We start from the raw sequence: 57,671 nt of genomic DNA, 5'->3' as shown, positions 1-57,671 counted from the left end.
CCCTTTTTTACGCGAAGCCTGCGGCTTTTCGGGTTCAAACGGTTGTTCGGTTGTTGATGGCGCGACACGCTGCTGTGCCGATGCGACACCCTGCCGCACACCACCTGTTTACCGCCGGCCGCGCTGTTGGCTGCCATCAAGACGCTATGCTAGCTTGGCGCCTCGCCAGGAAGGCGGACCAACAGCGAAGATCGCAACGAATACAACGAGGACCGCACATGGCCGAGGCCACGCCCGCGCTTGAAATCCGCAACTTGCATAAACGCTATGGTGAGCTGGAGGTACTTAAAGGTATTTCGCTGACCGCTCGCGACGGCGATGTGATCTCGATCCTGGGTTCCTCCGGTTCCGGCAAGTCCACCTTCCTGCGCTGCATCAACCTGCTGGAAAACCCGAACCAGGGCCAGATCCTGGTGGCCGGCGAAGAGCTCAAGCTCAAGGCCGCGAAAAACGGCGAGCTGATGGCCGCCGACGGCAAGCAGATCAACCGCCTGCGCAGCGAAATCGGTTTTGTGTTTCAAAACTTTAACCTGTGGCCGCACATGAGCATCCTCGACAACATCATCGAGGCCCCTCGCCGTGTGCTCGGCCAAAGTAAAGCCGAAGCCATTGAAGTGGCTGAAGCCCTGCTGGCAAAGGTCGGGATTGCCGACAAGCGCCACGCCTACCCCGCGCAATTGTCCGGCGGCCAGCAACAGCGAGCGGCCATCGCGCGCACCCTGGCGATGCAGCCCAAGGTCATCCTGTTCGACGAGCCCACTTCGGCGCTTGACCCGGAAATGGTTCAAGAAGTACTTAATGTGATCCGCGCGCTGGCCGAAGAAGGTCGCACCATGCTGCTGGTCACTCATGAAATGGGCTTCGCCCGCCAAGTGTCCAGTGAAGTGGTGTTCCTCCACCAGGGCCTGGTCGAAGAGCAAGGATCGCCACAGCAGGTGTTTGAAAACCCGCTTTCGGCGCGCTGCAAACAATTCATGTCCAGCAACCGCTAACGGAGCAACATGCATGCAGAACTATAAAAAATTCCTCCTGGCCGCGGCCGTCTCGATGGCGTTCAGCGCCACGGCCATGGCAGAAACCTTGAAAATGGGGATCGAAGCGGCCTATCCGCCGTTCAACAACAAAGACGCCAGCGGCAACGTCGTCGGCTTCGACAAAGACATCGGTGACGCCCTGTGCGCCAAGATGAAAGTCGAGAAGTGCGAAGTGTATGTGTCCGACTGGGACGGCATCATCCCGGCCCTGAACGCCAAGAAGTTCGACTTCCTGGTCTCCTCGCTGTCCATCACCGATGAACGCAAGCAGGCCGTCGACTTCACCGACCCGTACTACTCCAACAAACTGCAGTTCATCGCCCCTAAAGCCACCGCCGACTTCAAGACCGACGCCGCTTACCTGAAAGGAAAAGTCATCGGTGCACAACGCGCGACGTTGGCCGGTATGTACCTGGAAGACAAGCTGCCTGATACCGAAACCAAGCTCTACGACACCCAGGAAAACGCCTACCTCGACCTGACGTCCGGCCGCCTGGACGGCATCCTGGCCGACAAGTACGTGCAATACGAATGGCTCAAGAGCAAAGACGGTTCCGCCTACGAGTTCAAAGGCGACCCGGTGGTAGAAAGCGACAAGATCGGTATCGCCGTACGTAAAGGCGACCCACTGCGCGAGCGCCTGAACAAAGCCCTGGCGGAGATCAAGGCAGACGGCACCTACAAGAAGATCAACGACAAGTATTTCCCTTTCAGCATCGAATGATCTGAACGGTATGCCCGACGCGCTCACGTGAGCGCGTCGGCTTTTTGCAATGCCTGCCGCGATATGAAAACACCATGAATTTCGATCTCTACGGATTCGGCCCGGCGCTTGCCGCTGGCGCGCTGATGACCGTCAAACTCGCGCTCACGGCCCTGTGCCTGGGGCTGGTGCTCGGCCTTGCCGGCGCCTTGGCCAAGACTTCGCCGTACAAGCCGTTGCAATGGCTTGGCGGTGCTTACTCGACAATCGTTCGCGGTGTGCCGGAACTGCTGTGGGTGCTGCTGATTTACTTCGGCACGATCAACGCCATGCGCTCACTGGGTGAGTTGCTCGACATTCCCGACCTGTCCCTCAGCGCCTTTGCCGCTGGCGTGATCGCGCTGGGCATGTGTTTCGGCGCCTACGCCACGGAAGTGCTGCGTGGGGCGATCATCTCCATTCCCAAAGGCCACCGCGAAGCGGGTGTGGCGCTGGGCCTGTCGAAGTTTCGTGTCTTTACCCGGTTGATCATGCCGCAGATGTGGCGCATCGCCCTGCCGGGGCTGGGCAATCTGTTCCTGATCCTGATGAAAGATACCGCGCTGGTTACGGTCATCGGCCTCGAAGAAATCATGCGCCATGCGCAAATCGCCGTAACCGTCACTAAACAGCCTTTCACCTTCTATATGGTCGCCGCGTTCATCTATCTGGCCCTGACGTCTCTGTCGATGGTGGCTATGCACTTCCTGGAAAAACGCGCCGCCCGCGGCTTCGTGAGGACGACGTAATGGAATGGGAAGTCATCATCAAGTGGCTGCCGAAGTTTATCCAGGGCGCCATCCTGACCCTGGAACTGGTGAGCATCGCTGTGATCCTCGGCCTGATCCTGGCCATCCCGCTGGGTATCGCGCGCTCGTCCAGGCACCTGTCTGTGCGTGCCCTGCCCTATGCCTACATCTTTTTCTTTCGCGGCACGCCGCTGCTGGTGCAGTTGTTCCTGGTCTACTACGGTCTGGCCCAATTCGACGCCATCCGTTCAAGCTTTATGTGGACGTACCTGCGCGACCCGTTCTGGTGTGCCACCGCCACCATGACGCTGCACACCGCAGCGTATATCGCCGAGATTCTGCGGGGCGCCATCCAGGCCATTCCGCCTGGGGAAATCGAAGCAGCCCGTGCGTTGGGCATGTCCAAGCCCAAGACGCTGTTCTACATCATCCTGCCCCGGGCCGCGCGCATCGGGCTGCCGGCCTACAGCAACGAAGTCATCCTGATGCTCAAGGCCAGCTCGCTGGCGAGCACCGTGACCCTGCTGGAGCTGACCGGCATGGCCAGGACGATCATCGCGCGCAACTACCTCACCGTGGAGATGTTCTTCACCGCCGGCGTGTTCTACCTGCTGATCTCCTTCCTGCTGGTGCGCGGCTTCAAACTGCTGGAACGCTGGCTGCGCGTCGATGAATGCCAGGGGCGTTGAAGCACGCTTTGAGGCGCTGGATGCGTTTCTGATCAAGCACCAAGGGCTGTGGCGACCACGGCCCTTTATTCATCGGCAATTGCCTTGGGAAACCGAGCATCCGGAACTGGCCCGGTGGCTGCGTCAACGCTCGTTGTCCGACGCAGAAACCAGCCATAACCACCCCCACACACTGCCGGCGCCCGCACCGTTTCCCACGCTGGCCTGCGAAGCCTTGCGTCTCAGTGCTGTGGATAAGTTACCGACGCGGCTCCTGCAACCCGCTGCGCAGCGCCTGAATGTCGACGTACCCGGGCGCAAATGGCAGCAAATCGAAGCGTTCGGCGCCGCGCTGCAATTTGCGCAAACACCCCGGCATTGGCTGGATTGGTGCGCCGGCAAGGGCCACCTCGGCCGCCGCCTGTTGCACACAGGCCAACAGCTGACGTGCCTGGAGTACGACCCGGCGCTGATCGCGGCAGGCCAGGCGTTGAGCGATCACCATGGCCTGCCCACTATCCATCGCCTGCAAGACGTGATGGCCGATGTGGCGCTCAGCCGTGAACACACGCCCGTCGCCCTGCACGCCTGTGGCGACCTGCACGTGCGCCTGCTAAAACTGGCCAGCGCGGTCGGTTGCCAACAGCTCGCGCTGGCGCCATGCTGCTATAACCGCATCACCGCCGACACCTACCAGGCACTGTCCACCGCAGGCCGCGCCTCAACCTTGCACCTGTCGATCGATGACCTTGGCCTGCCCCTGAGCGAAACCGTTACCGCCGGCAAGCGGGTGCGCTTGCAGCGCGACACGTCCATGGCGCGGCGCCTGGGTTTCGATCAACTGCAACGCGAGCTGCGTGGCTGCGACGAATACCTGCCCGCGCCTTCGCTGCCCACGCGCTGGCTGGACAAGCCTTTCGCCGACTACTGCCGGGAACTGGCACGTCTTAAGGGGTTATCCACAGGTGAACAGCAGTGGGCGACATTAGAGGCGTACGGCTGGAGCCGTTTGGCCGAGGTCAGAAACCTGGAATTGGTGCGTGGCCTATTTCGGCGCCCGCTGGAGTTATGGCTGGTACTGGATCGGGCATTGTTTCTAAGCGAAGCCGGCTACAAGATCGAAGTAGGCAGCTTCTGCGAAACCGCATTGACGCCGCGCAACTTGATGGTGCTTGCCGAGCGCGATTAAGGGGCAGAATTGTCGCACCACAGCCTGTGGATAACTCTGTTGATAGATTCTTTACAGAGCCTGTAGCCCTCTGCGCTACAGGTCGAAAAACAAGCTGATCATTTTTTGTTCACCCAATAAAACATCCGCAAAACAGGCAGTTGCGGCGGGATGAGAACCGCTCCAAAAAATGGCTGTTACGTGACATCCTCAACCAACCGATTGTGCATAAGCATCTGGCGTTAAGCGCATAAACCGCGACTTATAGCGATTTTTTGCGCGCAATCAATAACCGGCAAAGCGCGTCGATATGGTCTCCGGCCAAGGTCAATGCCTGGCTGTCCAAGGGGTCGACGCCAAACGCCAGCGCTTCACTGATTGCCCTGTCGCGGTGCACCTCCAGCGGCGGCTTTGCACCCAGGCGCTGCTTGAACGCCTCAAGCATGTCCAGGGTGAAGGCATCGTCCTCATCCAGTTGGTTAAGCACATAGCGAACCTGCGGTGGGCCCTCGCGCGCAAGATGCGGGGCCAGCAGCCTATCGAGTTGGTCCAGGGTGGCCAAGGACGCGGCGTCAGCTTTGGCAATCACCAACACCACATCGGCCACGCTCAAGGCTTGATCAAAGTAGACATTATTACCGGCGGGGGTATCGATGATCACCGTTTGCCGCTCGCTCAGGCGCAACCCCGACAACTGCTGCGCCAGCCAACCCGGTTCGCGCTTGAGCCAACCCTGAAGGTTTTCCTGCTGCTGGGTATCGATATCGCCAAAGGGGATGACCCGGCACCCGGCGAAGCCCGGTTGCAGGATCTGAACCCAGGGCGTATTCAACAAGCTGGCGCGACCGATGCCAGGCAAGCTCGCGCTGACGCCGAAGTGATGACGCAACGCGTTCTGCGGGTCCAGATCCAAAGCCACCACCGACTCACCCAACCGCTGCATGCCGCTGCTCAAGGCCGTGACCAGCGTGCTGCGGCCCACGCCTCCATTGGCCGATACCAACGCGACGACAGTGGGCCGTGCCACGGCAACCTCTTCCTGTTGAAGTGGTTCATTGGCCCTCGGGCCTGAAGAAGGAAAGGGGGCGCCATCGTCGACCGGAACACTGCCGAAGAAATGCAACCGCGCGTTCAGCCCGCGCACATCTCGCGTGACATGTTTGCCGAGCAACACAAAAATCTTGTCAGTAAGGCTCACGACCAAACTCCCACACGACGCAGCCTAAAGACGTGAAGGGCCGGCAAGAAGAAGGCTTACCGCAGGTCTTTTTATATAGGGCGCGCTCTGTTGCCGCATTCTCTGACAGCGAAAACAAAGTGTCATTATTTTGATGAAGTTAACGCTAAATTTTTAGACCGACGGCAAGTAGTCAAATTAATGACCCCGCCAGCATCCGATCCAACGTCTCTGAACCTATGAGCGAACCGGGCACCCGAGTCCCCGGTTCTGGCCCACCAATCGACTTAACGGCGAATGCGGTACTCGGTGAACGCGTAATCACCCTGGCAATCACTGGAAGGATCCGCCGCCACACTGACGTAATGCACGGTATCCGGGTCGACCAGTTTATACGTGTAGATATCCGGCGAAGGCACACCATCCGTGCGCAATTCATTCTTGCCGTTGGCCGCGGCCCACGTGCCCTGCTCGGTCTGAATCACCTGAGTCTGCTGCGCATCACGGAAGAAGGTAATAGTGAAACGGCCGTCCGGCTTGAGGTTATTGGTCCACGACAGGAACTGGCACTTGCTGGTCTCCGTGCGCAAGCCCTTCCAGGTACCGACCAACGCCGGATCGTTGCCAGGCTTATGGGTGGAACACGCGCTGAGGGCTGTGACGAGAAGGATCAGGGACAGTGAAAGAGTCCGTTTCATGTAAAGGCTTCCTTGGGTCGAAATGAGTGCGGAAATTGCCTTGATCAAGGCCGGGTAGACCGCTGGATGACAAGGGATGAATCCTACCTCGTTGCGAGGAAAAAGGGTTCGTTGCGAGAAAACCTTGGCTTCTGCAAAAATAGTCAGAATTCAGGGGTTTACAGAAGCTTGGCAATCGCTATAATCGTCGCCCTAACACGCCGGTATAGCTCAGTTGGTAGAGCAACTGACTTGTAATCAGTAGGTCCCGGGTTCGACTCCTGGTGCCGGCACCACATTAGGCTCCATTGCACTCCACCGAATGCTCTGGAAGCCCCGAAAACCCGCCCTTTGGCGGGTTTTTTCGTTCCAGGACCCTCTGTCGGGATCCAACAAAATCCCCCTTCCCCGAGGGTATGTTAGGGGTACTGCGATTTCCCGGTCAGGAGCGCGTACCCCCATGCCACGTCTAGCGATCCCCCTCAGCGACTTGCAATGCCGCACCGCCAAAACCCGCGAACGCGCCTACAAACTGTTCGACGGCGGAGGCATGTACCTTTTCGTCAAACCCAATGGCGTGAAGACCTGGCGCTTGAAGTACACCAAGCCCAGCGGCAAGGAAGGCACGCTAATCATCGGCAATTACCCCATCGTTACCCTTTCCGTCGCACGACGTAAGCGAGACGAAGCCAAGGCGTTGCTGCTCGACAACCTCGACCCAATGGAAGAAAAGAAGAAGGCCAAGATCGTAGCCCAGCGGGCGGCACTGCTTTTCGAAACCGTTGCCCTAGAGTGGCACGCTGATATGTCCCGCCGCTGGACCGAAGGTCACGCAAAAACCGTAATGAGCCGACTGCGCACCCACGTCTTCCCGCTGATCGGCCAACGGCCCATCGCCGAGCTCGATACCCACGACCTTCTAGAGATCACCCAGCGCATCAAGGAACGCGGCACCATGGATGTGGCGTTAAGGGTACAGAACTACTTATCCACCATCATGCGCGGGGCCAAAAGAGCCCGGCAGATCACCATGAATCCTGCACTAGATCTGGCAGGCTCGATTCACGCGCCGCGCACAATCCATCGCCCGGCCCTCTCCCTCAACCGCCTACCCGAACTGCTGCACCGTATCGACAACTACAACGGCCGCGAGCTGACGCGCCTCGCCGTCCTGCTGACGTTGCATGTATTCGTCCGCTCCAGCGAACTGCGCTTCGCGCGATGGAGTGAGTTCGACCTCCAACGCGCCATGTGGGAAATCCCCGATACACGCGCTCCGATTGAAGGGGTACGCAACTCCACACGTGGGACCAAGATGAATGGCGATATTCAAATGGTGCCGCTGTCGCCGCAGGTCATCGAAATACTGGAGCGCGTGCGCAGCCTCAGTCGCTTTTCAGAGTTAGTGCTACCGGGCGACCACAAGTACTGGAAGCCCATGTCCGAGAACACGGTGAACACCATGCTCCGCAACGTCGGCTATGACACCAGCAAGGACGTGTGCGGCCACGGCTTCAGGACCATGGCCTGTAGCGCCCTGCTGGAGTCCGGGTTATGGACCGACGCAGCCATCGAAAGACAAATGAGCCATAAGGAACGCAACCGCGTGCGCGCCGCGTATATCCACAAAGCTGAATTTCTAGAGCAGCGCCGGCTGATCATGGCGTGGTGGAGCAATTACATTGATGCCAATCGCAGCGGCCATGTAACGCCTCACGAATTCGCTCACCCAGTCGGCAATAACATCACCGCCCTACAAAATAGCCGTGGCGCATCCAAACGTGGGTAAGCCAATGAGATCACCGCAGTCCGCTCTTCCACGCGGGTCCATCCAAGCGGGGCTGCAAAGCCGCCCTGCTTGGATGGACCTCATTTAAAAAATCTAAAGCCCACGCAAACCGTCTGTGGAAAACCACAGATTTCCACCGGTGGATAATTTCATCCACAGCCGCAGAACGCCCGAAAATTCGCGCCTTGACCCAAATTATCCACAGGCGTAGAAAAGATCGGGCAAAGCGCTGTCGTTGACAGCAACCCCAGGTAGCCAGAACCTTTAAGGCTACGCCACACCGTGGTGGTTCTCCCAAAGTGCGATTAGCGTCCGGCGGCTCGCACGGTCACAGCGATGTGATGGATGCCTACTTTTACCAGTGTGCCCACTGCGGCAACTTCCCCCTTTCATAGCTGCCCTGCAGCAACCTATCCGCTTGGCCATTTCATTGCGCCAACCTGCGCCCGTCTCTTTCTCCCGGAAGGAGACGGGCGCTCCTACCGCTGCTGCAGCCCAACTCGTACAAGGCTTTGCGGCATTCCCCCTCGTGACAATCGGCGTGACAAACACCGAAGTCACCAACAACAGCGATGCAGATGATGGTGCCGCAGCCCAGGGAATGGACTGCACCTGACTGACAGTCAGGCACGCCCCGATCATCGCATTACTGCCTTCACCCGACTCAGGATCTCGCGGCGTTGGTTTCGTCAGCCAACGCAGCCTCCACCCGCCCACTTCCTCGGAAGTGCTGAGGAGGCCAGATCATGAGATTGAGATGCCCAAGCTCCCGGTCGTAAAGAGCCGCCAGTCCCGCGTTAGTGGACAACCCTCACAGGTCGCAGGGGCCTTGATCCCTGATAACACTCAACATTCTTGGCGGGATGACGTGGGGAAAGTTTTAAAAGTCTTAGCTTCGAGAGGAGTTCGATCATGGCACTGGTGGGCAAGCGAGGTGGCCGCAATTTTGGCTATGGCCGACAACTGAGCTATGCCGGGCCCCAGGCATTGCGCGATCTATTTGGCGGCGGGCATTACGGCACGGTCAAAGCACACAGTGATCGCTGGCAGGCGTTTGTACGCTGGTGTCGGTCGGAGGAAGGGCCGGGGTTTAACGATGCGCGGCAGATTAATTGGCAGACCTTGCTGGACTACACCGGACATCTGCGCCAACAAGTTGAACAAGGTGAGCTGGCCATCGCCACTGCGCAAAACCGGTTGTCCAGTGTGAATCGGACCATGGCCGCACTTCGCGGTGATCAGTATGTGAAAGTGCCGAGCCCGAGTAAGGCGCTGGGAATGCGGCGCAGCAGTGTTCGTCGTTCAGCGCCGCAATGCCAAGATCGCGAACAGGTGAAGCGGATCGTCGACGTGCTTTGCGAAAACCAGCAGCCGCACGCCGCGGCCATCGCTCAGTTAGCGCGAGCCACCGGTATGCGCTTGCGCGAGGCGATTTTGGCCGACCTTCCCCGTCTAAAACGTGAAGCCAAGCAATTCGGCAAGATCAACATCCAGGACGGCACCAAAGGGGGCCGCTCAGGTGCCTCCGCGCCTCGTTGGATTACGGTGGATGATCATATTCGTGAAGCTCTGAGGTTTGCCGAACAGGTTTCGCCCAATGGTGGCCGCAACCTGCTGGCACCGAACGAAAGCTACCTCGATTTCTGGCAGGGGATCGTCCGCCCCGCCCGAGATATCCTCCATACGCACAAACTCAAAGGCTTTCACGAATTGCGGGCAGCCTATGCGTGCGAACGCTATGAGCAAATCACCCATAATCTCGCGCCCATCAACGGTGGCAGGTGCAGGCGCCTCAATCCACGCCTTGATCGAGAGGCACGCTTACAAATCAGCTATGAGCTCGGACACGGCCGTATCGACGTGGTATCGGCGTACATCGGTGGCCCAGCATGAGCAAGCCATTCGATATGGAGCTGTTCCTGGTGGGCGTCCTGACCGGATCGCACACCACCCGCCAACGCCACCTGCGTCAGGCGAAGGCTATCCAAACAGCGATCGCTGAGCGCTGGCACCGAGACAATCCGTGGTCTTGGCGGCGAAAACATCTTTTGTGGTTTCTAACCCGTCAAGTAAACCAGCACGCTGAGTCGACGCGCTACTACTACCTGCTGACCACAGATCTGATCACTCTGCGCTTAGGAAAAACTTGGCAGTTCAACCGCTAGACCTAGGTTACCTACAGGCCAAAACTGGATTTTCGCAATAAAACCTTTAGATCCCCATATTACCTGCGCTGCTTGGTTGCCTTTGGTCCCCTCGACACGCTACCCTCGGCGCACTCCCAAAAAATTTGAAAACTTTGCACTGGAGAGTTGCGGTGGTTCTTAGTTTCAAAGCTCTACCTTGTCATAACAAATGAAGCACTACATGCCATCGAAGCTTTCAGTCGTTTGCTTTAAACCAATTACAAAGAGGATCTCGCTTGGATAGACTTGAATTATTTATGCCAGCAATTGTTCTCGGGCTTTCATTCATGCTCAAACTGTTTATAGATCGCTCTACAACAATGCCACAGGCGATCGAGAGCACCCTTGAACTTCCTGTTGACATTACATTCCTAGCGATATCTTTAGTTATGGGATTCACAATATCCCCAACTGGAAACCCTCGAGAGGGAATGGCATGGTTTGCATTTTATATGTTTGCAGCAATATTCATTGTCTTTTTTTGGCGTAGATCCATCAAATACTTTGATGTAGGCCACGTTAAATCAGTTGTCTGCTTGGCAGGTGCGAATTACCTCATGGCAATATTTGCACTCGTTAATTCAGTTAACCTTGTAATGGGAAATGCAAATGGCGGCCAGTGATATCTACAGTATTATTGCTCTGTCTTTGACAATGATGGCATTTATATACGGAATGTTTAATGCAACATTAAAGTTAAAAGACTCTAAATACAATGACGAAAAAAGACGCATTGAAATCGAAGCCATGCGTCGTAACCTTGAAGAAAAAATCTATCACAATACAGATCGCCTTACAGCAGATCCAGAGCGCTGGTCACAAGTAAATCACTTAGTGATGGATTTCCTTTCAAAGTCTGAATCAGATAAATCAGCAGCTACACAAGACTTGAGCGGAAGGAAGTTTTTAGCAGCTTCAGGAATTAGCCTGGAAACTTTAAAAATTGACAAAAAGAAAGTTTTCGTTCTAACGCCATTCCACCCACGATTTGAGGAAACATATCGACTGATAAGCGGCGCTTGTCAGGATGTCGGATTATCTTGCACTCGCGGTGACGAACAGTTTATTCAAGGCGGCATTCTTTCTCATATACTAAGAGAGATGACCACTGCCGGAATTATTATCGCAAATATCGACGGCAGAAACCCTAACGTATTTTACGAGCTTGGAATAGCACATGCTCTCGGCAAAGGTGTAATAATTCTAGCCTCAGGTTTGGATGATATCCCGTTTGATCTTAGATCGCAAAAATTAGTGCTATGGAAGACACCGGAAGAGTTGGAAAGAGGATTGCACCAAGCACTTACCCGAATGCTCATTGAGAGCTAAAGTCGTTGTTGACTCTATCGACCTTAGCTAACGCTTTAGCGTGTGATAGCTTTTGTCGATGGTGGTCATTCACAACCATCCGCTCTCTACCAAGAGCAATCATCTAGAGCATTTCCGACCACACCTAAATTCAAATGCTATCTCTCCTATATTGAAAAGTGGCAGCACGCTAATGAGCAATACTAAAGTACCCTACAGCAAGTCACTCGAAGACGAACTAGATTGGAAAATGGTAGATCAATTGCACTCAGCTGTCTCCCAGATAAGCGGATTCTGCTTCGAATCGAAAAAACTTTGCGTGTCCATAGAGTTTATAGTAGTAGGCATCATCGCATCTTTCACGAAAGATAGCTCTGGTAACTCAGCCTTAGACCACTCAATATTCGTCGCCGCCTTGCTTATACCACTCTGCTTTTGGTTTTTGGATTCGGTGGCGTATTACTACCAATCAAAGCTGCGAGTGAAGATGGAGGAGATACGTGGTGATATCGCCAAAAGAAGTAATAATAAATCAATAATGTCTATCGGCCATCCGTTTATTGAAAAGAATAGAACTGGACTATCTCAATTCATCCAGGTCAGAAAGGCATGTTTAAATCATTCAATGTGGCTATATTTCTTAATGATAGTTATTGATTTTTCGATCTGGATACTTTTTTACACCAAAATAATTTCATGAAAATCTTCGTTAGCTATACTCAGCGCGATGGATTGGTAACTAAAAAACTGCTATTGCGATTGAAGTCTCATCTTGAAAGTACATCGGAGCCATTCATACATGCCTTGGAACAGGACAAACTAAAACATCAACAACTTGGCGTAGTTATAGCAATAATTCGTTGCCACTTGATTCTTGTTATCGACTCACCTTGCATATGCGAGTCACCTTGGGTCCGGTTCGAGCTGGCGCTAGGAAGACTTCTTCGAAGACCGATGATTCGAGTTCCTATAGATTCACTAAGCCATTGGCAGGATTATTAATCGGCTCCCTCTGAGGTGCTGTTCTCACAGTATCTTTTTTGACCTCGGTAACACTTTAATTTCTTTCGGTACTCGGAGAAGCGAAAGAACATTCAAGAGATTGATCTCAGTCCAAAAGAATGGATCGAATGGACTATCGAGTATCCTCGGGTATCGTCAATCAGTGGAAAAGGGGACTGATTTATTTTCAGAAATAAGTTCTCCCCGTTTTTCACTCTAAGTACGAAGCTTGCTGTGCAGGTTAATGTTTATAGTTTTTGTAATGCTTTTTGTTAATTCTTCGGTATCGAAATTCTTGATAAACTCTGCAATCGCTGCATTCCAATTTATCAGTTCATGTGCGAGTTGGTTTTGGGTGTTAGAATAAAGCGCAATCGCAAATGCTCGGTAAAGCGGATCGATGAAAGCATATTTTCCAGAGTTTTCGCTGGAGCGAATTAATGGTGTGATGGCAGTTTCACACATTTGCTTTAGATATTTTGTGAGATTTCCTTGCGGGTAGTCTTTTTCATTTCTTGTAATCATTTTGAAGATGTCGGCGCGAGTTCCGCCCTCTTGTGGCAGTTCGGAAAGTGCCTTGACTATTAACTCGGCATTATTGTATTTCTTTACTTTTGATTGTTTTAGGTTTTTCTCAAATGCCATTTTCAAAGTATCGGACGCCTCGTCCAAGTACATTTTTATGGCTGGTTGGAGAGCAGCTTTTTTTATGATGATATTGTCAGTGCTTGGACGGTTTAGATCCAAGTGCAAGCAAATATTTAGACAGAGAGTATGGCATATTGAGGGCAGTCCGGCCGCATAGTGGCTAATGGTTGACGTTAATGAAGAGTCAAATCGTAGGTTCATCAACTTAGTTCCTTTGATAATGATATCCTGAAGCTCATGGACATCCATTAGTGGAACATGGATTTCAGCCACTCTTGTGCGCATTTCATTGTCATATTGGACAACCTGCCTTGCGGAGTCCACCGCTCCAATCGCAATTATTTTCAGGTCGGAATACTCGCCGGCCATATCAACAAACACCTTCATTGCCTGAGAAAGTTTTGTCCGGTCGCTCTCATTGATTTTGTGAAAGTCCTCTAGTATCCAGCAACTTTTAGATTGCCCCATAAAGCGAGCTAAATTTTGCAGTGTTAATTGAGGAGGGAGAATTCGTACTGACTTTTCTGCGAACTCGATAGTAGACACTGCGGAGATTTGACTTTGTATGCCTAAGTATGTCGCACTAAGTTGGGCGGTTTTGGTTGATGTCTTTTTGCCAGTTTTTTCACTAGTGTAAAATGGGCCCAACTGATCGAACGCGTCTAACACAATTTGATCAAAGCTCATCCCCTGCATACAACGAGTTGTTATCTGATTTTCATATATTTGTTCTAGCTTTTTATTTATTAACGTAGACTTTCCCGAACCCGAATGGCCGTAAATAACTAACTGTTTGCCAGGTGTCATTAAAGCATTAACTAGGCTGTTATTGATTTCATCTCGCTCAATGAAAGCTAGATTTGCAGGAGTTGCAGGGGTGAAAATTTGGAAAACTGTATGTTTCTCATCCATGCTATGTGTTCCAAACCTTTCCAAATATTTTGGTAAAATCTACTACAATATAAACCTGCGGTCGATGAGGTTTTTTCGCATCTAGCGAAAATTTCCGTTTGGATGGTAATTGAGGCTGCATGTGAGCACTCGTTGGGTATTGCAAAAGTGAAGAGGCGCGGTACTACGTGTAAATTCCGCATTACTAGCCGAGGTTGTCGACCTCAACCGGCAACCTCGACCCAAGGCAATCCAATCTTTGACAGTAAAATAGACCTCACTCCCTTACCTCAAAATTATCCAACGACCAGATCGTTGATCTGACATATGCGAAGGTAACCGGTTGTTGAAGCTGGCAGATTTCACGGCAGATGGTCGATCTCAAGCACCAACTTACCGCCGGATCCCAAGCCAAAATTGATCGAGTAAACGAAGGTGCAGACTATCAGTTTTTCGGTAACACGACCGACAGCGGCGAGTAGCATCCCGGTGAAGTTATGTACAATATGATCTGTACCGCGTTCATATCCTGACGAAATTAATGTCTGGGAGAACACTGAAGGGATCATGGCGATCGTTCGAATTAGTGCGACCAGCGTGTAATCCAAATCGGGGAGTGGCCATTGAGCGGGATTGAGCTTCGCTACAAAGTTTCCGCTCGTGGCCGTCTGCTGCCTGTCACCATGGCAGCTTTGGGCGGATTCCTGCCTAGGATGATCGAAAACGTTCGAACTCAGGAGGTTTAACATTCGTATGCGGCTCTAAATTACTTACAGATCGAAAATGTGCTGACATTTAAAAAATCCCGAGTTCGATTCCACCGAGCGCCATAACTAGCTGATTTATTTATAGTTACTAGTTGGGGTACGCCGAATTTTCCAGCGAACTCCAGACGCCCGAAAAACCTAGCCCCGCAGAAACATACCGTTCGTCTGGTGCCGCACCATACAAAACGAAGCCCTCGTAGAAATACGAGGGCTTTGTTGTTTCTGGGACATTCATATTCCCAACTGCCTCCTGACTTGATTCCCCTCAGCCTGTCCACACCTGAAAAACCTGACCAGTTGCCGACTTCTGTGTCAGAGATTCCACTTTTAAGCTTTATGCTAAATTATGAACTGGCAATAATTATGGCGTATCCATAAAAAGGGGTAATTGCATGAGCCGCATATTTCAGCGCCCTGAATTGGCTGAAACAATGGCGAACCAGCTCCTGAATCCAGGTGTTCTCGATGAAGGTCTGCGTTCGGGCCTTTTCTTATCTGGCCTGCGCCGTACAGGTAAAACAACATTCCTGAGAAACGACCTTATCCCAGCCCTGGAAGCAGCAGGTGCGCTGGTGATCTACGTCGACCTATGGAGCGACACGCTGGCCAACCCGGCGACGCTCGTGCACAACGCCATACACAAAACGTTGAAAGGCCTCCAGACACCGGGCTCCTCGGTGCTGGAAGTGCTGAAACGGGTCAGCAATGTCGACGTCGGCGCAGCGGGATTCAAGTTCGGCTTCAAACTCGAGAGTATTGGAAACAGCGACGGCCCGACCTTGGCGCAAGCGCTGACCGAAGTCGTGGACCAAGCCAAGACCGACCTCGTACTGATCATCGACGAAGTGCAACGTGCCATTTCCTCCGACGATGGCAACCAATTGCTCCTGGCCCTGAAAGCCGCCCGTGATGCGATCAATCCCCGTCCAGATACACCGGGCCACTTTTTGTTTATTGGAACCGGCTCTCACGGGGCGCAAGTCAGCGAACTGACCGCTAAACGCAAGCAAGCATTTTCTGGCGCCACATCGGCAGCCTATCCGTTGCTGAACGGTGACTACGTCAAGTTCCTGCTCAACCGACTTGCGATGACGGTGAAAAAGGAAAAACTCCCCTCCCTCGAAGCGGCCATTGAAGCCTTTAACACACTTGGGAACAGACCCGAGGAAATGTTGAAAGCGTTGCGCCAACTCCTTCAGCAGGAAGGCGATCCCGACCTATTCCTGCCCGTCATCGCCAGCACCTTACGCTCGGCGGCGGCGAGCATTGAGCTTGAAAAGGTCGAGCAGATGGGCAGCCTGGCGCAGGCGATTTTCAACAAAATTGCGTCTACCGAAGGCGATGCTCGCGGAATTTTCTCCACCGACGCAGCGGCGGAGTATTCGAAATTAGTAGGGCGCGAGGTGCGGGTTGAAGAAATTCAACCGGTGGTGATTGCGCTGGTCGCAGAGAACATCATCATGCGACGCGGGCATGGGATTTACGCGATTACGGATCAGTTTGTCCAAGAGATTTGGCTGGAGGAGCGGGCGTTGATTGAGGGGAGTTAGGGTGCACGAACATACATAAATCTGCCCTGAATTATTTATAGTTACTAGTTGGGGTACTCCGAATTTTCCAGCGAAATCCAGACCCGCAGAAAACCTAGCCTCGCCGAAAGCAACCGTTCGTCTGGTGCCGCACCATATAGAACAACGACTTAGGCTCACCACACGGCAACGCAAACCGCCGCAAAAAACCCTCCCATCAACTTTCTCGATTGCTCCCCCGCCCCCACCACGCTACTCTCCCTGCGTCGCTGCCAATTCAGCGATCGGGCCTGAGAACCCGGCAAGATGCAGGCGCACCAAGCGCCCCCAAAACCCGATTTGCAGGCGTTTTTTTTCGCCTCACAATTCGTGCAATGGCGGCTGTGCGTGGGAGACCTTCGGGTCTGCCGGGTTCCTGTATCTCCGGTTTCTCAGCCTGCGCACAGCTGCCACCCATTCGCCTGAGAACGAACGTGGTAGCGCTCACCCGATATGGGAGTTTTACCAATGACCGCTCCAAGTCCATCCGCACTAACCACCCTCGGCGTCACCCCCTTCTCCTTTCACTCCGACCACCCTCTGTTCCGCGTCAACAGCGGTGTTTCCCTGCATGAAGCCTTGCACCACGTTTCCGATCTGCTCCATGTCGCCCAGTTGCTCGCAGAAGACGCAGCAATGACGCGAGACACAGATCGTTATGCCTGGGCATCGCATTATCTGCAGGAGATGAGCAAGGCGGTGATTGATGACGTCGTGAAAGTACTGGAATCACCCTGCAACACAGAGCAATAACGCAGCAACAAAAAAAGGCACTTGCCGCTCACCGACAAGTGCCTTTTTTATTCGCCAGAAACCGCGATCAACGCGACAACATAAACGTCTCGTACTCCAGGTCCTCCAGCGCCGATGACAAGCGCGCCAGCCCCAGCAGTACACACACCAGCAACGACAGCGTAAACCCGTACCCGAAGAAGCTCGGGCCCAGGTGCATGCTGAGCAGTGTCAGGCCTGCGTTGAGGACGGCGAACAGGACGCACAGTTCCAGCACCACGCGGCGTTTGTCGAGGTAGAAGAACACGTTGAGCAGCGCCATAAAGACAACCTGGATGCTCACGCCGATCAGGTCGATGTAGAACAGTGGCAGGTAGTAACTGGAGATGCCCAGCCAGTCCAGCAGGCGTGGTGCGAAGAGGAACAGCAGCACCACGGTGAGGCCTTGGACTTTGCAGATTTCGAGCAGACCCTGGCGGATGGACAGGGTCATCTCGGTCTTCAGCGAGCCGATGTGCTGCAGGGTTTCGCCGTCGCGGATGGCCCGGAACAGGCGGTCGTACCATTCGGCAAAGTCGGTTTCGATGCGCACCAGGAACACGGCCATGCCGGGGATGATCGCGAGGTAAGCGATGAAGATCGGCATGTCGTAGAGGATCGAGGCGCGCAGCGGGCCGATGACGGTATTGGAGGTGGCCGGGTTGAACCAGAACATGATCTTGTCCACCCAGATGCCGAAGTTGTAGAAGAACCCGGTCACCAGCAGGCTGAGGAACACGTTGCGGCGGTCGAGGAAGTCGAAGGCGATGAGTTTTTCAGCCCGGTATTCGCGCAGGATGTCGTAGAGGTACAGGAACAGCAGCGTGCTGTGCCCGATCAACAGCGCCAGCAGCAAGCCTGGCATCTCCAGGAAGCTCAGCAGGTAGGCGCTCGCAACCATCAGCGAGTAGCCCACCAGCATCACCAGCAGGATGCGGTTATATTTTTTCATCCCCGACAGAAAAATGATCACCAGCCACAGGTTGCACAGCACCACGAAGTTCGAGAGCACCAGCACGCGGTAGATCAGCGGCTGATCGAACAGCACCGCCAGCAGGATGATGCCGAGTACGCCGGCGCCCACGGTCACCATCAGCAATATGCCCAGCAGGTTGGGCAGGATTTGCTCGTAGTTGCGCTGGAACAGTTGGTCGGACACAAACCGGGTAAAGAACAGTTGCAGGCCGCCCGTCAGGATCAACGAGCTGGCCATCAGGTACGTCACCGTCACCAGAAACTGCCCGACCAGCGAGTTGGGCAACATCAAGCCCAGGCTGATGATGCCCACCAGCATCACGCTGATGATCGACAGCACCCACGGCCCGGAGCTGATCAGCCCGGCATAGACGTAGGCATGCAGGGTGGCGGTGTAAGAGTCGCGCGAAAGTATCTTGCGCAGTTCAAAGCCAATACCGGCCATTTAGCTGTTCTCCATGGCTGCCTGGTACAGGTCGCGGTAGCGCTGCAACATCAAGGCTTCGGTGTAATAACGGTTGACCCGCGCCAGGCCGCTGGCCTGTGCGTCTTGCCAGCGTTCCGGGCTGCGCAGCAGTTCCAGGATGGCGACGGAGGTGGCCTGTGGGTCGGCGATCGCGACCACCTTGCCCGCAATGCCAAGGTCACGGTCTTCGGCGCTGCCGCCTTCGATCAGTTCGCGGCACGAGCCTACGTCGCTGCTGACCACCGGCGTGCCGGCGGCCCAGGCTTCGAGGATCACCAGGGGTTGCGCCTCACTGATCGAGGTCAACACCATCAAGCCGAGCTGAGGCAGGATGTCGTGGATGCGCTGGAAGCCGAGGAAGTGCACCTTGCCTTCCAGGCCCAGGCTGGCCATCAGGCTGCGGCATTCGCTGACGTACTCCGGGTCTTCCTCTTCCGGCCCGACGATCCAGCCTTCAACCTCAGGCATGGCACTGATCACGCCGCGCATGGCCCGCAGGAAGGTTTTCACGTCCTTGATCGGCACCACACGCCCGATCAGGCCCACCCGCGGGGCAATGCCCGGCGCGCGTGTTTCAAGCACACGATTCCACTGCGCCAGGTCGATACCGTTGGCAATCAATTGCGTGCGTGCAGGCTCGGCGCCGTCCTTGATCTGGCGCTGACGGTTACCGTCATACAAGGCGATGATGTTGTCGGCGCTGTTGTAGGCCAATTGGCCGATCCGCTCGAAGTAGCGCACCCACAGCGTACGGATGTAACCCGAGCCGCCGTCGAGGCTGCGGTTCAGCGCCTGGCCGGAGGTCTCGGCGATCCACGAGGCCTGGGCCAGGTCAATCTTGCGTTCTTTGGTGTAAATGCCGTGCTCGCTGAGCAAGTAGGCGCAGTTCCAGCGTTGCTTGAGAATGCAGCCCAAAAGCCCGGCGTAACCGGTGGAAATCGAATGCAGCACGCGCGCGCGGGGCATTTTGCGCGAGGCTTCGGCCAGCATCAGCAAAGGCGACTGCAGCGAGCGCAGGGTCCAGAAATAATTGACAAAGGACGGGTCGGCGCAATGCAGGCGATAACCTTCGCTGAGCGTCTCCCAACTGGCGCGGCTGCGCAGGACGTCGTCGAGGGTCATGTCGCCGCTGGCGATGCAGTCGAGCAGCTTCTCGCCCAGCTCACGTTCAGGTTGGTCCGGGTGATGCAAAAAGCGATACAGGTCGGCCAGGTGCTGCGGGTTGGCTTCGCGCGGTGTGCCGTGCAGATTCGTGGGATGGGTCGCGTCCTCGAGAAACATCTCTTCGATGTGCAGCACGTTGGCCGGCACTTCGTAACGGCGTTTCTCATACGCTGAGCGCTGGCCGCCGATGAACATCACCGAAAAGGTCAACTCCGGCAGGCCGAGGATCATCTGGTGAATCCAGCTCGAAACGCCGCCGCGCACGTAAGGCCAGGTGCCTTCGAGCAGCAGGCAGATGTCTGCAATCGGTGCCTCTTGCTTGTTACTCATTCCAGCTCCTCACCAACTCAGCGAACGGTGGCCGCTGGCGGGTTTTCTCGGGAAGGCTGGCGAGCAACCCGGGAATTTCGTGATAACGACCGGCCTCGAACGCCAGCTCTGCGCGAAACGGCAAGACCTGGGCCGAGCCCATGCCGTTTTCTTCCGCCAGGCGCAGCAGGACTTCGGCGCGCTCGTTCTCGCCGCGCTCCAGGGCGATACGGCCAGCCAGCAGGAACAGCTCACCGCCCTCGCCCGCTGCCAAGCCCTGCTCGGCATGCTCGCTGGCCTGGTTGAGTACGTGCTCCAGCACGCTGCCTTGCGCCAGGCCGAGGTAGGCCAGTTCCCAGTACCAGCGCGCCAGCATGCTGTGGACCGGGCCTGCGGTGCGCGAACTGACATCCACCAGTTGCTCAAGGGCCATCTGGATATGCAGGTTGATATCGCTTTCCTGCTTGTCGAGCATCGAGTAGGCGAGCAGGCGCACGTCGTCGCTGGGGTCTGCCAGCGCCAACTTGAGAATGGGCACCGCTTCCTTGCCGGGCATCCGTCGTGTGGCCAACAAGGCCGACAAACGCTGGTCCGGATCGGGCGCGTGACGCAGCACATCCTGTAAGCCGCCATCGGCGAAAACCGGCTTGTGCAACTGCGCCTGCGCGCGGTACGGCAAGCTTGGAATACCAACGGCCTGCCAGGCTTGTTTGTCGCGTTTGCGCGGCAAGTACAGCGCCGGGAAGATCGCAGCCACCACACCCAAGGTGCCGATGACCGGCACAAAGAACGCCAGGCTGAAAATGAACAGCGGGCTCCAGGGCAACGGCTTGCGGTAGCGCGCCGGCAGCAACAGCCACACGGCCACGCACAGCATCAGGCAGGCGAAGCCATGGCTGAAGGTGAAGACCAGCAGTTGGTGCACTTGAGGCGCGTCGAGCCACAAACTTGCCCAACTGCCCGCCTCTAGCACCAAGGCTCCGCTAAACAGCCACTTGCTGATCATTCAAGCCACACTCGTTGTAAAGGAAGTTACGCAGCCCGTTGCGGTCACAGCCAGGCTCCAGGTTGAAAGGCATCACCCGTACGCCCAGGCTCTCGAAGTCGCTGTCGATACCAAAATGCTCATGCAACATCAGGCTGATACGGGCCAGGTAGCCCTCGGTGCCTTGCGGGCTGGTCAACGGCAACAACACCAACAGCAGCGCGTGGTCGCGGTTGTTGCGCACCGGCAAGTGCAGGTCCAGGCCGCGCTGGCTGCGCGCCATCAGGCGCGTCAGCTCGTCGTTGGGGCGTGTCATCTCAAACGCAAACAACCCGGCCGGCAAGGTGTGCTGCTCTATGTCCACCAGCGAGCGCTTGAGTTGCAACGTGAACTGCTGGGCGCCGGCGTCCGGCAGTTGCAGCACTTGCGGGTCGCGACGCAGAAGGTCGGCGATGTGGCCGGCCAGCAGCGACAACAGGCTCAAGGTGCGGTCCTGGAACGCAAAGAACGGCATCTGCCGAACCGCCAGGATGGCCAACAGGTTGCCTTCGGCGTCGATCAGCGGGATGCACGCTTGCAGCGACGAAAACTGCGAGGATTTGCCGGAATCAATCAATTCCTGGCGCACGCTGACCAGTTCACCGCGCTCAAGGCACAGCTTGATCAGGTCATCACCCACATCCAACGGGCCCATCACACCGATCATCGCCAAGGCGTGAGGCAGTATGTTTTGTTCGCTGTCATCGACGCGGTACAACCCGGCCACGCGCAAGGCGCCGTACTGGCCGAGCATCGCTACGATGGGCTCAGCCAGCGCGATCAGGGCATCGCCTTCGACCGGCATGCCACGCAGCTTTTCCCGCAAGCCCAGCAAGGAACTGCGCAGGCTCTGGTCGCTGCCCGCCACACGCTGCTCGAGCAGGTCATGGGAGACCCGCAGAATCTGGTGGGCGCGGGTGAATTCGTCGAGACGGTACTGACGGTATTCGTTGGCCATCTGCAGACGCTCAAGGCGACGCACCCACAGGTCCCGCACTTCACCGACGAGCATCCCGCACACTAGCACGCCGACGATAAACGACGGATCAATCTGGGTATAACCTTCGTGCCCGCTGCTGCGCAGCGCAAACAGCGCCGCCACCACCAGAACCGCGCTGAACAAGCCGCGCACAAAGCCATAACGTACACCTAACAGCAGCGGTGCCAGGATCGGCCAGGGGAAACCGGCATGCATCTGCAACGGGTCTTCAGGCGTGAGCCAGAAGCCGAGGCCGATCGCCAGGCCCGTCACCAGTATCGTTTCCAGCCAAGACACCGGCCCGCTGGCGCGAGGCGCCAGGCTGTAATCCATGTGTGGAGAATTCATTGCGTTCACTCGAACCGAAGGGCGCCAACAAGTTTGTCGATGACTGTTTGAGCATTGCCCGCCAGGCTTTCACGGGACCAGCCGGCGCGGGCGCCACTTTTGCTCCACAGCACGCGGCCGCTGCTGGCTTCCAGCACGCGCAGGCTGATGCCCACCGCCGGTTCGCCGTCCAGGCCGTTCTTGTACTGCCACTCTTCCACGCTGCCCGCGACCACGTAATCGAGTTTCTGCTCACGGGCCCAATCGAGGGCACCGGCCAGACGCTCATTGTCGTCCATCAAGGCTTGTTCACCCTGGGTGGTGACAGGGTAAACCCGTGGTTGCAGACCATGGCTGCTGAGCACACTGAGCAGGATCTGCTCGCTGCGCTCACCGGCTTGCGGGGTCTGCGAATAGTTGACCATCGGCACGATGCCCCACTGCGCATTGCGTGGCAGGTTCGGGCTGGTCTCACTGGTGAAGCTTGAGCAGCCGGCAACGAACAGGACTGTCAGCGCCAGGCTCAGGTTACGAATTACTTGCATAGGTTTTCTCCCGTAGAGATTCTGTAATCAGCGCCCGAAACGCACGCCGTAGCTCATGCCCAGTGTTCCGCCGGATTTGCCATCCCCGCCTTGTGGCGCAGATTGGTAACCGACGGTCAGGGCCAGTTCGTCGTCACCCAGCACTTCAAAGCCGATGCCGGTGTTCATGCCGTAGTTGAAGGTTTGGTCCGTCCACTGCCAGCCTGCCGTCACGTCCACCAGCCAGGTGTATTGGGGCTTGGTGCGCACCAGCGCGCCAGGGATGCCGCGACGCCAGGTGGTACCGACGTAGAGTTGGCCGTAGCGGCTTTGCAGCAGGTTGTCGGCGGTGACCGGGTCTACATCAAGAGGATCAGGCAGACCCGTATCGGCATCTATCGACTGAGGCGTAACCTTGACGGCGCCGCCGTTGCGGCTCGACAGATATTCCAGCTCCCGGTCCTTCACGCTGTTCTTCTGATAATCCGCACCGCCGCGCACCGTCCAGTTAGGCCCGGCGAATTCCAGCGTATGGTTAAGCTCAACCTTCAGCGCCTGCCCGGTACCCAGCGAGTCGCCGGCACGGGTAGAGAACGAACGCTGCGCCACTTCCCAGCTCAACTGGTCCCGTGCGGTCAGGCCATGACGCCCGCCGACCCAGGCTCGGTCCTGCTGGCCGAAGGCGCGCATCAAGCCGCTGTCGTCACTCTTGCGATGCCAGTCCAGGCCGGTCTCGAGTTGGTGGCTGGAACCCAGCTGCCACAGGCGCGACAGGCCCAGGCCGTTGCGATCGTCGTCCTTGCGCTGGCTGGTGTCAGCGAACACCTTCCAGCTGCCGTTTTCCACCGAGCGAATCAAGGTCAGGGCCGCGTTGCTTTCGTCACCGATCCTCGATGAGATGACGTCGTCGCCCTTGTAGTTGCCGTGCTCCATCTCGAGGTCGGCGTACCAGTTGTCACCCAGGTTGTGGGCGATTTCCAAGCGCGGCGCATCAAACGAGAGGCCACCGAAGTTTTGCTTCTGGTAGGACAGTAGCGCGCCTTGCGGGGTGCTTTCGTGGATCTCCACGGCTTGGCGGCGCAGTTGTTCGCGCACCGACTCCGGCTGGTCGTCACCCAATGCGGTCAAGCTGACGTCCAGCGCTTCGTTGGTGCGACCCAGGCGGCTGAGTGCCTGCGCACGTTGCGCCGGGTTCAGGTCGCTGCTGGCCAACAGGGTTTCAACCTGGGCCTTGTTGCGACTGCGCAGCGCTTCCTGAATCTGCTCGTAACGGTCGACCTTGAGGCCTTGGCTACGCGCCCACTCCAGCCATTGGTCTTTCTGCGACTCCTGATTGCTCGCATCCAGCCGTGCCAGCAAGCGCTCGAACCACATCTGCTTCATCGACGGCGAACCGTCTTTCCACTTCAACAGTTCCTGCTGCGCCTTGCGTGGCGAGTAGCTGCTGGACATCAGCCGCAACCAGATCGCGTAGCGCTGGGACGAAGGTTGCAGCCCTTCAGCCTCGGGGTTGCGCAGCAGTTTCAAACGCAGCCGTTGCGCCGCATCCTGGTAACCGGCGGTGTCCAGTGCATCGGCGTATGCCGCCTGCACCAGCCAGTCGTTCGGGGTGAGCTTGAGGTACATGCGGTACCAGGCCAAGGCGTCGGTATCACGATTCAACAACTGACTCGCGCTGGCAAATGGCAGCCAGAGCAGACGGTCTTGACGCGCATAGACGCGCCATTTGGCCAGCAATGGCTTGAGTTTCTCGGTGTTGCCCTGGTCGACATACATCCAGATCATGCGTTCGCGGAACAGGTTGTCGTTGGGATAACGCGACAGGCCCAGCAGGTACAAACGCTCGGCTTCGGCGCTGTCGCCCTGCTCAATCGCCAATGCACCCCGCACGGCCAGAACCTGGGCTTGCTCGTAGGCCTGCGGGTACTGTTTAGCGTCTTCGAGCAACGCGACCACTTGGTCCCACTCCTGCAATTCCTCGGCGAGCTGCAAGGCCTCGACCAAGCGTTGCGGGTCTTGGGCGCGTTTCCAACTGGCGACCATCAGGGCCAGGGCGCGCTGTGGGTCTCGGGTGCGATAAAGGGTGATGAGCTGGCTCTCGTCGCCGCTGATCAGCTTGCCGTTGATGGCCAGCAGGCGTTCCAACGAAACGCGCAGGTCTTCATCACGCTCCAGGTCCCACGCCAGGCTAGCGCGGGCGTGCCAATACTCAGGATCCTCGATCGAAGGGTCATCCACCTTCACGACGTCCCATGCAGCTTGCTCGTCAAACAGCTTCATCTCGGTGCCAACCCAGTCCACCCGCTCGGCCGAGGTCAGGGTGAAGCGTTTGGCGTAGTCGTTGTAAACCTTGCTTCTTGCGGCGAACTGCCCGGTGTTGTCCAGGTTTTGCAGCAAACGTGTCCACGCCAGGCGGTGCCCTGGGTATTTGCGCAGATAGGGGCGCAACCAGGCCTCGGCCTCAGCAGGCGTGCCGCGCGATTCGTGGCCATAGATCAACGCGTCCAGCTCGATATCGGTGAGCGCGCGCTGTTGCATGATCTCGGCTAGCAGCGGGATCGAGCGGTCGAAATCGAACTGCTGGCTGGCCAGGCGCCAGGCGTGTTCGCGGGTTTGCGGGTCTTCTTTCAGCTTGAGCAAGCGAATCCAATAACCCAAGGCCGCTGCGTTATCACCGCGCCACTCCCCGAGCAACGCCATTTGATTGAGCAGCTCGGTGTCGTCCGGATAATCGACCGTCAATTGCTGACCGGTTTCCCAGGCGCCCGCCAGGTCATTAATGGCCAGACGCACGTGGAATTCTTTCAGCGCAATTTTCGGATTGTCCGGCTGCACTTCGCGCCACTGCTTGAGCACGCGCTGCGCCAGGTCAAACTGCTTGGTTGCCACGGCGACGTCGACGCCCTGCTCCAGCCATGCCACATCGGTCTGGGGGTTAGTCAGTTGGGGCAATTCGTCGGACAGCACCTGCGCAGCCTGTTCGTCACGACCCGCCGACAGCAAGCTGTTGAACGCCAACTGCGCGTAATCACGACGCTCTGCCGGTAGCTGGGCTTCGCGCCTGAGCTGCAGGTAAATATCGGCAGCACGCTCCGGTTTTTCGCTGGCCATGTACCACTGAGCCGCCGATTTGAGCGCTTCGGCACGCTGTGCGGGATCACGGGCGGCGATTTCTTCGTACACACCCGCCGCGAATTCAGGCGCCTGCAAGGTCAACGCCCGCGCCGCCAGGTTTTGCAACTGGGGCAATGGCAATTTGTGGTAATCGAAACTACCCAGGCGCTCGACGAGCGCTTGCTGCGCGATCAAGTCGTTGCTGCTGGTGGCGACCAGCGCGTCCAGTTCAAGACGATAGTAAGCCTGGATTTCAGGCTGTGGCTTGGGCCAGGCTTCCAGGTGCTGGCGCGCTTTGGTGTAGTCACCGAGGCGAATCAACAAATCGACCAGTTGCAGACGCAGGTGATCGTCGTCCGGGTGAGCCGTCAGCAGCAGCTCGGCATAGTTGGCCGAGACCGCATCCGGCTGGCGACCGTCGGGCTGGAACACTTCTTCGCGCTGGAAGGTCGCCCACAACAGGCCACCTACGGCAACCGCCACCACCGCCAATGCCCAAGGATTGAGCAGGCGGCTGTTTTTAGTTGCAGAGGAGCTGACCATTACTCACCTGCTTCATAGGTAATTGAAAAGTCCACAGGCCGGCCGAAGCCTTGCCCGCAAATCGTTGGCCATCCACTTCCACGCGGCAGGCAGTGGCCGAACGTACGGAGAAGGTCAGGTCGAATTGGCCGGCGAACGCAAAGCTCACGCGGCGCTCATCCAGGTAACGCCAGTCCAGCAGAGGCAAATTGGCCTCTTCCAGCGCCGGTCTCGGGTCTCGATCCGGGCGCAGCACCAGCAGCGCCTTGTCGCTGCTCAGGGCCACGTAGCGCCCTTGCGGCAAATCGCGCACGCCGGCGATGCCTTGCGATTTCAACAGGTCCGGCCAGCCCATTTGCGCGTCCAGGCGCACGGTACGCAGTGCGTCCATCCCGCGAATCTGCCAGGCGCCATCCGCGGTGCGTGCCAGGCTCGCCTGATACAAACCGTGCAGACGGTCGAGGTAGTCGCTCATCCACAACGACATCGGCTGCTGCTCGCGCATGTAGCCATAGATCTCGTGCATGGCCTTGATCGACGCCTGCTTGGTGCTGGAATAGAAGTGGTAATAGAGGTGCAGGCCACGCAGACGGCGTGGGCTGTCGGTGAGCTGGAACGTCTCGATCAACTCGCGAAAACCGTAATACGGGCCCTTCCACAAGTTGGTGTACAAGTTCTCGTTGATGATCGGCGCGTAGTACTGCAAGCCGCCTGCGCTCGGGCGCAGCAGCGGGTTAAGGCCGGTCAGCGACGGATTGGCCTTGGTCATGATGGTTTCGGCACCGTTGACGTTTTTCAGGCCAGCGTCATACGCCAATTTGATGGTGCTCGCCGATGGCAGCGCATCACCTGGCCAGAACACTAATTTCACCGGCTTCTGCGGGGTGGTCAGGTTCTGGTTGATGTAGTCGCGCGAGCCAAAGATTTCGCGGCGAAAATCAATTTTGTCGTAGCCAGGCACCTTCATGTTCATGCCGTATTCCGGATTGAAGTTCTCGCGTTTCTTGGCTTTTTCCGGCTGCATGAAAAATGGGTGGCTGTAGGTATGCGTGGCAACTTCAACCTTAGGGTTGGCAAAGATCTCGCGTGCAATCGGCTCCAGCTCACGGGCCAGGAAGGGGAACGCGCCGCGGGGCGAAATCTCGGCTTCGATGATCGACACCGAAGTCAGAAACGGGTTGGGCTTGATGTAGTCGTCCAGCGTGTGGCGCCCGGCGTAAGGTGTGCCACGCACTTCGGCGCGGGAAGGGAAGCCATCGCCATCGATGTGCACGGTCGCAATGCGCCGGCCATTTTCGGTGGTGCTGTCCGGGCGCGGCTGGCTTGGCAGGTGCAGGCTGGCCTGGAGAAACGCAAAGGGATCGAGGATCCAGCGGCTGCGCTCGTTGTTGGTTTCAAGCAGATAGGGCGCAAGTGCCAAGCCTCCCCATTTACCGACCACCACCGGCGTGAACACCTCACCGCCGGCACCCTTCAACGACAACGCAGCTGTCGGGCCATTGGGCATCACGGAAACGGCGGTAAGGTCACGCGAGCGCGGCACCACCGGCGCTTCAAATGCGCCCACCAGGGCCTTGTCCTGATGAGTAACGGTCAGCACCTGCGTGGCGGGCGGCGCATCACGCTTGAGGCCAAGGCGCTTGAGCAGCAGCTTGTCTTCAACCGGCAACCCACTGAAAAACGCCACGGGCACCTGTTCGTCCAGGCGCGCATTGATGAAGCGCCTAAACGCAGCCGGGTCCTGCGGCGGGCCGCTGGTCATCCAGGTGACAACGCCGGCGTACAGGCCACTGAAGCCGTACAGCGGAAGCTGGCTGTCGGCCGGAAAATAATCGACGCGATAGCCCAGGTATTCCAGCAAGCCGCCGAGGTCGCTATGGCCGGCAGCATCTTCCAGCGCACCTTCGCGCGGGTCGAAAATCAGCGCGATTCGGCGTGGTTGAACCTCGATGCTGCTGATGCCCAGGGTATTGAGGTCAGGGGTGCTGATATACGGGATGTAGCCTTCTTCGCGCAGACGCTTTGCCAGTTTGCGCGCTTCTTCACGGCGCTCAGGCGGCAAGTAATCAATCGCTACCAGCGGGATGCCTTTGGCACGCAGCGGTTTCAAATGCGTTTCAAGCCATTCGCGGTCGGACTCCGAGACCGGGCGATAACGCTTGGCGGAGGCGTCCCAGCCCGCGTGAATCGACTCGACTGCCACGGCGGCGGCGACGCCATCCAGCTCAGGCAATACTTCGAAACCGCGATTGAAGAACAACTTCAATTTTGGCTGACGCTTGTGCATTTCACGCAGCAGGTTGGCCAGGCCCACGCGCTGAGCTTCACGCTGGGCTTGAGGCAGCAACTGGAAACTGTCGAGGGTGTCGAGAAATACACCGCCATAACCTTGGGCTTCCAAGGCTTTGGCGCGAGCAAATAAATGCTCACGCCAGGCTTGCGAAGTGAGGTCCATGACCTGGCTGTCCCAGGCATCGTTACGCACCGGGGAAACCGCTTTGCTCAAGCCGGCTTTTTCGAGCGCCGCCTTATTGCCGTCGAATTCGCCCACGGACAAATAAGCAAAGGGTTCGCTGCCCAGCGTACGCAAGGTTTTGACGTCGGCGGCCGTCATGTGGCCGGGCTCGACCACAGCCCAGTCAAACTGCGACAACTCCGCCAGGGGCGGCTGCTCGGCGTACCAGAAGGCCACGCTGGCCGGCTGCGGCGACGTCGCGGCCTGCGCAATAGACCCGCCAACGAACAACGCAAAAGCGGTCAGTAGCCGCTCAGCTATTGCGCGGACACGCGTCCTGCGAAAAACGATTTCCATAATGCACTCTTGAAATGATTGAAACTGAGACGGCGCTAAGGTCGAACAGGGTGACCGGCGGGTTACAAACTGCGAAGTAGCTGCGTTAAACCCTGGCCCACGGACGTCGGTTCCGAGAGCACGTAGCGTTGCAGCAAGCGCGTGTTGTCCGCGCGGGAATGACGAATATCGCCTTGGCGTTGCGCCTGGTGCGTCACCGTCAGCGCCGTACCGGTCGCACCACCCAGCTCGCTGATCAGGTCGTTCAAACTGGTCGCGCGGCTGAACCCGACATTGACCGCACCAGGGGCAGCCTCGCGGGCCTCCACGGCCTGCACGAGAATGCTCACCAGATCTTGCACGTAGACAAAATCGCGCGTCTGCCCACCGTCACCGAATACGGTAATCGGCTGCTTGGCGATTGCCCGCTGGCTGAAGATACTAATCACACCCGAGTACGGAGAGGACGGGTCCTGGCGTGGGCCAAAGATATTGAAGAAGCGAAAAATCACAGGCTCCAAGCCATGTTCGCGACGATAGAAGTCCAGGTAATACTCACTGGCCAGCTTGTCGCACGCGTAAGGCGTCAGGGGAGACTTGGGGGTGTCTTCTTCAATGGCCGTGCCTTCGCCGTTGTTGCCATAGACTGCAGCGCTGGAAGCGAATACCACACGTTTGACACCCGCCTTCAGCATGGCTTGGCACACATTGAGCGTGCCGACGAAATTGCTCTGGTGGGTAGCGACAGGATCATCCACCGACGCCTGCACCGATGCCACTGCTGCCAGGTGAACCACAGCATGACACCCCTGCATGGCTTGCTCGACCACCGCGGTGTCTGCAACATCACCCACGACGACATCCAGATGCGGATTCCCGATAGGCAAATTGCTCGTCTTGCCGGTCGACAGGTTATCCAGCACACGAATGCTGTAACCCTTGCCCAGCAAGGCATCGACCAAATGCGAGCCAATAAAGCCTGCACCACCGGTAATCAAAACTCGCTTAACATCCATGGAGGTTCTTCCTGACGACTCAAGCGGAGATTTCATATAGGCAGTCCGCTAACGGTGGCACGATTAAGGCCCAGCACAGGCTGAAAAATACCTCAGCCCGCTTGGTGCAATGATGTCAGTTTAGTGGCTTGAAGCCATCAAAACGCCGCCGATCATGTTAGATCCGGGAGAAACTGTCAACATATCGTCTTTTATGCCGCCAGACGGTAGGCGACTTTAAATCATCGCCATTTAATTGACTCATATCGGGGTATTTAAACGCGGTTAACTTCGATTGGGTTAGGCGAAATTTTCGCCACTTATCTGCGATCCGTTGTTTCAGAAATCCCGCCTTGTCATTGCTTTTTAAAAATTTTTTACAGCGCTCCTGAAAAGGGATCTGCGCAGCATTTGTGGGCATAAAGCGTGTGCTGAGGCGCAAAAGGACTGCCGGGCGCACATAAAAAAACCCGAACGGGTCGGGGTTTTTTATCGCCTGGCATCAGGCGCGACGCCGGATAAATCAGAAAACGTTGATCGGGTAGTCGGCGAACAGACGGATTTCGTTACCGCCTACGTTGTACTGGTCAGCGTTGCTGGAAACGCGCAGCCACGAGGCGCGAGCACGCAGGCTCAGGTCTTTGGCTGGGCCGCTCTGGACCACGTACTTGAACTGGTTCCAGATTTCGCGCTCGGTGCCATCGCCACGGTTGGTGCCGTCGTCGATGTTTGTACCGCGCACGTAGGCCACGTTGTAGGTCAGGCCCGGTACGCCGAAGGTGGCGAAATCGATGCCGTAGCCTAGTTGCCACGAACGCTCGTCCTTGCCGTTGAAGTCAGACCAGTAGGAGTTGGCCAGCAGGATGGTGTTGCCACCGTCGCCGATGAGGCCAGCGTTGCGGTAGCCGCCATACAGGTAGCCGGTGTCCCCGGTGCTGCGCTGGTGAGCGACGGTGAAGCTGTGCGGGCCAACAGCCCACGTGGCGCCCAGGCTCCAGATTTTGTTGTCACGGGCGTCAGCATCTTTCTGGTTTTCCAGGGCGAAGCTGCGGTCCAGCTTGGTTTTGTAGCCGTTGAAGTCAAACGTCAGCGACTGCTTCTCTGGCAGGGCCAGCACGTAGTTGACGTTGACGTATTGCTTCTTCAGCACGTCCTGCATGTGGGAGGCATACAGCGCGGCCGACAGGCTTTCGGTGAATTTGTAGCTACCACCGATATAGTCGATGCTTTTCAGGCGACCGCTGTCGGTGCCTTCCATGCTCTTGCGCGCTTCTTTGGTGAAGTGACCCGCGTCCAGTTGCAGACCGGCGATCTCTTTGGAAACAATCGAAGTACCGGTGTAGGTTTCCGACAACAGACGGGAGTTGTCGTACTGCAGCACAGGCACAGCCGGGAACTGATCACCGTACTTGAGCACCGTGTTGGAAACGCGGAACTTCACGGCAGCGCCGCCCTTGGCCAGGTCATGGGGTGCCGAGCCAGGGTTGTTCGAGCCATCAGGGTTGGTAGTGCCATTGCCCTGTTTGAAGAAGTCGATGCCGCCCGCGCCAGCGCGACCTTGACCACCATCCAGACGGATAGCGTACTGGCCGATCACGTCCACACCCACACCCACGGTACCTTGGGTGAAACCGGACGCGAACTTACCGATGAAGCCTTGGCCCCATTCGGCTTTGTCTTGCTTGCCGTTTTTGTAGTCACGGCTGATGTAGGCGTTACGGGCGGCGATATTCAGGTGGCTGTCTTCAACAAAACCCTTGGATTGGTCCTGGTCGTTGGCCATTGCTGTCGATGCGCTCAAAATCCCCAGAGCGATCAGACTCATCCGTTGCTTCAACATTTTTTTGTATTCCTTGTTTCTGGTTGAGTACGCGCGATGACACCAGGCCCCGTGTCGCTTTTCTGGTGTCGACTGCTTCCGGAAAAAAGAAGGCCCGCGGACAACTTAACAGGCCGCGGGCCTTCTTTATTGGATGAGTCATGGCTGTTAGCCAAAGGCGTTGGGCGCAATCCTAGTCGCGCGTTGAACTATGTGTCAATTTCGTGAATCGTCTGTATTTAGGCGAAATAATTCTAAACAAGGGCCTATTGCTGTTCTAAAAACGACAAAAAATCACCTTCAAATGCCTTAGAAACACATCTCGTAACATATTTCGAAGTCGATACGTTTGGTAATAGATAACGCGCGCAAATGCAAAGCATTACCATTAACGCGCAGTTTTCCTCCCAAACAATTCGGATACATGCCTTCATGCCTGCTCTTCGCCTGACGCCCATCACCCTTGGGCTTTGCGTTCTGCTGTCTGCCGGTTTTGCCTGTGCGGCCACCACCTTGCCTGAAACCTCGATCAGTGCCGAAGCTGACGAAGACGACCCGCGGGTCAAGGAGACCAGCACGGCCACCCGCACCGCCACACCCGTGCGCTATGTGCCCCAGGCCATCGATTCAGTGAAGACCGAAAGCCTGCGCGCCTATGGCACCAATGACTTGGGCCAGGCGTTGAGCGGCATCCCGAACGTCAGCAGCGGCGCCGACACACGTTTCGACAGTTTGCGCATCCGCGGTTTCGACGCGAGCAATGACTTCTACCTTGATGGCATTCGTGACGACAGCCAATACATTCGCGACCTGCATAACATCGAGCGCATCGAAGTGCTCAAGGGGCCTGCGGCAGTACTTTACGGGCGAGGCGGTCAGGGAGGAATCGTCAACCGTGTGAGCAAGCTGCCTATTGCCGGACACACGTCGAGCATTGAGGCCCAAGGCGCCAGCAATGATTTGCGCAGCGTGTACGCCGACCTCAGCACCGACCCCACCGATAACATCAGCCTGCGCCTGAACATGGGTAACCAGGACAACAACAGCTTTCGCGACGGTGTGAGCGGCAACCGCCAGCTCTTCGCGCCGTCCTTGAGCTGGCAACTGACGCCAGACCTGAACTGGCTGGTGCAATACGAATACAGTCGCTACAACCGCACGCCCGACCGTGGCATTCCTGGGGTGAACGGGCGCCCGGCTGACGTGAGCCGAAGCACCACCTACGGCGACAGCCGGGACTACATCGACGACAAAACCCAGTCGCTGCGCTCCAAGCTGGCCTATGAGCTCAACGCCAACTGGCAACTGCGCCAGACCCTGGGTGTGTTCAAGCTCGACAGCGATTTCGACAATACCTACGTCACCGCCTATACCCCGTCGACCAACCGTGTCACGCGCCAGCGCTGGCAGCAGGACCTGACCACTCTCAACATCTTCAACAACGTCGAGCTGGAAGGCGGCTTCAGCACCTTCGGCCTGGAGCACCGCTTGCTCACCGGCCTTGAACTGGGCAGCCAGCGCCGCGACCCGAAGCTGTATACCGCCACTGCCGTCGCACAAGGCGGCCGCGTCGTGCCGCCCCTGGATCTCAACCAGCCCAATCGCAACCTCAGCCACACCGGGCGGATGAGCCTGCAAAGCAACAACCACACCGAAGTCGGCAGTCGCGCCATCTATGTACAGGATCAACTGCGCCTGAATGACCAGTGGCAAATCCTGGCCGGCCTGCGTTACGACCGCTTCGAGGTAGACACCAAGAGCAAGCTGCTCAACACCCAGCAGGCCGTCAAAAGCCACAGCACCAGCCCGCGTTTTGGCCTGGTGTGGACGCCGCTGGAACATCACTCGTTCTATGCCTCATGGAGCAAGACGTTCTCCCCAGCGGGCGGCGGCTTGATCGGCATCACCCCGAACGCCGCCGGCAGCGTCAACGACCTGAGCCCTGAGCTGACCAAGCAGAAGGAAATCGGGGTCAAGAGCGACTGGCTCGACGACCGCCTGAGCACCACCCTCGCCGTGTACGAACTGGAACTCTACAACCGCCGCACCAGCGACCCGCTGGACCGCACCATCACCCTGCTCAGCGGCTTGCAGCGCTCACGCGGCGTGGAGCTGACCGCCACCGGAAAAATCGTCGGAAACTGGTATTTACGCGGTGGTGTGGGCTTGCAGAATGCCACGGTAGAGAAGGACAACAACGGCTTTGAAGGCAAGCGCGTCAGCGATGTGGCCAAGCGTAATGGCAGCCTGTTCATTACCTGGAAACCGGAGATGGGCTGGTACGCGGAAACCGGCCTGACGCTGGTCGGCGACCGTTATGCCGACAGCCTCAACACCGTGGTGTTACCGGGTTATGGCCGCTGGGATGCGTTGGCGGGGTTCCGTCAGAAGGCGTGGGATGTAAGGGCGGCGCTGAACAACATCGCGGATAAAACCTACTACGCGTCGGCGACCAGTGTGGCGCAGATCCAGCCAGGGGAGCCGCGCAGTCTCATCGTGACCGGTACCTATAGCTTTTGAGGAAAACGCGGTCAGTGAGGGAGCTGGCTTGCCTGCTCCCACAGTTGATTTCGGTGGTGCTTTAGCTACTCAACACGTCACACAACGCATGCACTTCGTCCTCACTGAACAACCCCGCCGGGTAGCGTTCACGCATCACACTGTGCAAGTCAGGCTGTTGCCTGATCTGTCGCGAACCGTTTTCCTTCAACCAGAGCGCCAGCGCATGGATCGCGTCACCATTGACCCGCAAGGGGTGAAACGTACGCGTGTACATCGGGTTAATATCGGCGTTCATTTCAGCGCTCTCTCCTACTGCGTGAGCGGCTAACTTACTCAAGGTTTATGACAGAACTGCGCAGTCATCACCCTGGGCCACTGTGACAACAGCGATACAAGAGCTATGCCAATGTCTCGTGTTTATAGGTATGCCGACACAAAAAAGCCCGCAACCTTGCAGGGCTGCGGGCTTGCTGTTGGCGCTGAAACCGGGGAGCACCCGGCTAGCGCCATGACACTGTTACAAGTGCACTCAGTTTTTGTGCGGGGCTGGCTGTTGTTGGGTCAGGCAATGGATATTACCGCCACCCAGTAACAGTTCGCGGCCCGGCACCATCACCACTTCGTGCTGCGGGAACAGGTCCTGCAGGATTGTCTTGGCCACGCTGTCCAGCGGGTCATCGAAGCTCGGCGCAATGATGCCGCCATTGACGATCAAGAAGTTAACGTAGGAACCGGCCAACCGCACGGTCGGATTACGCTCCTGGGTCCCGTCAACCGGATCGACACCGGCGCATTCTTCCTCGGTCGCGTAAAGCGGTCCCGGGATCGGCATTTTATGCACTGTGAACGAGCGACCCTGGGCATCGGTGCTGCTTTGCAGCACGTCCATGGCGGCATGGCAGCGTGCGTAGTTAGGGTCTTGCGGGTCATCGGTCCAGGCCAGCAGCACTTCGCCAGGGCGCACGTAGCAGCAGAAGTTATCCACATGGCCGTCGGTCTCGTCGTTGAACAGGCCGTCTGGTAACCAGATAATTTTATCCACAGCCAGGTTGGCACTCAGCACCGCTTCAATCTCGGCACGGCCCAAGTGCGGGTTGCGATTGCGGTTGAGCAGGCATTCTTCGGTAGTGATCAGGGTGCCTTCGCCGTCAACATGGATCGAACCGCCCTCCAGCACAAAGCCTTCGGTGCGATAGCGCGGGGCCCGTTCGATCTCGAGGATCTTGCCGCCGACCTGCGAATCGCGGTTCCACGGCGAATACAGGCCGCCATCAAAACCGCCCCAGGCGTTGAAGTCCCAGTTCACACCGCGCACTTCGCCGCTGTTGTTGATCACGAAGGTCGGCCCGGTGTCGCGCACCCAGGCGTCATCGCTGGACATCTCCACCACCCGGATATTCGGCACATCCAGGCGCGCGCGGGCATTTTCGTACTGGCCGGCGGAAACCGCTACGGTCACCGGCTCAAACCGTGCGATGGCCTTGGCCACCGCCACGTGAGCGGCCTGCACTGGCTTACCGCCCAGGCGCCAGTTGTCCGGGCGCTCTGGCCAGATCATCCAGGTTTGAGTCTGTGGCGCCCATTCGGCAGGCATGTGGAAGCCATCGGCGCGGGGGGTGCTGTTCAGGGTGGTCATGGCGATCAGGACTCCGAATGGGGGTAAAGGCCGACTTTATAACGGATATAAATCGGCTTTAAAAGCAACATAAGATCATAGTAGATGAACATGACAGAAAATAGCCGATAACAATCGATTATTACGCGTGTTCCTCCAGCACCTTCGACAGCATGTCGACAAAGAAATCCACGCTGCGTTTGGACGTGACCATCGGCGGCTTGATCTTGAGAATGTTCAAATAATCACCTGTGGGCTGCATGAAGATCCCAAGTTCCCGCAGGCGGTCACATAGCAAGGCGGTCTCCTCAGTGGCCGGCTCCAGGGTGCGCCGGTCGCGCACCAATTCCAGGCCGAGATAAAAACCGGAGCCATGGACAGCGCCCACTAATGGATGACGATCGATCAATTCTTCCAGCCGCGTCTTGAAATGCCCACCGACCACCAGAGCGTTTTCCCACAGCTTTTCTTCCTCCATCACATCCAATACGGCCATGCCGATCCGGCAACTCACCGGGCTACCCCCCGACGATGAGAAGAAGTACCCCTCAGCCTCCAGCGCCTCGGCGATTTCGCGACGGGTGATCACCGCCCCCAACGGCTGGCCGTTGCCCATTCCCTTGGCCATGGTGATGATATCGGGCACCACGCCCTGCTCTTCAAAGCCCCAGAAAAAATGCCCCATACGGCCGTAACCCACTTGCACTTCATCGGCGATGCACACGCCGCCCCTGGCGCGGACAAGTGCATACACCTGCCGCAAATAGCCCGGCGGCAGGGAGATGCCGCCGGCGTTACCGTACACCGGCTCGCAGATGAACCCTGCCAGTTGGCGTTTGCTCGCGGCGATTTTCGCCAGGTTGTGTTCCACGCTTCGTACGTAATCAGGAGCACTGTCCTGCCCGCGGAACTCACCTCGATAAGTATTGGGTGCGGTCACCGGGTGCACCCAGTCCGGGCGACTGCTCAGCGCCTGGGGGTTGTCGGCAATCGAGGTAGACACCGCATCTGCCGCCACCGACCAGCCATGGTACGCCTCGAGCACGCTGAGCATGTCGCGGCCGCCGCTGTAGGCCCAGGCCAGGCGGATCGCCAGGTCATTAGCCTCAGTGCCGCTGTTGACCAGGAACACGCGGTTCATGCCTTCCGGCGCCAGCGCCAGCAAGCGCTCGGAGAACTCGGCAATCGCCGCATAGTGAAAACGTGAGTTGGTATTGAGCAGCGACCACTGGCGCGCCGCCGCCGCCGCCATGCGCGGGTGGCCATGGCCCAGCACTGCCACGTTGTTAAGCATGTCGAGGTACGAACGGCCCTGCATGTCGATGAGGTGGTTGCGCCAGCCGCGTTCGATGCGCGGTGGGTCGACGTAATAGTGCTTTTGCGAACGGGCGAAACTGGCGTCGCGGCGAGCGAGCAGGGCCTCGGGGTCCAACTCGGGCTCTGCGTCGCACGCCAGCCCCAGCAGTGCCGCCGGCGAGGGGCACAGCGCCTGCCACGCCTGCGCCCGGGACGGCGTGCAGAACAGCGGCACCGGCAAGCCAACACGGCACAGTTGCACGGTCAGCGGGCCTTCGACCTCACCGATCACCTGGCCCTTGAGTACGGCGGCGCCAGGCTGTAACAGCGCTTTGGCACCCCACAACCGCACATTGGCTTCGCTGCAGTGCACACGCAGTTCGCCATTCACGCCAGGGCGGACGATGCCCGCAAACGGAGCCTCGATAGAGGTGCCCTTGGGCACGTGCAGCTCGACGTGCAGCGCGAACGTCTCAGGTTCATAAGCACTGTCGGGCTGCGTACGCGACAAGCGGTACTGCCCGTATCGACTGGCGGCCAAGCCGTGCACTGCGGCTGCATCCTGCAACAAGCGCTGGTCAATTCCCGCCTGTTCCCAGTTGCCTGCCTCGAAATGCGGGCTGAGCACGCCCAGGTCGATCAACGCAAACTCACGTCCCACCAGGCCCGGTAGCAAGGGCGCGAAGCCTTGGCCGACAATCGGCGCCAACGCCTGCCCGACACAATCCAGGATCGCCGCCTCCATCAACTCAAACGGCACTGACGTCGCCACGTGGAAAATTTCCCACTCATGTTCGGCGTTTTTCAGCAGGTAGCTGTTATCCGGATCCAGGCGTTGCTGCTGCTCGCTGCTCAACACCAGCACCGCCGCCCGCGCAACGATCAGCGGCCACAGCGCCTGCAATTCTTCGTGTTGCAACGGTGTCACCGCATGACAGGCCTGGATCGCAGGCAAGATGGCAAAGGGATCGCCCTCGGCGTGGTGCAGCAACGCGGCGCAGGTCACTGACAGATCGGCGATGCGCCAGGTGTGCACCAGATCGCCGAAATCGATCACGCCCTGAAGTTGCCAGTGACGTTGCGCATCACGCTGCCACACGACGTTGTCATCGGTGATGTCCATGTGCACCGCTTGCCACGGTAGATGATCAGCCAGGGGACGGAGGTGGTCTTCGACCTGCCCGGCCACGTGCTCCAGTGCTTCGCGGTGGGGCAGGTTTTCCAGGGTTGCCAGCAGATGAGCGATCAGCTCCGGGGCATGGCGCGGGTCCCATTGCAGGGTACGTTCCAGGCCCGGGTGTTCGAACGAGGCCAGCACTTGGCTCATCCGCCCACACAGATCACCGAAACGTGCAATGACCTCACGGCCCAAGTGAGGCTGATGGGTCAACGGCTGGCCATCGATATAGCCCAGCACCCGCACGTGCAGGGTTTGGCTGTCGAGGGTCAGGGTCAGCAATTCTTCACCGCTCACGGCCTTGATGACCTTGGGCACGTGCACATCGGCTTGGGCCTGTAGAGCATTGAGCGCCGCGTGCTGGGCCTGCAGCTCAACGGCAGCGTAGTCACCACGGCAGATTTTCAGAACAAACCGGCCGCGCGGGCTGTCGACTCTGTAGTTGAGGTCCTGCTGGCTACCCAACGAGTACAGGGAGCCCGTCAGGCCGTAATGCTCCTCGAGCAGCCGAGCCGCCTGATCGGGGCCAACTTGCGGGCAGGGTAGACTGGCACGATGGATCAGGGTGGCGAGCAACATGGAGGGTAGCCTCGGTTTTTTAGGGGTGTATATCGCCATTGTTCAGGGGGTTAGGCAACCCCCTAAGCATCCGGCGCTTGCACCCCCCCGCCGCACAACTCAAGCTATGCTCCATTCGCTTACTGTCCGTTTAAGAAAAAGGCCCTCCGACATGCGCGTTCTCATCACCGGCGGTGCTGGTTTTATCGGCTCCGCCCTGATTCGCCACCTGATTCAACACACCGAGCACGAAGTGCTCAATCTGGACAAGCTCACTTATGCCGGCAACCTGGAATCGCTGAGCAGCATCGCGGGCAATAGCCGGTATGAGTTCGTCCAGGCCGATATTGTCGACCAGGCTACTGTCAGCGCAGTGTTGGCACGTTTTGAGCCCCAGGCGATCATGCACCTGGCGGCCGAGTCTCATGTCGACCGTTCGATCGATGGTCCGTCTGATTTTATTCAAACAAACATTGTGGGTACCTATAGCCTGCTGGAAGCTACCCGGGCTTATTGGCATAAGCTGGCAGAGCCTGCCAAGAGCGCCTTCCGTTTCCACCACATTTCTACCGACGAAGTGTACGGCGACTTGCACGGCGTGGACGACCTGTTCACCGAAACCACCCCTTACGCGCCAAGCTCACCGTACTCTGCGAGCAAGGCAGCGTCCGACCATCTGGTGCGTGCTTGGCAACGCACTTACGGCCTGCCAGTACTGTTGACTAACTGCTCGAACAACTACGGGCCCTTCCACTTTCCAGAGAAGCTCATTCCGCTGGTGATTCTGAACGCACTCGCGGGCAAGCCGCTACCGGTCTATGGTAATGGTTTACAGGTACGCGACTGGCTGTTCGTCGAAGACCACGCCCGCGCTCTGCTCAAAGTGGTGACAGAGGGCATGGTAGGCGAGACCTACAATATCGGCGGTCATAACGAGCAGAAGAACATTGATGTGGTGCGTGGTATCTGCGAGCTGCTGGAAGAGCTGGCACCGCAACGCCCGATAGGTGTCGGGAAATTTACCGACCTGATCACCTTCGTCAAAGATCGACCGGGGCACGATCAGCGTTACGCAATTGACGCCAGCAAGATCGAACTTGAGCTAGGCTGGGTTCCTGAGGAAACCTTTGAGAGCGGCTTGCGAAAGACTGTGAAGTGGTACCTCGAAAATTTGGAGTGGTGCCGCAGGGTCCAGGACGGCAGTTATCAAGGCGAACGTTTGGGCAGCACCGACATGAAGGATTTGATTGCATGATGAAGGGAATCGTATTGGCGGGTGGCTCAGGTACCCGTTTGCACCCCATTACCTTGGGCGTGTCCAAGCAACTGCTGCCGGTGTATGACAAACCGATGATCTATTATCCGATCTCGGTGCTGATGCTGGCGGGGATCAAGGACATCCTGGTGATTTCCACCCCGGCGGATTTGCCGCAGTACCGCAATCTGCTCGGGGATGGTAGTCAGTTTGGCGTACGGTTCAGCTATGCAGAACAGCCATCTCCCGATGGCCTGGCAGAGGCCTTTATTATTGGCGAAGAGTTCATCGGGGATGATCCGGTTTGCCTGATCCTGGGCGACAACATTTTCCACGGTTCGTATTTCGGCGACCAACTACGTGCAGCAGCTAAAAGGCCATCCGGTGCCACGGTATTCGGTTACTGGGTCAAGGACCCGGAGCGTTTTGGCGTGATTGACTTCGACAAGGAAGGCCGGGCCCTCTCCATCGAAGAAAAGCCTCTCAAGCCAAAGTCACCCTATGCCGTGACCGGTCTTTACTTCTACGACAACGACGTGATCGAAATCGCCAAAGCGGTCAAACCCTCACACCGGGGTGAACTTGAGATTACGGATGTTAACAACGCCTACCTCAAGCGCGGCGACCTTCATGTGGAACGATTCGGCCGAGGCTTCGCCTGGCTCGATACAGGAACTCACGACAGCCTTCTAGAGGCCTCACTTTATGTACAGACGATTGAGCATCGTCAGGGCCTGAAAGTGGCATGCCTGGAAGAAATCGCTTATCAGAATCGCTGGATTGATCGTGAGTATTTGCTGGAGCGGGCCAAATATTTTGGCAAGACCGGCTATGGTAAATACTTGCTCACCCTTGCAGGGGATAATCCATATGAATGTATCCGCCACTGAGTTGCCCGGTGTATTAATCATCGAGCCGAAGGTATTTGGCGATGAACGCGGTTTTTTCTATGAAAGTTTCAATGCCCGGGACTTCGCGAAAGCTACCGGGTTACAACAGCAGTTCGTGCAGGACAATCACTCACGATCGCAACAAGGAGTCCTGCGCGGACTCCATTACCAAGTGGAGCACCCCCAAGGCAAATTGGTGCGCGTGACCGCAGGTGAGGTGTTGGACGTGGCGGTGGATATACGTCAAAGCTCACCAGCTTTTGGCAAATGGGCAGGCGTGCGGTTGTCGGCCAATAATAGCCGCCAGCTATGGATTCCACCGGGATTTGCTCATGGTTTTTTAGTGCTCAGCGATTACGCTGAATTCCTCTACAAAACGACCGATTACTATATCCCCTCTTCAGAGCGCTGCATTCGCTGGGACGATGCTGATCTCAACATTGATTGGCAACTCAACGGCCCGCCGATCTTGTCCGCCAAGGATCAAAATGGCAAAAGCCTGAAAGATGCCGATCTATTCCCATGAAAATCCTGATCACCGGCCAACACGGCCAAGTCTCCCGCGAACTGCAACTTCGGCTCCAGGACGTCGGCGATCTCATCGTTCTGGGCCGCGACCAACTCGACCTGGCCAACCCCGACCAGATCCGCCAGCAGGTCCGCGCCCATCGCCCTGACCTGATCATCAACGCCGCCGCCCACACGGCTGTCGATCAAGCTGAAAGCGAGCCAGACGTGGCGTTTGCGATCAACGCCATCGCCCCCGGCGTTCTCGCGCAGGAAGCCAAAGCCCTGGGCATCCCGTTGATCCACTACTCCACCGACTACGTGTTCGACGGCAGCAAACCCGCCCCCTACAACGAAGCCGACACGCCGAACCCGCTGGGGGTCTATGGCCAGAGCAAACTGGCTGGCGAGCAGGCGATTACGGCCGTTGGCGGCAAATACCTGATCCTGCGCACCAGCTGGGTCTACTCCAGCTACGGCAAGAACTTCCTGCTGACCATGCAGCGCCTGTTACAGGAAAAGCCGCAGATGCGCATCGTCGCCGACCAAATCGGCGCGCCAACCTGGGCCGGCAGCATCGCCCACAGCACGCGTAGGTTGATCGAGCGCTGGCAGGCGGGCGAGCCGGGGGAATGGGGTGTCTATCACTTGACTGCCAGAGGCGAAACGTCGTGGTTCGGATTTGCCGAGGCGATTGGCGAGCATCTGCGCAAGCAAGGCAACGCCTGCGCTGAACTGGAGCCGATCCCTGCCAGCGCCTACCCGACGCCAGCCAGGCGCCCATTGAACTCGCGTCTCGATTGCAGTCGCCTGCAGCAGCAATGGCACGTCAACCAACCGCCGTGGCAAGACGCATTGCGCGAGTGTCTTGCAGAGCAGCACTAGGCATAATGCGCCCGTACCCACAGGCGCACGAATCCCATGACTCCACCCCTCCCGCGTAGACCTCGCTGGCGCAGCCTCGCCCTGCTGGCGTTGTGCCTGGCACCGCTGCTGTGGCCGCTGGAGCGCCTGGCCGAGCGTTATTACCGCAGTGAGTTGGCCGGCCAGAACCGCCAAACCCTTGACCTGTACGTGGCCAACCTGCTGGGCACCCTGCACCGCTACGAAGTACTGCCACAAATTCTTGGCGACCTGCCGGCCTTGCGCACCGCACTTGGCGCACCCCAGGTCAGCACCAACCTGGTCAACGCCAACCTGCTGCTCAAGGACGTCGCCGCCCAGGCCGGGGTGGAGGTGATGTACCTGATGGACACCACCGGCAAGACCCTCGCCGCCTCCAATTGGGATAAGCAAGACAGCTTTGTCGGGCGCAATTTCTCGTTCCGCCCCTACTTCAGCGAAGCCATGGCCGGGCGCCTGGGGCGTTTTTTCGGGTTGGGCACCACGTCGGCCAAGCGCGGCTACTTCTTCGCCGCCGCCGTGCGCGATGGCGATAAAATCATCGGCGTGCTGGTGGTCAAGGTCGACCTGGACCACACCGAAAGCCTGTGGGGCAACACCCCGGAACAACTGCTGGTCACCGACCATAACGGCGTGGTGATTCTCACGTCGCGACCACAGTGGCGATTCCGCGCCACCCGGCCGCTGACGGCTGAAGAGCGCCAGGCCATCATCGCCATCCAGCCCTACCCCACACGCGATCCACAGCCTCTGAGCCTGAGCAGCACCGCCTGGCTTCGCCAATCCACAGCCCTCGCTGAGACCGGCTGGAACGTGGAAATCCTCGCGCCACGTTCGTTGATCAACCGCCCGGTACGCACAGTCGTTGCCGTGGGCGGCGCCACGCTGTTGGTGTTGATGCTGTTACTGGGCTTGATGATGCAACGTCGCCGCCATTACCTGGAACGCATCGCCTTTGAAGCCAAGGCCCGGCGCGAGCTGGAAGCGCGGGTGGTCGAACGGACCAGTGACCTTGAAGGCCTCAACCGGCGCCTGAAACAGGAAGTGCTGGAGCGCGAGCACGCTCAGCAGGAGCTGGTGCGTGCCCAGGACGACCTGGTGCAGGCCGGCAAACTGTCGGCGCTGGGCACCATGTCGGCGAGCATCAGCCACGAACTCAACCAGCCTCTGGCAGCGATTCGCAGCTATGCGGAAAACGCCGAAATCTTGCTCGACCACGAGCGCACCAGCGACGCGCGCGGCAACCTCAAGCTGATCAGCGAACTGACCGGGCGCATGGCCTCGATCATCGCCCACTTGCGCGCCTTTGCCCGTCGCGACCGGCATGCGCCCGAAAGCGTGGCCCTGCAACCGGCATTGGACGATGCGCTGGCCTTGCTGGCCAAGCGGCGTCGGTCAATGGAGGTGGAGCTGATCCGCGATTTGCCGGAGGCAACATTGTGGGTACAGGCCGGTGAAACCCGATTACGCCAGGTGCTCGGCAACCTGCTGGCCAATGCCCTCGACGCCCTCACCGAAAAAGGCCCGCCGCGCAAACTCTGGCTGAGTGCCGAAACCACCGAACAGGGCGTCAACCTGTACATTCGCGACAACGGCCCAGGCTTTTGCATGGAGGCCCTGGGCCGCGCCAGCGAGCCGTTCTACACCACCAAGACCCGCACCCAGGGCCTGGGGTTGGGGCTGGCGATCTGTGAAACCCTGATGCGCGCCTTTGGCGGTGAACTGCTGTTTGCCAACCACAAGGAAGGCGGCGCGCTGTTAACCTTGAAATTGCGTGCCGGCTCGCCGGGCGTCAGTCTGCAACCGTCCGAGGACCGCAGTGTATGAGTATCGATAACCAGATTCAGGTGGTGTTGATCGACGACGATCCACACCTGCGTCAGGCCCTGTGCCAGACCCTGGACCTGGCCGGGCTGAAAGTCCTGACCCTGGGCGAAGCCACCGGCCTTACCGCGCGCCTGTCGCGGGATTGGCCGGGCGTGGTGGTCAGCGACATCCGCATGCCCGGCATGGACGGCCTGGAGCTGCTCGCCGAACTGCACGGCCAGGACCCGGACCTGCCGGTGCTGCTGATCACCGGCCACGGCGATGTGCCACTGGCGGTGCAAGCCATGCGCGCCGGGGCGTATGACTTCCTCGAAAAACCCTTCGCCAGCGATGCCCTGCTCGACAGCGTGCGCCGCGCCCTGGCCTTGCGCCGCCTGGTGCTGGACAACCGCAGTCTGCGCCTGGCCCTCAGCGACCGCCAGCAATTAAGCACACGCCTGGTGGGGCACTCGCCACAAATGCTGCGCCTGCGCGAACAGATCGGTGCACTGGCGGCGACCAGAGCCGATGTGCTGATCCTCGGCGAAACCGGCGCCGGCAAAGAAGTGGTGGCGCGCGCGCTGCATGACCTGTCGAGCCGCCGCAGCGGTCCGTTTGTGGCAATCAACGCAGGCGCTTTGGCCGAGTCCGTGGTGGAAAGCGAACTGTTCGGCCATGAACCCGGCGCGTTTACCGGCGCGCAGAAACGCCGGATCGGTAAATTCGAATTTGCCAACGGCGGTACTTTATTCCTCGATGAAATCGAAAGCATGAGCCTGGATGTACAGGTCAAACTCTTGCGCCTGTTGCAAGAGCGTGTAGTCGAGCGCCTGGGCGGCAATCAGCTGATACCGCTGGATATCCGCATCATCGCCGCGACCAAGGAAGACCTGCGCCAGTCCGCCGACCAGGGCCGTTTCCGTGCCGACTTGTATTACCGCCTCAACGTCGCGCCGCTGCGTATTCCACCGCTGCGTGAGCGCGGTGAAGATGCGCTGATGCTGTTCCAACATTTTGCCGATGAAGCCAGCAGCCGCCACGGCCTGCCGCTGCACGAGCTGCAACCGGGCCAGCGCGCGCTGCTGCTGCGTCATAGCTGGCCGGGCAACGTGCGCGAGCTACAAAACGCTGCCGAACGCTTCGCGCTGGGCCTGGAACTGGCGCTGGATAACACACCGGACAATCCATCAGCCGGTGTCCTGACCTCCACGCCCGGAGGCCTCAGCGAGCAAGTCGAGCAGTTCGAAAAAAGCCTGATCGCCGCCGAACTGACCCGCCCGCACAGCTCCATGCGAAGCCTGGCCGAAGCCTTGGGCGTACCGCGCAAAACCTTGCACGACAAACTGCGCAAGCACGGCCTGAACTTCGCCAACCAAAGTGGCGACGACGAATGACCGCCCCCACCTGCCAAGAGGCCCCCATGAGCCGCGACAGCCGTTACCTGGAATCCATCCTTCACCACGACATCCCCCTCACCCGGGAAATGGGCCTCAAAGTGCTCGATTGGCAGCACGGGCAATTGGAACTGCACCTGCCCTTACAAGCCAATATCAACCATAAGAGCACGATGTTCGGCGGCAGCCTGTATTGCGGCGCAGTCCTGGCGGGCTGGGGCTGGCTGCACTTGCAGCTGCGCGAAGAAGGGATTGAAGACGGGCATATCGTGATTCAGGAGGGGCAGATCAGTTATCCGCTGCCGGTTACGCGGGATGCTACGGTGGTGTGCCAGGCACCGGAGGAGAAAGTGTGGAAACGCTTTGTGGCGACGTATAAGCGTTATGGTCGTGCGCGGTTGGCGTTGGAGACGTGGGTTGTGACTGAGGGCAGTGAGCAGCGGGCAGTGGCCTTTACCGGGCAGTACGTCTTGCACCGCTAGCCGCCATCACGCAAAACCACATGTGGGACCAAGCCCGCTCCCACAGTTTGATCTACTGTCGCCTCATGACCGGGCCAGGGTCAGCAACCGCTCACGCCACGCCGCTTTTGCCGGCAAGGCCAAGAAGAATGGATTCAATAATGATTCCCGCGCCGGATAACTGAACGGCGCGCCGCTCAACTCCAGCACCTCGCCTCCCGCACCTTCCAGCACGCCTTGGGCTGCTGCCGTGTCCCATTGGGAAGTGGGTGCCAAACGCGGATAACAATCGGCGCTGCCTTCGGCCAACAGGCAAAATTTCAACGAACTGCCGATATTCGCCAGTTTCAGCTCACCCAAGCTTTCGCTCAAACCGTCCAGCAAACGTTCCTGCTCAGGACTTGTATGGCGACGGCTGGCGACCACAGTAAATGACTCACCCGCCACTGGCGCGGCGCGCACCTGAATCTGTTTGGGCGCTTCATTGACGTCCGAACGCCAAGCGCCCAGGCCCGCGCCACCGAAGTAACAACGCCCGTTGGTGGGCATCGACACCACGCCAAACACCACGCGGCCTCGTTCAATCAGGGCGATATTGACGGTGAACTCTTCGGTGCCGGCGATAAACTCCTTGGTGCCGTCCAACGGGTCAACCAACCACCAGCGCTGCCAGCCGGCACGCACGCTCTGCTCGATGTCGGCGTCTTCCTCGGAGAGCACCGGAATGCTCGGGTCCAGCGCGGTCAGGCCTGCCAGAATCAGATGATGCGCGGCCAGGTCCGCCGCCGTCACCGGCGAATCGTCGGCCTTGGAAGTCACCGCCACATCGGCGCGCCAGTACGGCATTATCACTTCACCCGCCTGGCGCGCCAGTTCGATCACAGGGGCAATAAACGCGTGGCCTAAAAACAGTTCGCTCATGCAGTAAACGCTCCACGCTGGGTCAACAGGTCTCGTACCAGGTACAGCGCGGCCAGGGCGCGGCCTTCGCTGAATTGTTCGTTTTGCGCAAGCATCGACAGCTCGCGCAGGTTCACCCGGTCCACACGCATCGGCTCAGGTTCATCGCCTTCAAGGCGTTCTTCGTAGAGGTCGGTGGCCAGCACCACCTGGATTTTCTGACTCATGTAACCGGGCGACAACGACAACTCGGTAATGTGTTCCAACTGCCGCGCGCCGTAGCCGGCTTCCTCCTTGAGTTCGCGATCGGCTGCCGCCAGCACATCTTCACCGGGTTCGATAAGGCCCTTTGGCAAGGACAGCTCATACTCGTCGGTGCCACCGCAGTACTCTTCAATCAGCAATGCATGATCCTCATCGATCATCGCCACGATCATCACCGCACCGTAGCCGGCACCGCGGCCCACAAGGCGTTCGTAGGTTCGTTCAACGCCATTGGAAAAGCGCAATTGCACTTCCTCTACGCGGAACAAACGGCTACTGGCGACTATTTCGCGGGCGAGGACGGTGGGTTTCTGGCGCATAAACGGCTCCTTGGCGTGATCGGGTTACTATACCGTGGCTTTTCCGATTGTCTGTGTCGGATATCTTTACTTACATGAGAACGCCCCATGCCCTCTTTGCCCTGGCACGCCATCGACACCGTCCTGCTGGACATGGACGGCACCCTGCTCGACCTGCACTACGACAATCACTTCTGGATGGAGCACCTGCCCCAGCGTTACGCCGAGTTGCACGGCGTAAGCCGTGCCATGGCCGAGATGGAGTTGCAGCCCCTGTTCGAGCATAACGCCGGACAGTTGCAATGGTATTGCCTGGATTTCTGGAGCGCGGAGCTGAAGATCCCGGTGCGCGAACTCAAGCTGGAGACTGCCCACTTGATCGCCCTGCGCCCGGATGCCGACATGTTCCTGGCGGCAATCAAAAGGGCCGGCAAGCGTGTGATCCTGATCACCAACGCGCATCGTGATTCACTGTCATTGAAGCTGGAACGCATTGAACTGGCGCCGTATTTCGAACGGTTGATCAGCTCCCACGACTACGGTTTCGCCAAGGAAAACCCGCAATTCTGGGATGCCCTGCAAGCCGACATCAACTTCGACCCCGCCCGCAGCCTGTTTATCGACGACACGTTGCCGATCCTGCGCAGCGCCCAGGCGTTTGGCGTGGGGCATTTGCTGGCGGTGAAAGAGCCGGACAGTAAGAAAGGGCCCAAGGACACCGCTGAATTCGCAGCGGTTGGTGATTACCGAGATCTCATTGTCGGACTCTAACCTCCAAGTGGGAGAAGATCCATGTGGGAGCCGGGCTTGCCCGCGATGCAGGCACCGCGGTGTTTAGCTCAAACCGAGGCGATGCTATCGCGGGCAAGCCCGGCTCCCACACAAGCCCGCTCCCACATTTAGGCCTTCGTATTACTTGGGAATACGCAGCGTCTGGCCTGGATAGATCTTGTCCGGATGGGACAACAGCGGCTTGTTCGCCTCGAAAATCTTGTTATACAAATTGGCGTTACCGTACACCGAGAGAGAAATAGCACTCAGCGTGTCGCCCTTTTTCACTACGACAAAAGTGGCAGCCTCGACAGCCGGCCCCGTGACAGTGATCTGGTCATCCACACTGGCCACACCGGCAATATTGCCCAGCGCCAGCAGAATCTTCTCTTTCTCTTCCTGGGTGGCGACTTCACCGGTCACCGTCACCTTGTCGCCCTCTACCGTGGTCTGCACGTTCGGATTACCCAGACCCACTTTGGACACGTGGTCCTTCAACTGCTCACTGGCGTTTGCATTGCCCGGCGTCAACAGGTCGACAATCTTTTCGCCAGCTTCCTTGATAAAGCTAAAAATGCTCATAGTGCGCTCTCCTTGGTTTTTGATTTCCAGATGCCCAAGACTAGACCAGTCCTGTGGATTTGGGTTCCAGCCCGGCCCAAGACCCAAACGCGCTAGAATCCCACCGCCATTGGAATATGCCCTGGAGCGAAGATGGACATCAAACAGCTGAAATTCCTCATCGCCCTCGACGAAACCCGTCACTTCGGCCAGGCGGCGGCGCGCTGCCACATCACCCAACCGACTCTGTCGATGCGCCTGCGCAACCTTGAAGAAGAGCTTGATCTATCGCTGGTCAACCGTGGCCAGCGCTTCGAAGGTTTTACCGCCCCCGGTGAACGGGTGCTGGCCTGGGCTCGCACGGTGCTGGCGGCATATGACGGTTTGCAGGCCGAAGCGGCAGCTTGTCGCGGTAACCTGGTGGGTACGTTGCGCCTGGGCGTGGTGCCGTTGTCGAGCTTCGATCCCTTGGCGTTGATGCAGCAACTGCATAGAGAACACCCGAGCCTGCGCTTCGAACTGTCGGCGCTCAGCTCCGAACAGATCCTTGAACAATTGGCGAGCAATCGGCTGGACCTGGGCGTGTCTTACCTCGAACGCCTGGACAACGAACGCTTCGACTCGCTGGCGTTGGGCGAAACCCGTATGGGCCTGCTTTACGACCAGCGCTTCTTTAGCTTTGGTGACACGCCGTTGAGCTGGGAAGCGCTGATCGAGCTGCCCCTGGGCATGCTGACCAGTGGCATGCACTTTCGCCAATCCATTGACCACAACTTCCACAGCCGTGGGCTCAACCCGCAACCCTTGCTGCAGACCGATGCCGTCCATCAGTTGTTACAAGCTGTGCACGGCGGCCTCTGCTGCGCGGTGATGCCGCTGGATGGGGGGTTGGATGCGCTCACCGAACATCTGCGCCTGCAGCCGATCGAAGACGCTCATACACTGGCCCGCCTGGGGTTGATCATGCGCCGCAGCGCGCCGCGTTCAGCGTTGGCGGAGGCGTGTTTCGCGCTGTATCAGAAATCGCAAATCGAATCTTGATCGACGTCATCTATCGGTAGATCAGTACTGGCAATTAGACGTGACGCTTTGTCGCGCCTAGTCTGAGCACTGATCAATCCGTCGGTGGTACTGCCCCATGAACGCCAAGCGTCCAGTCTGCGCGGCGCCCGCTGTTGAAACGCCCGCGCCCGCCGCCAGCCAGAGCTACCAGTTTTGCAACCTCGAACACACAGAAGTCGCCAGTACTGCATTGGCGGAAGAAGTGGCCTTGGCGATTGCCTACAACGACATCAGCCAGGCGGTCATGCTGGTAACGCCCACCGACCTGGAAGACTTCATCGTCGGCTTCAGCCTAGGAAGCGGCATTATCACCGACGTTAGCGACATATATGATCTTAAACTCAGCGGTTCGGGCTCGACCCAATACGCTCAGGTGCAGATCTCCAGCCGTGCCTTCTGGAACCTCAAGCAGCAGCGCCGCCAGTTGGCCGGCACCAGCGGCTGCGGCCTGTGCGGCGTGGAAGCGGTGGAGCAAGCCTTGCCAGACCTGCAAGTGCTGCCCGGCGCACCCTTGCCGCCTGCCGAATGGCTCGACGGCCTGCGCCAGCGCATCAGCGCGTTCCAGCCCTTGGGCCAATACAGTGGCGCGGTGCATGCGGCGGTATTTATGAACGGCCAGGGCGAATTGCTGCTGGGCCGCGAAGACATCGGCCGGCATAACGCCCTGGACAAGTTGATTGGCGCACTCATCCGTCAAAAGATCCCGACTGACAGCGGCTTGGCGATTGTCACCAGCCGTTGCAGCCTCGAATTGATACAGAAAGTCCTGCGCGCGGGCATCCAGACCCTGGTAAGCCTGTCGTCACCCACCGGCCTGGCCCTGCAATGGGCGCGCCGGCACAACCTCAATCTCATCCACCTGCCGCAGAAAAGCGCGCCGCGGGTCTACAGCCCTGCGATGGAGTACCAGCCATGAGCAATCATCACCAAGCCGACCAAACCCCAACCCCACGCTACAAGCCCTATAAAGGCCCGGCTGGCGGCTGGGGCGCACTCATCAGCGTGGCCCAGGCGTGGCTGACCAGCGACAACGCGCTGAAAAACCTGCGCATGATGCTCAAGACCAACCAGAACGGCGGTTTCGACTGCCCGGGCTGCGCATGGGGCGACTCGCCGGAAAGCGGCATGGTCAAGTTCTGCGAAAACGGCGCCAAGGCGGTGAACTGGGAAGCCACCAAACGTCGCGTGGATGCTGCGTTCTTCGCCAAGCACAGCGTCAGCGCCTTGATTGAACAGAGCGACTATTGGCTGGAATACCAGGGCCGCCTGACCGAGCCGATGCGCTACGACGTCGAAACCGACCGCTACCTGCCCATCAGTTGGGAAGCGGCCTTCGACTTGGTCGGCAAACACCTCAACGCCCTGCCTAGCCCGGACATGGCCGAGTTTTACACCTCGGGCCGCGCCAGCAATGAAGCGGCGTACCTGTACCAGCTGTTTGTGCGCGCCTACGGCACCAACAACTTTCCGGATTGCTCGAACATGTGCCACGAAGCCAGCGGCGTGGCCCTGGCGCAGAGCGTGGGCGTGGGCAAAGGCACCGTGACCTTTGATGACTTCGAACATGCCGACGCGATTTTTGTCTGGGGCCAGAACCCCGGCACCAACCACCCGCGCATGCTCGAACCGCTGCGCGAAGCGGTTAAACGCGGCGCCCAGGTGGTGTGCATCAACCCGCTGAAAGAGCGCGGCCTGGAACGTTTCCAACACCCGCAACACCCGCTGGAAATGCTCACCAACGGCGACAAACCGACTAATACCGCGTACTTCCGCCCGGCGCTGGGTGGTGACATGGCAATTTTGCGCGGCATGGCCAAGTTCCTGCTGCTGTGGGAACGCCAGGCCCAGGCCGAAGGCAAGGAAGCGGTGTTCGACCACAACTTCCTAAACGAACACACCGCTAATGTGCTGGATTACCTGGGCAAGATCGACGACACCTCTTGGGATGAAATCGTCGAGCAGTCCGGCCTGACCCTGGTCGAGATCGAGCAAGCGGCGCGCATGTACGCCAAAGGCAAGAACGTGATCATGTGCTGGGCGATGGGCATCACCCAGCACCGCCACTCGGTGCCGACCATCCAGGAAATCGCCAACCTGATGCTGCTGCGCGGCAACATTGGCCGCCCTGGCGCCGGCCTGTGCCCGGTGCGTGGGCACAGCAACGTGCAAGGCGACCGCACCATGGGCATCAATGAACGCCCACCGGTGGCGTTTCTCGATTCCCTGGAGCGACGTTTCCAGTTCCAGGTGCCGCGTGACAACGGCCACAACGTGGTCGAGGCGATTCATGCCATGCTCGAAGGCCGCTCCAAGGTGTTTATCGGCCTGGGCGGCAACTTCGCCCAAGCGACGCCGGACAGCCCACGCACCTTCGAAGCCTTGCGCAATTGCGACCTGACCGTACAGATCAGCACCAAGCTCAACCGCAGCCATCTGATGCACGGCAAAGACGCGCTGATCCTGCCGTGCCTGGGCCGTACCGACATTGATATCCAGGCCGATGGCCCGCAAGCGGTAACGGTAGAGGACTCGTTCAGCATGGTGCACGGTTCCAACGGCCAACTGCAGCCGCTGTCGAAGCTGATGAAATCGGAGCCGGCAATCCTCGCGGGCATTGCGGCCGCCACCCTGGGTAGCAAACCCGTGGATTGGAATTGGCTTGTGGCGGACTACGGGCGTATCCGCGACCTGATCGCCGACACCATTCCTGGCTTCAAGGACTTCAACGAGAAGATCAAAAATCCGGGCGGTTTCTACTTGGGTAATTCCGCAGGTGCGCGCCGCTGGAACACGCCGTCGGGCCGCGCCAACTTCCGCCCGAACATCCTGCCCAAAGACCTGATCCATGAACGCACCCACGCCACCGGCCGCGTGCCGGACCTGATCATGCAGTCGATGCGCTCCCACGATCAGTACAACACCACTATTTACGGCCTGGACGACCGTTATCGCGGGGTCAAGGGCCAGCGTGACGTACTGTTCGTCAACGAAGCCGACATCATCCGCCTGGGCTTCAAGCCTGGGCAGAAGGCCGACATCGTGTCGCTGTGGGAAGACGGGCGTGAGCGCCGCGTGAAAGGCTTTACCTTGCTGGCGTTTGATATTCCGGCGGGGCAGGCTGCGGCTTATTACCCGGAAGTTAATCCACTGGTGCCGCTGGAAAGCACCGGGGATGGCAGCCATACGCCGACGTCGAAGTTCGTGGCGATCCGCTTGGAAGCGGCAAGTGACAATGGCTTGATCATGGCCCGCTCGGCGTAAATGCCATGAATTCCGGGCAAAAAAAGGCCGCTTTTGCATAAAAGCGGCCATTCCCAAGTAGCTAAAGACTCACTAATTTGACTTAAGTTCCCCAACTAAAACAGTAACTTAGAGAATTGTGTACAACTCGTGTTACTGGTCGGATTTCTATTGTCACAATGTCGACACAGCCTCAGGATCGCGCCGTCATCCTCTTGAGGTCTCTCTATGAAGTTCTCCTCGATTCTCTTGTTGTCCCTTGGCCTGGTCAGTGGCGCAGCCATGGCCGGTGGCACCACCGAAGCCGGTGTGGGCGGCGCATTGGGCGGGGTACTCGGTTCGGTTGTCGGCCAGTCGATCGGCGGCAACACGGGCTCGGCCATCGGCGCAGCCCTGGGCGGCGCGGGCGGCAGTGCGGTGGGTGCCGACAAACGCAGCCGTGGCGAAGCAGCCATCGGTGGCGCCTTGGGTGCAGCGGGCGGCAACGTGGTTGGCCGCAGCATGGGCGGCAACACCGGCAGCCTGATCGGCGCAGCCGCCGGCGGCGGTGCGGGTGGTGCACTGGGTAACTACATGGGTAACAAGAGCGATGACGACGACCGTCGTTCGCGTAGCCGTGATAAGCGTCGGTATGACCGCGACGATCACCGTGGACGCGGGCATGCCTATGGTCATCGCAAGAACAAGCATCACTACCGTCACCGGTAAGCTCTAAAGAACACCGCATCCACTGTGTGCGGGCTTGCTCGCGAATGCGGAGTGTCAGCCAACGCATTTTAAGCTGACCCACCGCTTTCGCGAGCAAGCCCGCTGACACATTTGGCTCCGTGGTGTTAGTGGGATTGGGCTAGACCAACAACCGCTGCAACGCCTCGCGCAGCGAACCCGGAATCGTCACCGGCTGGTTCGACCCTCGATCTACAAACACATGCACAAAGCGCCCCGCCGCACAGGCCTCTTCCTCGCCTGCCTTGAACACCGCCAATTCGTACTGCACTGAGCTGTTACCCAACTTGCCCACCCGCAGCCCGATTTCGATGCGCTCCGGAAAGGCGATCGACGCAAAATAATCACACGCCGAACTCACCACAAACCCCACTACTTCACCGTCATGAATATCCAGGCCACCTTGTTCGATCAGGTAGGTATTCACCGCTGTGTCGAAGAAGCTGTAGTAAGTCACGTTGTTTACATGGCCATACACATCGTTGTCGTGCCAGCGCGTGATGATGGGCTGGAAGTGAGCGTAGTCTGCACGTTGTGCCACTGAGTCAGGCATCGGTAAGTCTCGCGAAGGTGGGTTTACAGGTCATTCAAATGGGCCTGCGCCCACTCGCGTACTTCAGCGTAAGGGTAGTCTTCCAACGCAGCGAAACCGGGAATACCCCGCGCCTTCAACTTGGTAAACAACGGCACACTGATCCCGCCGAGGAACCGTGTCAGTCGTTCCGCGCCCGGCAGTTCTCCGGTGTGCTCATGATGCCTGTGGATAAAATCACCGCACAGCCCCATGAAGTTTTTATCCACAAGCGGCGGCAAGCCTGGCGGTGGCGGCAGGTGCGCAACGTGGCCGTGGCACACGGAGCAATGCCCACAACGCAGCGGTGCGTTTTCATCGCCAAAGTACTGCGCCAGGCGCTGCCCCAGGCAGCGCTCGGTGGCGAACAGATCAAGCATGGCGTGGATCCGTGCCACTTCACCCACCTCATGCTGCTTGAAGCCTGTGTATAACTCCGCGCTCAGCACCTGCGGATCAAAATCGGTATCCAGCAGGCTGTAGACCTCCGTCATCTGCTTGCTTTCCAGCTCGATCAGGCCCTGCTCCTGGAAGTAATCCAGCGCCTTCACCACCCGGCTGCGTTCGGCATTGTGCTGTTGATAAAGCGCGTCGAAATCCACCGTCGCCCAGGTTTTCGCTCGTTTACATACCTGGATGATCGCCGCCACGAACTGCTGCCGCTCGCCGGAGAATCGCGCCAGCAAAGCCTCTGGCTCGATCAGGTACTTGAAGCGGTACTCGGCATAAAACGCGTAGCGCGGCGCAATCACGCCCTTGAGCTCCAGCTGCACCAGTAGGGTCTTCAACGGCAGTTCGCGGATATTGCTGTGGTCCGACAAAGACCTGAGCAAAAACTCCCACTGCCCATCGCCCCTCGCGGCCTGCAACTCTTCCAGCACCCGACGGATACCGTCCTGCTCCGGCGTATCGCCGTACACGAAGTTTTCCAGCACGTTGAGGCTGTCACGGTTGGCCAACACCAGGCAGTCAGACGGCTGCCCATCACGCCCCGCGCGACCGATTTCCTGGCTGTAGTTCTCGATGGACTTGGGCAGGTCGAAGTGCACCACGTTGCGGATGTCACTCTTGTCGATGCCCATGCCAAACGCGATGGTGGCGACGATGCAATTGGAGCGCCCGCCCATGAAGCGGCGCTGGATGCCCTCGCGCTTATCGTGGGGCAGACCAGCGTGATACGCCTCGGCCTCGATACCGTTGCGGTTCAAGTGCTCGGCAATCTGCTCGGCGGTTTTCTGCAGTGTGACGTAGACGATGCTGGGTTGATTGGCGCGCTCACTCATCCACTGGACCAAACGACGACGCTTGTCCGCACCGCTGACGGGTTCCACCAACAGATTGAGGTTGGGCCGGTAGAAGCCCGTGGTGACCACATCGTCCGGCGCAATGGCGAACTTCGCCTGCATGTCGGCAATCACCTTGGGCGTCGCTGTAGCTGTCAGCAACAGCGCTTGTGGGATATTGAACTGGCGCTGGTAGTCCGGCAGCTTCAGATAGTCCGGCCGGAAGTTGTGGCCCCACTCGGAAATACAGTGCGCTTCGTCCACCACCAACAACGAAATCCGCACGCTTTGCAGGAAGTTACGGAAGCGCTCGTTCTTCAAGCGCTCAACCGAGATCATCAGGATTTTCAACTCGCCCGAACGCGCACGCGCCATCACGTCATTGGCCTCATCGCGGCTCTGGGCCGAATCGATACTGCCTGCCGAAATACCGTGACGTTGCAAAAAACCAAGCTGGTCCTGCATCAACGCCAACAGCGGCGACACGACCAGCGTCAGGTGCGGCAGCAACACCGCAGACAGCTGGTAACACAGGGACTTGCCCGACCCGGTAGGAAAAATTGCCGCTGCCGAACGACCGGCCAGTACGGCGTTGACCGTTTGCTCCTGGCCCAAACGAAACTGTGGATAACCAAAGACCTGCTGGAGGGTGTCGTGCATAGGCTGTCACTCCATTGACCGCTGAACGAGCCCAAACCATAGACCAGCGTGTTCAGCGAATCGAGAAAGGTCGCAAGGAAAAAAGAGACAGGATGATACACAGGCTGAGGCATGGCCTAGGGCCGAAGTGGGAGTGTTCACTCGATTTTGTGAGAAGAATACAAACCAAATGTGGGAGCTGGCTTGCCTGCGATGGCGGTGTGTCAGTCGACATAAGTATCAACTGAACCACTGCCATCGCGGGCAAGCCCGCCCCCACACTTTTAGACCTGCGCTACGACTGAATCAGCGGTTCTGCACGCGCTCAATCGCAGTGTCATACACCGGATTGGCCTTTTGCTCTTTCGCCAACTGGTAGTGACGCAAGGCATCCGAGAATTGCCCCGCTGCTTCGTAGATCCGTGCAATGTTGTAGTAGGCGCCTGCCCGCACGGTCGCTGCATTCGCGCCGGTCGCCAGGGCGATCGCCTTACGGTTGGCCCAGATCGACTCGGCGGTGTTGCCGGCTTTCTGATACGTCAGGCCGAGGTTGCCGTAGGCCTTCCCGAAATTATTGTCCAGATCGATGGCCTGACGAAACAGGTCAATCGCCTGGTCGAGGTTACCGGCCTGGTAAGCCGCTTCACCTTGCACGTTCAGACGCTTCGCATCGGTCTGTGCGGAAGAGCTGACAGCTACCGCCGTGACCGCCACGCTGTCATCCAGCAACCCCTTTACTTCATTGAGCACGTTCGGGGCATCAACCGTCACACCGCTGAAATTGTTGATGTCCTGGAAGTCACCACTGCCGGTCATGCGGAACACGGTCCACAGGTT

The 57,671-nt window shown here is 58.3% G+C and carries 47 protein-coding genes and 1 tRNA gene (1 of these 48 only partly in view); 26 read left to right on the top strand and 22 right to left on the bottom strand.

Annotation, left to right across the window (positions count from 1 at the left end):
* Positions 1 to 218: 218 nt before the first annotated feature.
* The 5 genes from AACY08_RS09190 (at position 219) to AACY08_RS09170 (ending at position 4,382) form a co-directional block, all read left to right on the top strand.
* The gene (locus AACY08_RS09190; RefSeq protein WP_339415474.1) at positions 219 to 992 is read left to right on the top strand and encodes an ABC transporter ATP-binding protein; all 774 of its coding nucleotides are present in this window, start codon (positions 219 to 221) and stop codon (positions 990 to 992) included.
* A 13-nt stretch (positions 993 to 1,005) separates the two neighbouring features.
* A complete protein-coding gene (locus AACY08_RS09185; RefSeq protein ID WP_339469154.1) occupies positions 1,006 to 1,758 on the top strand; it encodes an ABC transporter substrate-binding protein in 753 nt (250 codons plus the stop codon).
* Positions 1,759 to 1,832: 74 nt separating this feature from the next.
* The gene (locus AACY08_RS09180; protein ID WP_339456735.1) at positions 1,833 to 2,525 is read left to right on the top strand and encodes an ABC transporter permease; all 693 of its coding nucleotides are present in this window, start codon (positions 1,833 to 1,835) and stop codon (positions 2,523 to 2,525) included.
* Complete coding sequence (locus AACY08_RS09175; protein WP_339415471.1) at positions 2,525 to 3,214, top strand: ABC transporter permease; 690 nt, start codon at positions 2,525 to 2,527, stop codon at positions 3,212 to 3,214. The genes AACY08_RS09180 and AACY08_RS09175 overlap by 1 nt, the downstream gene beginning before the upstream one ends.
* Positions 3,195 to 4,382, top strand: a complete 1,188-nt coding sequence (locus tag AACY08_RS09170; RefSeq protein ID WP_339469153.1) for a methyltransferase — start codon at positions 3,195 to 3,197, stop codon at positions 4,380 to 4,382. The genes AACY08_RS09175 and AACY08_RS09170 overlap by 20 nt, the downstream gene beginning before the upstream one ends.
* A 241-nt stretch (positions 4,383 to 4,623) precedes the next feature.
* On the opposite strand, the gene bcsQ is transcribed toward AACY08_RS09170, so the two are convergent.
* Together bcsQ and AACY08_RS09160 are read right to left on the bottom strand one after the other, a co-directional pair.
* The gene (bcsQ, locus tag AACY08_RS09165; RefSeq protein ID WP_339469152.1) at positions 4,624 to 5,559 is read right to left on the bottom strand and encodes a cellulose biosynthesis protein BcsQ; all 936 of its coding nucleotides are present in this window, start codon (positions 5,557 to 5,559) and stop codon (positions 4,624 to 4,626) included.
* Between the two features lie 266 nt (positions 5,560 to 5,825).
* Positions 5,826 to 6,236, bottom strand: a complete 411-nt coding sequence (locus tag AACY08_RS09160; RefSeq protein ID WP_339469151.1) for a hypothetical protein — start codon at positions 6,234 to 6,236, stop codon at positions 5,826 to 5,828.
* Positions 6,237 to 6,435: 199 nt separating this feature from the next.
* Between AACY08_RS09160 and AACY08_RS09155 the strand changes: the two genes are divergently transcribed.
* The 6 genes from AACY08_RS09155 (at position 6,436) to AACY08_RS09130 (ending at position 11,519) form a co-directional block, all read left to right on the top strand.
* Positions 6,436 to 6,511: transfer RNA gene (locus AACY08_RS09155), tRNA-Thr, on the top strand.
* A 164-nt stretch (positions 6,512 to 6,675) separates the two neighbouring features.
* A complete protein-coding gene (locus AACY08_RS09150; protein ID WP_039013494.1) occupies positions 6,676 to 8,004 on the top strand; it encodes a tyrosine-type recombinase/integrase in 1,329 nt (442 codons plus the stop codon).
* Between the two features lie 912 nt (positions 8,005 to 8,916).
* On the top strand, positions 8,917 to 9,897 hold the full coding sequence (locus tag AACY08_RS09145) for an integrase domain-containing protein (RefSeq protein WP_339469149.1): 981 nt from the start codon (positions 8,917 to 8,919) through the stop codon (positions 9,895 to 9,897).
* Complete coding sequence (locus tag AACY08_RS09140; RefSeq protein ID WP_039013492.1) at positions 9,894 to 10,169, top strand: hypothetical protein; 276 nt, start codon at positions 9,894 to 9,896, stop codon at positions 10,167 to 10,169. Before AACY08_RS09145 ends, AACY08_RS09140 begins: the two co-directional genes overlap by 4 nt.
* A 257-nt stretch (positions 10,170 to 10,426) precedes the next feature.
* Positions 10,427 to 10,813, top strand: coding sequence for a hypothetical protein (locus tag AACY08_RS09135; protein WP_339469148.1), 387 nt, complete (start codon positions 10,427 to 10,429; stop codon positions 10,811 to 10,813).
* On the top strand, positions 10,800 to 11,519 hold the full coding sequence (locus AACY08_RS09130; protein ID WP_152618631.1) for a hypothetical protein: 720 nt from the start codon (positions 10,800 to 10,802) through the stop codon (positions 11,517 to 11,519). The genes AACY08_RS09135 and AACY08_RS09130 overlap by 14 nt, the downstream gene beginning before the upstream one ends.
* 1,197 nt (positions 11,520 to 12,716) lie before the next feature.
* Here AACY08_RS09130 and AACY08_RS09125 read toward each other — a convergent pair.
* Together AACY08_RS09125 and AACY08_RS09120 are read right to left on the bottom strand one after the other, a co-directional pair.
* Positions 12,717 to 14,060, bottom strand: a complete 1,344-nt coding sequence (locus tag AACY08_RS09125; protein ID WP_152618630.1) for a hypothetical protein — start codon at positions 14,058 to 14,060, stop codon at positions 12,717 to 12,719.
* 341 nt (positions 14,061 to 14,401) lie between these two features.
* Entirely contained in the window at positions 14,402 to 14,788 is a 387-nt protein-coding gene (locus AACY08_RS09120) for a hypothetical protein (protein ID WP_339469145.1), read from the bottom strand.
* A gap of 410 nt (positions 14,789 to 15,198) precedes the next feature.
* Here AACY08_RS09120 and AACY08_RS09115 point away from each other — a divergent pair, with 410 nt between their 5' ends.
* Positions 15,199 to 16,356, top strand: a complete 1,158-nt coding sequence (locus tag AACY08_RS09115; protein ID WP_339469144.1) for an AAA family ATPase — start codon at positions 15,199 to 15,201, stop codon at positions 16,354 to 16,356.
* Positions 16,357 to 16,842: 486 nt separating this feature from the next.
* The gene (locus tag AACY08_RS09110) at positions 16,843 to 17,127 is read left to right on the top strand and encodes a DUF3077 domain-containing protein (RefSeq protein ID WP_339421214.1); all 285 of its coding nucleotides are present in this window, start codon (positions 16,843 to 16,845) and stop codon (positions 17,125 to 17,127) included.
* Positions 17,128 to 17,194: 67 nt separating this feature from the next.
* Here the strand turns inward: AACY08_RS09110 and pelG are convergent, their stop codons facing one another.
* The 9 genes from pelG to AACY08_RS09065 all read right to left on the bottom strand — a co-directional run bounded on the left by pelG (position 17,195) and on the right by AACY08_RS09065 (position 32,175).
* Positions 17,195 to 18,565: an exopolysaccharide Pel transporter PelG gene (gene pelG / locus AACY08_RS09105; protein ID WP_339421212.1), complete on the bottom strand. Its 1,371-nt coding sequence runs from the start codon at positions 18,563 to 18,565 to the stop codon at positions 17,195 to 17,197.
* Positions 18,566 to 20,080: a GT4 family glycosyltransferase PelF gene (gene pelF, locus AACY08_RS09100; protein WP_339469143.1), complete on the bottom strand. Its 1,515-nt coding sequence runs from the start codon at positions 20,078 to 20,080 to the stop codon at positions 18,566 to 18,568.
* Positions 20,073 to 21,065 (bottom strand): HEAT repeat domain-containing protein, encoded by a 993-nt coding sequence (locus AACY08_RS09095; protein WP_339469142.1) that lies wholly within the window; start codon positions 21,063 to 21,065, stop codon positions 20,073 to 20,075. Before AACY08_RS09095 ends, pelF begins: the two co-directional genes overlap by 8 nt.
* The gene (locus tag AACY08_RS09090) at positions 21,043 to 22,410 is read right to left on the bottom strand and encodes a PelD GGDEF domain-containing protein (protein ID WP_339435732.1); all 1,368 of its coding nucleotides are present in this window, start codon (positions 22,408 to 22,410) and stop codon (positions 21,043 to 21,045) included. Before AACY08_RS09090 ends, AACY08_RS09095 begins: the two co-directional genes overlap by 23 nt.
* Before the next feature lie 5 nt (positions 22,411 to 22,415).
* Positions 22,416 to 22,934, bottom strand: a complete 519-nt coding sequence (locus AACY08_RS09085; RefSeq protein WP_049710551.1) for a hypothetical protein — start codon at positions 22,932 to 22,934, stop codon at positions 22,416 to 22,418.
* A 27-nt stretch (positions 22,935 to 22,961) separates the two neighbouring features.
* Positions 22,962 to 26,570, bottom strand: coding sequence for a tetratricopeptide repeat protein (locus tag AACY08_RS09080; protein WP_339469141.1), 3,609 nt, complete (start codon positions 26,568 to 26,570; stop codon positions 22,962 to 22,964).
* Positions 26,548 to 29,361, bottom strand: a complete 2,814-nt coding sequence (locus AACY08_RS09075; RefSeq protein ID WP_339469140.1) for a bifunctional glycoside hydrolase 114/ polysaccharide deacetylase family protein — start codon at positions 29,359 to 29,361, stop codon at positions 26,548 to 26,550. The genes AACY08_RS09080 and AACY08_RS09075 overlap by 23 nt, the downstream gene beginning before the upstream one ends.
* Before the next feature lie 62 nt (positions 29,362 to 29,423).
* Positions 29,424 to 30,356, bottom strand: coding sequence for an NAD-dependent epimerase/dehydratase family protein (locus AACY08_RS09070; RefSeq protein WP_339469139.1), 933 nt, complete (start codon positions 30,354 to 30,356; stop codon positions 29,424 to 29,426).
* A gap of 502 nt (positions 30,357 to 30,858) precedes the next feature.
* Entirely contained in the window at positions 30,859 to 32,175 is a 1,317-nt protein-coding gene (locus AACY08_RS09065; RefSeq protein ID WP_339469138.1) for an OprD family porin, read from the bottom strand.
* 411 nt (positions 32,176 to 32,586) lie between these two features.
* On the opposite strand from AACY08_RS09065, the gene AACY08_RS09060 reads away from it, so the two are divergent.
* On the top strand, positions 32,587 to 34,674 hold the full coding sequence (locus tag AACY08_RS09060; protein WP_339469137.1) for a TonB-dependent receptor: 2,088 nt from the start codon (positions 32,587 to 32,589) through the stop codon (positions 34,672 to 34,674).
* A 61-nt stretch (positions 34,675 to 34,735) separates the two neighbouring features.
* On the opposite strand, the gene AACY08_RS09055 is transcribed toward AACY08_RS09060, so the two are convergent.
* From AACY08_RS09055 to AACY08_RS09045, 3 genes are all read right to left on the bottom strand, one after another.
* Positions 34,736 to 34,951 (bottom strand): hypothetical protein, encoded by a 216-nt coding sequence (locus tag AACY08_RS09055; protein WP_339469136.1) that lies wholly within the window; start codon positions 34,949 to 34,951, stop codon positions 34,736 to 34,738.
* Between the two features lie 234 nt (positions 34,952 to 35,185).
* The gene (aguA, locus tag AACY08_RS09050) at positions 35,186 to 36,292 is read right to left on the bottom strand and encodes an agmatine deiminase (protein ID WP_339469135.1); all 1,107 of its coding nucleotides are present in this window, start codon (positions 36,290 to 36,292) and stop codon (positions 35,186 to 35,188) included.
* A 121-nt stretch (positions 36,293 to 36,413) separates the two neighbouring features.
* A complete protein-coding gene (locus AACY08_RS09045; RefSeq protein ID WP_339469134.1) occupies positions 36,414 to 39,323 on the bottom strand; it encodes an aminotransferase in 2,910 nt (969 codons plus the stop codon).
* Between the two features lie 151 nt (positions 39,324 to 39,474).
* On the opposite strand from AACY08_RS09045, the gene rfbB reads away from it, so the two are divergent.
* The 7 genes from rfbB to AACY08_RS09010 are packed head-to-tail and all read left to right on the top strand — an operon-like array spanning position 39,475 to position 46,539.
* On the top strand, positions 39,475 to 40,557 hold the full coding sequence (rfbB, locus tag AACY08_RS09040) for a dTDP-glucose 4,6-dehydratase (protein ID WP_339469132.1): 1,083 nt from the start codon (positions 39,475 to 39,477) through the stop codon (positions 40,555 to 40,557).
* Positions 40,554 to 41,447, top strand: a complete 894-nt coding sequence (gene rfbA, locus AACY08_RS09035; RefSeq protein ID WP_339469130.1) for a glucose-1-phosphate thymidylyltransferase RfbA — start codon at positions 40,554 to 40,556, stop codon at positions 41,445 to 41,447. The genes rfbB and rfbA overlap by 4 nt, the downstream gene beginning before the upstream one ends.
* Positions 41,428 to 41,973: a dTDP-4-dehydrorhamnose 3,5-epimerase gene (gene rfbC, locus AACY08_RS09030; protein ID WP_339469129.1), complete on the top strand. Its 546-nt coding sequence runs from the start codon at positions 41,428 to 41,430 to the stop codon at positions 41,971 to 41,973. The genes rfbA and rfbC overlap by 20 nt, the downstream gene beginning before the upstream one ends.
* Positions 41,970 to 42,839: a dTDP-4-dehydrorhamnose reductase gene (gene rfbD / locus AACY08_RS09025; RefSeq protein ID WP_339469127.1), complete on the top strand. Its 870-nt coding sequence runs from the start codon at positions 41,970 to 41,972 to the stop codon at positions 42,837 to 42,839. The genes rfbC and rfbD overlap by 4 nt, the downstream gene beginning before the upstream one ends.
* Positions 42,840 to 42,875: 36 nt before the next feature.
* Positions 42,876 to 44,684: a sensor histidine kinase gene (locus AACY08_RS09020; RefSeq protein ID WP_339469126.1), complete on the top strand. Its 1,809-nt coding sequence runs from the start codon at positions 42,876 to 42,878 to the stop codon at positions 44,682 to 44,684.
* A complete protein-coding gene (locus AACY08_RS09015; protein WP_049710567.1) occupies positions 44,681 to 46,057 on the top strand; it encodes a sigma-54-dependent transcriptional regulator in 1,377 nt (458 codons plus the stop codon). The genes AACY08_RS09020 and AACY08_RS09015 overlap by 4 nt, the downstream gene beginning before the upstream one ends.
* Positions 46,058 to 46,083: 26 nt before the next feature.
* Positions 46,084 to 46,539 carry a YiiD C-terminal domain-containing protein gene (locus tag AACY08_RS09010; protein ID WP_339469125.1) on the top strand — a complete coding sequence of 152 codons (456 nt, stop codon included), beginning with the start codon at positions 46,084 to 46,086 and terminating at the stop codon, positions 46,537 to 46,539.
* A 63-nt stretch (positions 46,540 to 46,602) separates the two neighbouring features.
* On the opposite strand, the gene cysQ is transcribed toward AACY08_RS09010, so the two are convergent.
* On the bottom strand, positions 46,603 to 47,439 hold the full coding sequence (gene cysQ, locus AACY08_RS09005) for a 3'(2'),5'-bisphosphate nucleotidase CysQ (RefSeq protein ID WP_339469124.1): 837 nt from the start codon (positions 47,437 to 47,439) through the stop codon (positions 46,603 to 46,605).
* Entirely contained in the window at positions 47,436 to 48,002 is a 567-nt protein-coding gene (gene nudE, locus AACY08_RS09000; RefSeq protein WP_065875823.1) for an ADP compounds hydrolase NudE, read from the bottom strand. Before nudE ends, cysQ begins: the two co-directional genes overlap by 4 nt.
* A gap of 87 nt (positions 48,003 to 48,089) precedes the next feature.
* Here nudE and yrfG point away from each other — a divergent pair, with 87 nt between their 5' ends.
* Entirely contained in the window at positions 48,090 to 48,752 is a 663-nt protein-coding gene (gene yrfG, locus AACY08_RS08995) for a GMP/IMP nucleotidase (RefSeq protein ID WP_339469123.1), read from the top strand.
* Between the two features lie 141 nt (positions 48,753 to 48,893).
* On the opposite strand, the gene lysM is transcribed toward yrfG, so the two are convergent.
* Complete coding sequence (gene lysM / locus AACY08_RS08990) at positions 48,894 to 49,334, bottom strand: peptidoglycan-binding protein LysM (protein ID WP_339419946.1); 441 nt, start codon at positions 49,332 to 49,334, stop codon at positions 48,894 to 48,896.
* Between the two features lie 132 nt (positions 49,335 to 49,466).
* Here lysM and AACY08_RS08985 point away from each other — a divergent pair, with 132 nt between their 5' ends.
* The 4 genes from AACY08_RS08985 to AACY08_RS08970 all read left to right on the top strand — a co-directional run bounded on the left by AACY08_RS08985 (position 49,467) and on the right by AACY08_RS08970 (position 54,323).
* Positions 49,467 to 50,354 (top strand): LysR family transcriptional regulator, encoded by an 888-nt coding sequence (locus AACY08_RS08985; RefSeq protein ID WP_339427350.1) that lies wholly within the window; start codon positions 49,467 to 49,469, stop codon positions 50,352 to 50,354.
* A 97-nt stretch (positions 50,355 to 50,451) separates the two neighbouring features.
* A complete protein-coding gene (fdhD, locus tag AACY08_RS08980; RefSeq protein ID WP_339419942.1) occupies positions 50,452 to 51,291 on the top strand; it encodes a formate dehydrogenase accessory sulfurtransferase FdhD in 840 nt (279 codons plus the stop codon).
* Positions 51,288 to 53,636: an FdhF/YdeP family oxidoreductase gene (locus AACY08_RS08975; RefSeq protein ID WP_339469122.1), complete on the top strand. Its 2,349-nt coding sequence runs from the start codon at positions 51,288 to 51,290 to the stop codon at positions 53,634 to 53,636. The genes fdhD and AACY08_RS08975 overlap by 4 nt, the downstream gene beginning before the upstream one ends.
* 207 nt (positions 53,637 to 53,843) lie before the next feature.
* Positions 53,844 to 54,323 (top strand): YMGG-like glycine zipper-containing protein, encoded by a 480-nt coding sequence (locus AACY08_RS08970; protein ID WP_339419938.1) that lies wholly within the window; start codon positions 53,844 to 53,846, stop codon positions 54,321 to 54,323.
* Between the two features lie 139 nt (positions 54,324 to 54,462).
* On the opposite strand, the gene AACY08_RS08965 is transcribed toward AACY08_RS08970, so the two are convergent.
* The 3 genes from AACY08_RS08965 to AACY08_RS08955 all read right to left on the bottom strand — a co-directional run.
* Positions 54,463 to 54,894 carry an acyl-CoA thioesterase gene (locus AACY08_RS08965; RefSeq protein WP_339469121.1) on the bottom strand — a complete coding sequence of 144 codons (432 nt, stop codon included), beginning with the start codon at positions 54,892 to 54,894 and terminating at the stop codon, positions 54,463 to 54,465.
* 23 nt (positions 54,895 to 54,917) lie between these two features.
* The gene (locus AACY08_RS08960; protein ID WP_339469120.1) at positions 54,918 to 56,855 is read right to left on the bottom strand and encodes a RecQ family ATP-dependent DNA helicase; all 1,938 of its coding nucleotides are present in this window, start codon (positions 56,853 to 56,855) and stop codon (positions 54,918 to 54,920) included.
* Positions 56,856 to 57,140: 285 nt separating this feature from the next.
* Positions 57,141 to 57,671 carry the 3' portion of a tetratricopeptide repeat protein gene (locus tag AACY08_RS08955; protein WP_339469119.1) on the bottom strand. Its footprint extends 645 nt past the window's final position, so 531 of the gene's 1,176 nt are visible here — the last part of the coding sequence; its start codon lies off the right edge, out of view — the gene reads right to left on this strand; its stop codon occupies positions 57,141 to 57,143.

Source organism: Pseudomonas sp. EL_65y_Pfl1_R83, assembly GCF_963970695.1.
Lineage (GTDB): Bacteria > Pseudomonadota > Gammaproteobacteria > Pseudomonadales > Pseudomonadaceae > Aquipseudomonas > Aquipseudomonas tritici.
Note: the sequence above shows the minus strand (reverse complement) of the source record. Positions and strands in the feature narration are given on the sequence as shown.

Bases quoted from the DNA above. Each gene is read 5' to 3' on its own strand.
- AACY08_RS09190 (WP_339415474.1), top strand. From the start codon at position 219: ATGGCCGAGGCCACGCCCGCGCTTGAAATCCGCAACTTGCATAAACGC.
- AACY08_RS09185 (WP_339469154.1), top strand. From the start codon at position 1,006: ATGCAGAACTATAAAAAATTCCTCCTGGCCGCGGCCGTCTCGATGGCG.
- AACY08_RS09180 (WP_339456735.1), top strand. From the start codon at position 1,833: ATGAATTTCGATCTCTACGGATTCGGCCCGGCGCTTGCCGCTGGCGCG.
- AACY08_RS09175 (WP_339415471.1), top strand. From the start codon at position 2,525: ATGGAATGGGAAGTCATCATCAAGTGGCTGCCGAAGTTTATCCAGGGC.
- AACY08_RS09170 (WP_339469153.1), top strand. From the start codon at position 3,195: ATGAATGCCAGGGGCGTTGAAGCACGCTTTGAGGCGCTGGATGCGTTT.
- AACY08_RS09160 (WP_339469151.1), bottom strand. From the start codon at position 6,236: ATGAAACGGACTCTTTCACTGTCCCTGATCCTTCTCGTCACAGCCCTC.
- AACY08_RS09150 (WP_039013494.1), top strand. From the start codon at position 6,676: ATGCCACGTCTAGCGATCCCCCTCAGCGACTTGCAATGCCGCACCGCC.
- AACY08_RS09145 (WP_339469149.1), top strand. From the start codon at position 8,917: ATGGCACTGGTGGGCAAGCGAGGTGGCCGCAATTTTGGCTATGGCCGA.
- AACY08_RS09140 (WP_039013492.1), top strand. From the start codon at position 9,894: ATGAGCAAGCCATTCGATATGGAGCTGTTCCTGGTGGGCGTCCTGACC.
- AACY08_RS09130 (WP_152618631.1), top strand. From the start codon at position 10,800: ATGGCGGCCAGTGATATCTACAGTATTATTGCTCTGTCTTTGACAATG.
- AACY08_RS09125 (WP_152618630.1), bottom strand. From the start codon at position 14,060: ATGGATGAGAAACATACAGTTTTCCAAATTTTCACCCCTGCAACTCCT.
- AACY08_RS09120 (WP_339469145.1), bottom strand. From the start codon at position 14,788: ATGTTAAACCTCCTGAGTTCGAACGTTTTCGATCATCCTAGGCAGGAA.
- AACY08_RS09115 (WP_339469144.1), top strand. From the start codon at position 15,199: ATGAGCCGCATATTTCAGCGCCCTGAATTGGCTGAAACAATGGCGAAC.
- AACY08_RS09110 (WP_339421214.1), top strand. From the start codon at position 16,843: ATGACCGCTCCAAGTCCATCCGCACTAACCACCCTCGGCGTCACCCCC.
- pelG (WP_339421212.1), bottom strand. From the start codon at position 18,565: ATGGCCGGTATTGGCTTTGAACTGCGCAAGATACTTTCGCGCGACTCT.
- pelF (WP_339469143.1), bottom strand. From the start codon at position 20,080: ATGAGTAACAAGCAAGAGGCACCGATTGCAGACATCTGCCTGCTGCTC.
- AACY08_RS09095 (WP_339469142.1), bottom strand. From the start codon at position 21,065: ATGATCAGCAAGTGGCTGTTTAGCGGAGCCTTGGTGCTAGAGGCGGGC.
- AACY08_RS09090 (WP_339435732.1), bottom strand. From the start codon at position 22,410: ATGAATTCTCCACACATGGATTACAGCCTGGCGCCTCGCGCCAGCGGG.
- AACY08_RS09085 (WP_049710551.1), bottom strand. From the start codon at position 22,934: ATGCAAGTAATTCGTAACCTGAGCCTGGCGCTGACAGTCCTGTTCGTT.
- AACY08_RS09080 (WP_339469141.1), bottom strand. From the start codon at position 26,570: ATGGTCAGCTCCTCTGCAACTAAAAACAGCCGCCTGCTCAATCCTTGG.
- AACY08_RS09075 (WP_339469140.1), bottom strand. From the start codon at position 29,361: ATGGAAATCGTTTTTCGCAGGACGCGTGTCCGCGCAATAGCTGAGCGG.
- AACY08_RS09070 (WP_339469139.1), bottom strand. From the start codon at position 30,356: ATGGATGTTAAGCGAGTTTTGATTACCGGTGGTGCAGGCTTTATTGGC.
- AACY08_RS09065 (WP_339469138.1), bottom strand. From the start codon at position 32,175: ATGTTGAAGCAACGGATGAGTCTGATCGCTCTGGGGATTTTGAGCGCA.
- AACY08_RS09060 (WP_339469137.1), top strand. From the start codon at position 32,587: ATGCCTGCTCTTCGCCTGACGCCCATCACCCTTGGGCTTTGCGTTCTG.
- AACY08_RS09055 (WP_339469136.1), bottom strand. From the start codon at position 34,951: ATGAACGCCGATATTAACCCGATGTACACGCGTACGTTTCACCCCTTG.
- aguA (WP_339469135.1), bottom strand. From the start codon at position 36,292: ATGACCACCCTGAACAGCACCCCCCGCGCCGATGGCTTCCACATGCCT.
- AACY08_RS09045 (WP_339469134.1), bottom strand. From the start codon at position 39,323: ATGTTGCTCGCCACCCTGATCCATCGTGCCAGTCTACCCTGCCCGCAA.
- rfbB (WP_339469132.1), top strand. From the start codon at position 39,475: ATGCGCGTTCTCATCACCGGCGGTGCTGGTTTTATCGGCTCCGCCCTG.
- rfbA (WP_339469130.1), top strand. From the start codon at position 40,554: ATGATGAAGGGAATCGTATTGGCGGGTGGCTCAGGTACCCGTTTGCAC.
- rfbC (WP_339469129.1), top strand. From the start codon at position 41,428: ATGAATGTATCCGCCACTGAGTTGCCCGGTGTATTAATCATCGAGCCG.
- rfbD (WP_339469127.1), top strand. From the start codon at position 41,970: ATGAAAATCCTGATCACCGGCCAACACGGCCAAGTCTCCCGCGAACTG.
- AACY08_RS09020 (WP_339469126.1), top strand. From the start codon at position 42,876: ATGACTCCACCCCTCCCGCGTAGACCTCGCTGGCGCAGCCTCGCCCTG.
- AACY08_RS09015 (WP_049710567.1), top strand. From the start codon at position 44,681: ATGAGTATCGATAACCAGATTCAGGTGGTGTTGATCGACGACGATCCA.
- AACY08_RS09010 (WP_339469125.1), top strand. From the start codon at position 46,084: ATGAGCCGCGACAGCCGTTACCTGGAATCCATCCTTCACCACGACATC.
- cysQ (WP_339469124.1), bottom strand. From the start codon at position 47,439: ATGAGCGAACTGTTTTTAGGCCACGCGTTTATTGCCCCTGTGATCGAA.
- nudE (WP_065875823.1), bottom strand. From the start codon at position 48,002: ATGCGCCAGAAACCCACCGTCCTCGCCCGCGAAATAGTCGCCAGTAGC.
- yrfG (WP_339469123.1), top strand. From the start codon at position 48,090: ATGCCCTCTTTGCCCTGGCACGCCATCGACACCGTCCTGCTGGACATG.
- lysM (WP_339419946.1), bottom strand. From the start codon at position 49,334: ATGAGCATTTTTAGCTTTATCAAGGAAGCTGGCGAAAAGATTGTCGAC.
- AACY08_RS08985 (WP_339427350.1), top strand. From the start codon at position 49,467: ATGGACATCAAACAGCTGAAATTCCTCATCGCCCTCGACGAAACCCGT.
- fdhD (WP_339419942.1), top strand. From the start codon at position 50,452: ATGAACGCCAAGCGTCCAGTCTGCGCGGCGCCCGCTGTTGAAACGCCC.
- AACY08_RS08975 (WP_339469122.1), top strand. From the start codon at position 51,288: ATGAGCAATCATCACCAAGCCGACCAAACCCCAACCCCACGCTACAAG.
- AACY08_RS08970 (WP_339419938.1), top strand. From the start codon at position 53,844: ATGAAGTTCTCCTCGATTCTCTTGTTGTCCCTTGGCCTGGTCAGTGGC.
- AACY08_RS08965 (WP_339469121.1), bottom strand. From the start codon at position 54,894: ATGCCTGACTCAGTGGCACAACGTGCAGACTACGCTCACTTCCAGCCC.
- AACY08_RS08960 (WP_339469120.1), bottom strand. From the start codon at position 56,855: ATGCACGACACCCTCCAGCAGGTCTTTGGTTATCCACAGTTTCGTTTG.